The following is a 55,995-nucleotide window of genomic DNA, read 5'->3' as shown; positions in this document are numbered from 1 at the left end:
GCCACCCCGGCACCGGGTACGGCGGCCCCACCGGCAGCGGGCACGGTCCGGCACCGTACGGCGGCGGCATCGGCGCCGGAGCACCCGGCGGGCCCGCCGGGTCGTCCGGCCCGATCGGCGTCCCCGGCGTCATCGGCACCCCGGTGCCCGGCGCGCCCGGTGCGGCCGGCACGCCCGGAGCCTCCGGCGGCGCGGCACCCGGCCAGCACGCCCCGGCCGAGGCCCGCCCGGGCGCCGGCCTCGGCGGTCCCCGGGGCACCGCCGGTGCCCCGCACCCCGTCACCACCCCCGCGCCGCTGCTCGTGCCGCCGCCCCCGTCCGCCCCGCCGGTCGTCGGCCCCGGCCCCGCCCGCCCCGAGCTCCACCCGGACGACCACCGCCGCCGACCCGACGGCTCCCCGGCCGAGGGCGACGCCGGACACGCCTGGGCCGCCGTCCCGGTCGCCACCGCCCACGCGATGGCCCTCCAGCTCGCCCTGCGCGGGACGCACGGCAACGCCCCCGAGGAGCACGTGGTCCGGCTGCGGACCATCGCCGACAGCCGCCCGTACGGCCTGCCCGGCGGGCTCGCCCCGGTCGACCCCGAGCACCAGCGCGAGATCGAACGCCGCGCGCCCCGGGACGGCGACGGCCTGCCGCTGCGCCACCCCGACCCGGCGGCCGGCGGCTGGGCCGAGGTCGTCAACGACGGCGGCTGCCGCGAGCCCGGCCGGGCCAACAACAGCCTGGAGATCGCCCTCTCCGCCGTCGACACCTTCACCGGCCGCCCGACCTGCGCCGCCCCGCGGATCCCGACCGAGGGCGACGCCGGCGAACGCGGCGGCCGCGACCGCGCCGAACGCGAACTCGGCGCACCCTTCCGCGACCTCGGCGACGGCGGGGCGGCCTTCGGCCGGCTGGCCGGCGAGCTGCGGCGGGCCGGCCACGGCTCCCAGGCCGTCCTGCTCACCCTGGACGGCTTCGGCCGCCCGCACGCCTGGAACGCGGTCAACCACCGGGACGCCGTGACCTACCTCGACCACCAGGTCGGCCGCCAGGGCCCCGCCCCGCTGCACGAGGCCGCCCAGGGCCTCTGGGCCATCGCCCTCGACCCCGACGGCCGCCCCCTGGACCTGCGCCGCCCCGAGTTCGCCGCGAGCCCCGCCTCGTGACGGCCCGTCCGGCCGCCCGGCCGCGGTGCCGGGCGGCCCGCGTGGGATCCTGTCGGGCGGCCGGTGGGGGACCGGGCAGGGGGCGTTCACCCGGGCGCCCGTCGGCCGGCCCGCTCGTCCGTGCCCGCGCCGATGCAAGGAGCTCCACCCCGTGACCACCCGTGCGCAGGCGATCGAGGCCGCCCACCGCTGGATCAACGGCGACCTGCCGCGGGCTTCGGCCGACGGCTCCACCGGCAGCCGGCGGGTGCACTCGCACGAGTTCGAGCTGGGCTGGGTGGTCTGGGCGGAGCCGCCGCCGGTCCGGGTGGACCCGCTGACCGGGGAGCGGCGCGCACCCGAGGAGATCGGGGCGTCGTGCGCGGTGGTCGACCGGGAGACCGGGCGGTTCACCGTCTGGCCGTCGGTGCCGGTCGACGAGGTGGTCGCGCTCTACCGCGACTTCCTCGGCGCGGGCGCCCACGACCCGACCAGGCCGCCTGCCACCGGCCGCGGCACCCGGGCCGAGCTGGCCTACCGCGACGACCGCGGCGAGCCCCGCTCGCTGGCGCTGCGCTCCGCCCCCGGCCTGCCGCACCCGGCGCTGCGCGCCTGGTGGTGGCTGCGCGAGCAGGGCGTCCGGGCGGAGGACGTGCTGTCCGTCCACACCGACCTGCGGCTCAGCGCACTGCCCGGCGGCTACTGGGCGTACGCGCTGGCGGCCGAACTGCCCGACGTCCGGGTGGGCTTCGACCTGCCGTACGGGCCGCGCTTCGACCACCGCGCGGCGGCCGTCCGGGCGCTGCCGGCCGAGCCGGACGGCCCGGCCCGCAACCGGGTGCCGTTCCCGCGCGCCGTGCCGCCGCTGCCGGCCGAGCCGGACCGGGAGCTGGCGGCCCGGCTGGTGGAGCGGTTCGGCGCGGGCGGCGTCCAGCGCTTCGACCCGGCGGACGTCACCCGGGCCGACCTGCCGGAGCGGACCGCCGGCGTGCTGCTCGCCGTCGGTGTGCCGGTGGCCGTCGAGGGCTTCTTCGCGCTGCACCACCCCCGGCCCGACGCGATCGCGGACGGCACCCGGCCGGGCGCGGTGCTGCCGCCGCTGGCCGCGTACCTGGCCGAGGTCGGCCGCGGCACCCGGGTGGCCGAGCGGGAACGCCTCGCGCTGGCCCCGCAGCTGCTGCTCGGCACCGACGGCTGGTCGCTGATCACCGTGGACACCGCCTGCGGCGCCGTCCGGGCGGTCGACCCCGACTACGCCACCGCCCGGCACTGCAACGCCGGGGCGGCCGCGTTCGTCCGCTCCCTGGCGCTGTTCGCCGAGCGGCTGCCCGGCCTGCGCGGGGCCGACCCGCTGGCCGCCGGAGCCGCCGTCGACGCCCTGCAGCACGGCCTGGCGGCGATCGACCCGACCGTCTTCGACGACCCGGAGAACTGGTGGGCCGTCATCGTCGAGCAACTCTGGGACGGCCTGCTGTGAGCGGCGCCGCAGGCGGCGTCCGGGTGACCTGCGGTGCGCCGCGACCGGGACGCGCCGGAGGGCGGGCGCACGCTGGGGGGAACCGACCGCGCGCTGTCGGGTTGTCAGATCATTTCGACGGTTCTTCGCCAACCGTCGGTCATCCCCGAGCGCCCGCCCGCCGCGGCGCCCTCACCAGAGCTGGAGCCCCGCCGCCGTGACCGCCCCGCCCCGCGCCGCCGCCCGCACGGCCGTCCTCGCCGCCTTCGCGGTGCTGGCCGCCGGCTGCGCCGCCGACCCCGGGCTGCGCGCCCGCCCGGCCGCCGACCATCCGGTGTGCGCCGGGCCGGTGGTGATCGGCCACCGGGGCTCGCCGCTCGACGCGCCCGAGAACACCATGGCCTCCTTCGAGCAGGCCCTCGCCCAGGGCGCCGACTGGCTGGAGACCGACGTCCAGACCAGCAAGGACGGCGTCCCGGTGCTGATGCACGACGCCACGGTCGACCGCACCACCGACGGCAAGGGCGCGATCGCCGACCTGACGGCCGCCCAGCTCGCCCAGCTGCGGGTCACCGTCGGCCCCGGCCCGGCCGAGCCGGTGCCGACCCTGGAGGAGCTGCTGAACCGGCTCTCCGGCACCAGCGTCACCCTGCTGATGGAGATCAAGTGGCAGCGGGCCGAGGACGTCGAGCGGATCGCCCGGATCGCCGCCGGCAGCCGCGCCCGGGTGTTCCTCTACTCGTTCTCGGCCGACCACCTGCGCCGGGCCCACGCCGTCGCGCCCGCCCTGCCGGTGGTGCTGATCCAGGGCACCTCCTTCGCCGAGGACCCGGGCGACCTCCCGCTGCACGGCATCGCCCTGGACGCCACGCTGGCCACCGCCTCCCGGATCGCGGCCGAGCGCGAGGCCGGCCACGAGGTCTACGTCTGGACGCTGGACGACGAGGAGTCCTGGCAGCTGATGACCGAACGCGAGGCCGACGGCCTGATCACCGACGCCCCCGGCCGGGCCCGCCGGTGGGCCGACGCCAACTGCCGCACCGGGCACCCGGGCGTCCCGCGCGGCGCCCGCGCGCACTGAGCACCGCGGCACCGCCCCGGACCGGGACCAGCACGAACACCACCGGGACGGGGCTGACGCCCGGGCGGATCGCGTAGCGTGGAGAGTTATGCGACTCGGTGTGCTCGACGTAGGTTCCAACACGGTCCACTTCCTCGTGGTAGACGCCCACCCGGGGGCCGCCCCGCTGCCCGCCTACTCCCACAAGGCCGAGCTGCGGCTGGCCGAACTCCTGGACGACGAGGGCGCGATAAGCGAGCCCGGCGTGGACAAGCTGATCGGGATGATCGCCTCCTCGCTGCGGGTCGCCGAGGACAAGGGCGTGGTCGACATCCTGCCCTTCGCCACCTCCGCCGTCCGGGAGGCCGCCAACGGCGAGGAGGTGCTCCGCCGGGTCGCCGCGGAGACCGGTGTCGCGCTGCGGGTGCTCTCGGGGCAGGACGAGGCCCGGCTCACCTTCCTGGCCGTCCGCCGCTGGTTCGGCTGGTCCTCCGGCCGGCTGCTCAACCTCGACATCGGCGGCGGCTCGCTGGAGATCGCCTGCGGCCTCGACGAGCAGCCCGACGTCGCCTGCTCGCTGCCGCTCGGCGCCGGCCGGCTCACCGCCGGGTGGCTGCCCGGCGACGTCGCCGACCCGGAGGAGCTGCGCGGGCTGAGACGCCACATCCGCGCCGAGATGGCCACCGTCGTCGGCGAGATCTCCCGGCTCGGCGCCCCGGACCACGCCGTCGCCACCTCCAAGACCTTCAAGCAGCTCGCCCGGATGACCGGCGCCGCCCCCGCCGACGCCGGCCCGTACACCGACCGCCGGCTCACCCGCAGCGGCCTCTCCGCCTGGCTGCCCCGGCTCTCCACCATGACCGTCGCCGAACGGGCGCAGATCCCCGGCGTCTCCGAGGGCCGCGCCAAGCAGCTGCTGGCGGGCGCGCTGGTCGCCGACGCCGCGATGGACCTCTTCGGCCTGGACGAGCTGGACGTCTGCCCCTGGGCCCTGCGCGAGGGCGTCATCCTGCGCCGCCTGGACTCCATGGACAGCCCCACCGACCGCAACGGTCCCGACCTCAGGGGCTGAGGGCCGCTCCCCGTTCCGGGCGCGGTCCGCTTACGCTGTCTCCCGTGGCGCAACCAGCGGGCGAGGACGGGACGCAGGAGGGCCGCGCACCCGGTGACGGGCAGCCGCGGCAGGACGGCCCGCGCCGCACGCGCCCGGCCGGGGAGGCCGCGGACACCGGGACGGCGGGTCGCTCCCGCGCGCTCGGCAAGGCCGTGCAGGGCGTCCGGGCGGCCAAGGCGGCGACTGCCGCGAAGACCGCCGCGGCGGCCCGGAAGGCCACCGGAGGGGGCGCGAAGAAGGCCGACCGGCAGGCGGGCCGGGAGTCCGCGCCGCAGGCCGGGCCGGAGGCCCCGACGGCCGCGCCGCAGACCGGCCGCGGGGCGACGGAGAAGCCGAAGCCCGGGCCGGACGCCCCGAAGAAGCGGGTGCGGAAGGCCGCCGCCAAGGCCCCCGCCACCCAGCCTTCCCCGCCAGCCCAGCCTTCCCCCGCCCCCCAGCCTTCCACGGCAGCCCAGCCTTCCCCCGCCGGCCGGCAGCCCCGGGTGACCCGCACCGCGCGGGCCGCCGGCGCCGCCAAGGCCGCCGTCCAGTCGGTGAAGTCCGTCAAGGCCGCCCGCCAGGCCGCCGGCCGCCCCGCCCCGCTGCTGCGCACCACCGACCGCCTGGTGCTGCCCCCGCACCCGGCCCTGCACATCCCCGACACCAAGGTCGCCCTCTCCACCGCCTCGGTCTACCCGGCCAACACCGCGATCGCCTTCGAGCTGGCCGCGAAGCTCGGCTACGACGGCGTGGAGGTGATGGTCTGGAACGACCCGGTCAGCCAGGACGTCGAGGCGCTGCGCCGGCTCTCCGACGCCCACGGCATGCCGATCCTGGCCGTGCACGCGCCCTGCCTGCTGATCACCCAGCGGGTCTGGACCACCGACCCCTGGACCAAGCTGGTCCGGGCCCGGGCCGCGGCCGAGAAGCTCGGCGCGAGCGCCGTCGTCGTCCACCCGCCGTTCCGCTGGCAGCGGCAGTACGCCCGCGACTTCGTCGAGGGCATCGACCGGATGGCGGGCGAGACCGACGTCCGCTTCGCCGTCGAGAACATGTACCCGTGGCGCTACCGCGACCGCGAGATGCTCGCGTACGCCCCCGGCTGGGACGTCACCGAGGAGGAGTACCGGCACTTCACCATCGACCTCTCGCACGCCGCCACCTCCCGGATCGACGCGCTCGCCATGGTCGAGCGGATGGGCGACCGGCTCGCCCACATCCACCTGGCCGACGGCAGCGGCTCCGGCAAGGACGAGCACCTGATCCCCGGCCGCGGCAAGCAGCCCTGCGCCGAGCTGCTGGAACACCTCGCCCGGACCGGATTCGACGGCCACGTGGTGCTGGAGGTCAACACCCGGCGCTCCGCCTCGCCCGCCGAACGCGAGGCCGACCTGGCCGAGGCGCTCGCCTTCACCCGCTTGCACCTGGCGACCCCCGCGCGCGTACGCTGAGCACGAACTACCGTACGGAGGGGGAGACATGACGGGCGTGTCGGACTACCGGAGCATCGCGACGTCGTTCGGCGGGGTCGCCGCCGAGTACGAGCAGGGCCGCCCCGGCTACCCGGACGAGCTGTTCGACGCGCTGGAGCGCCTGGCCGGCCGGTCCCTCAAGGGCGCCCGCGTCCTCGACGTCGGCGCCGGCACCGGCATCGCCACCCGGCGGCTCGCCGCCCGCGGCGCCGAGGTGGTCGCCGTCGAGCCCAGCCCGGGCATGGCCGCCCAGTTCCTGACCAGCAGCCCCGGCATCGCGCTGGTCAAGGGCACCGGCGACGAGCTGCCCTTCCACGACCGCAGCGCCGACTTCATCACCTACGCCCAGGCCTTCCACTGGACCCGCCCCGAGCTGGCCGTCCCGGAGGCGATCCGGGTGCTGCGGCCCGGCGGCGCCCTCGCCACCTGGTGGAACGTGAAGGACGAGACCGTCCCCTGGGTGCGCGCCCTCGGCGAGCGGATGGCCGCCGCGCTGCCCGGCCGCTACCACGGCTACGGCCGGATCGACGCGCACACCGGCCACTTCGCCCCGGCCGGCCTGGAGGTCTCCGGTGCCACGCTGCGCTGGGAGCGGCAGATCACCGTCGACCAGCTGCTCAAGGACCTCACCTCGCGCTCCTACCTGGCCTCCCTCGACCCCGGGGCGCGCGCCGGCGTCCTCGCCGACGAGCGCGCCGCGCTGCTCGCCGAGTTCCCCGACGGCCGGCTGACCGAGCCCTACGTGCTGAGCCTCACCGTGGCGCGCACCCCGGGCGGCGCGGCCTGACCGCATCGCGGACGCGGTGTCCGCCGGGCGGACGGCGGGCGTAGGCTCGAAAGACACAGCGGCCGCCGTCGCCTCCCTGGCCGGCGGCGCCGCCAGCCGCCTCCGAAGGAGTGGAGCCCAGTGCCCGAGCTGAAGTCCCGTACGGTCACCCACGGTCGCAACATGGCAGGCGCCCGGGCGCTTCTCCGGGCGGCCGGCGTAGCCCGCGAGGACTTCGGCAAGCCGATCATCGCGGTCGCCAACTCCTTCACCGAGTTCGTCCCCGGCCACACCCACCTGCAGCCGGTCGGCCGGATCGTCTCCGAGGCGATCAAGCAGGCGGGCGGCATCCCGCGCGAGTTCAACACCATCGCGGTCGACGACGGCATCGCGATGGGCCACGGCGGCATGCTCTACTCGCTGCCCTCGCGCGACCTGATCGCCGACTCGGTGGAGTACATGGTCAACGCGCACTGCGCCGACGCCCTGATCTGCATCTCCAACTGCGACAAGATCACCCCGGGCATGCTGATGGCGGCGCTGCGGCTCAACATCCCGACCGTCTTCGTCTCCGGCGGCCCGATGGAGGCCGGCAAGGCGACCCTGGTCGACGGCACCGTGCGCAAGCTCGACCTGGTCGACGCGATCTCCCAGGCGGTGAACGAGAACGTCTCCGACGAGGACATCGCGATCATCGAGGAGAACGCCTGCCCGACCTGCGGCTCCTGCTCCGGCATGTTCACCGCCAACTCGATGAACTGCCTCACCGAGGCGATCGGCCTCTCGCTCCCCGGCAACGGCTCGGTGCTCGCCACCCACACCGCGCGCAAGGCCCTGTACGAGCGGGCCGGGCGGACCGTGGTCGAGATCGCCGAGCGCCACTACGGCCGGGACGACTACGCCGTCCTGCCCCGCTCGATCGCCACCCGCGCCGCCTTCGAGAACGCGATGGCCCTCGACATCGCCATGGGCGGTTCCACCAACACGATCCTGCACCTGCTCGCCGCCGCCCAGGAGGCGGAGCTGGACTTCGACATGCGGGCCATCGACGCCATCTCCCGCAAGGTGCCCTGTCTCTCCAAGGTCGCGCCCAACGGCTCGTACTACATGGAGGACGTGCACCGGGCCGGCGGCATCCCCGCCATCCTCGGCGAGCTCTACCGCGCCGGGCTGCTCAACGAGGACGTGCACACCGTCCACTCCGACTCGCTGGCCGAGTGGCTGAAGACCTGGGACGTCCGCGGCGGCTCGCCGTCCGCCGAGGCCGTCGAGCTCTGGCACGCCGCCCCCGGCTGCGTCCGGTCCGCCGAGGCGTTCTCGCAGTCCGAGCGCTGGGAGTCGCTGGACACCGACGCCGCCAAGGGCTGCATCCGCAGCGTCGAGCACGCCTACTCCGTCGAGGGCGGCCTCGCCGTGCTGTACGGCAACCTCGCCGAGGACGGCTGCATCGTGAAGACCGCCGGCGTGGACGAGTCGATCTGGACCTTCAGCGGCCCGGCCGTCGTCGTCGAGTCCCAGGAGGACGCCGTCGACGCGATCCTCACCAAGCGGGTCAAGGAGGGCGACGTCGTCGTCATCCGCTACGAGGGCCCCAAGGGCGGCCCCGGCATGCAGGAGATGCTCTACCCGACCTCCTTCCTCAAGGGCCGCGGCCTCGGCAAGGCCTGCGCGCTGGTCACCGACGGCCGCTTCTCCGGCGGCACCTCGGGCCTCTCGATCGGCCACGCGTCCCCGGAGGCCGCGTCCGGCGGCACCATCGCCCTGGTCGAGGACGGCGACGTCATCGCCATCGACATCCCCGGCCGGAAGATCTCCCTGGAGGTCTCCTTCGAGGAGCTGCACGAGCGCCGGCTGAAGCTGGAGGCCGAGGGCGGCTACCGGCCGAAGAACCGCGACCGCCAGGTCAGCCAGGCCCTGCGCGCCTACGCCGCGATGGCCACCTCCGCCGACAAGGGCGCCGTCCGCGACGTCAGCAAGCTCGGCTGACGCCGCCGCGCACCCCGAGGAGCCGTCCCGCCCGCTGGGACGGCTCCTCCGCCGTCGCGGGGCGTCGGGTGATAATCGGCCGTGTGACCGAGCACCCCGCCCCCGCCCCCAAGCCCGCCGGCGCCCCCGAGCCGGAGCCGATCCGCTGGTTCGGCACCAGCTGGGTCGGCCGCGGCAGCGACTACTGGACGCGCCGGGTCCTCGTGCCGATCGGCGCCCTGCTCGCGACCGCGGCCGGGGCCTTCGTCCTGCGCCTCGCCGTCGACGGCGTCCGGCTCTCCGACAACGGGGGCTTCGTCAACGGCCTGCTGCTCGCCGCCGTCGCGGTCTGCTCCTGCCTGGCCGGGCTGCGCAACTGGAAGCTGCTCGGCGAGGGCAGGGACCAGCTGACCGGCTGGATGGCGGAGGACAAGTCGCTCGGCGCGGTCTGGCTCATCGGCGGGGTCGGCGCGCTGTTCGCCTACTTCCTGCGCAGCCTCACCGAGGCTCCCGGCGAGGCCGTGAAGCGCGCCGGGTACGAGCGCGCCGCAGCGGCCCACGAGCGCCGCCAGGCCGGCCGCAGCGGCCGGCCCGACACCAGGGCGCCGGGCCGGGCCAAGCGCGGGCGCTGATCCCGGTCAGTTGCGGGTGACCGTGCCGCAACTGCCGTCACCGTTGTCGGGCAGGTCCTTGGTGCGGTCGTACGGGTCCGAGGCCGGTCCGGTCGGGTCCTGGCCCACCGGGGCGAACTGGTCGAACTGCGGGTGCAGGTAGCCGTCGTAGGTGTCGCAGGCGCTGTTGCCGAAGTCCGAGTTGCTGTCGGCGATGACCAGCTTCGCGGGGTCGACCCGGAACCGCTTCGGGTCGTAGAAGCGGAAGGCCACGACCCGCCGGACGATGGTCCGGGTGGTCCACGTGTCGCCGGGCGCGTCGGCCGCCGGCACCACCAGGCCGACGGGCTTCGCCGTCCCGCTGCCCGCCGGGGCCGGCCGGCTCGCGGACGGCTTCGGCGAGGCGGCCCGCTTGCCCGCTTCGGGGCCGGGGCGCAGCGCGTAGACGTACGTGACGTCCGTCTTCACCAGGACGCCCTTGTCCCCGTCGCTCTCGTAGCTGATCCGGCCCTGCACCTTGACGGTGTCGGACACCGGGATCGCCTCCCGCGGGTCGAACCGGGTGAACCACGAGGTGGCGTCACCCTGCGCGGAGGGAGCGGTCAGGGTCTTCGCGACGACCTCCCGGCCCTTCTCGTCCATCAGGGCCAGCGCGGCGTCCGGGCTGCCACCCGCGACCAGGCGCGGGTCCAGGTTGGCGGCCGCCAGGTAGTCGCCGACCAGCTTGAGCTGCGCCGCGACCTGCTCGGCGCTGAACACCCCGGTGGCCTGCGGGTCCTTGGGCACGTCGATCCCGGCCGCGCCGGCCGGCCAGCCCTCCGCCGGGGAGCCCGCCCAGGGGTGGTCGACGGTCGGCTGCTTCTCGGCGGCCTTCGGCGGCGCGGCGGTCGGCCGGGCCGTCTCCGCGCCGACGGTCGGCACCGGGTTCGCCGAGGCCGGGTGGTCGGCGGCGTAGCCGTAGTGCGTCGAGTACCAGAACTTCAGGCTGTCGACGTTGAAGGCCGCGAGCAGCACCGCGACGACCAGCACGAGGTACAGCGGCGCGCGCCACTCCACCCGGCGGCGGCGCGGGCGCGGGTTGCCCCACGGATCCACCACGGCGAGCTTCGGCTTGCGGCCGAACCGCCGCTTCGCCTTCGCCGGGCGGTCGTTCACCGAGCGGCGGCCGCCCGGGTCGACCGGCGGGGTGTGCTTCCATCGGGCGGCGAGCATCCGGGTGCGGCCCGCCTGCTCCTTGACGGTGGCACCCTTGACGAACTCCTCGTCCAGGACGAGGTCGGCGAACGGGTCCTTCGAGCCCGCTCCGGACGGGTCCGCCCCGTCCGGGTCCCGGCCCTCGGACGGGCGCGGTTCTGGATCTTCGGCTATCGGCATCGCGCCAGTATGCCGACGGAGTGTGACGATCCATCGATCGGGGGCACACCATGGGGTGAACGCGCGTGCGGTGTGTGGTGATCACCCCCGTTTGTCCGTTCCCCGGGGGGTCTCACCCCTTCCCGCGGGCCCGCTTCACCGAGCCGACCACGCCCACGACGGCGACCAGCACGGCGGCCGGCAGCAGCGAGAGGAAGAACGCGCCGATCAGGCTCGCGTCGCCGAGGAGCGCCTGCGCCAGCGTGTTCAGCACCAGCAGGCCGCCGGCCGCCGGCAGTGCCGTCTGCCACGGGTGCTCGTCGGCCCACTTGCGCAGCCGCCGGTCGGTGGTGTCGCGGCGCAGCTGCCCGCCCACCGTGCCGACCAGGAAGAAGAAGAACAGCGCCCAGCCGGCCGGGCCGGCCAGCATGCTCAGCGACCAGTTCCCGGAGATCGCGTCGATCCCCAGGGCCGTCGCCCCCACCACCGCACCGACACCCGCGGCGGTCCGCCACGGTCCCACCGTCGCGGCGGCGACGGCGACTTGCCGGTTCTCACGTCGGGACATCTCTCCGTGTGCCATGGTTCCACGGTGCGCCCGGGAACAGCCGGGGGCCATAGGGGAGAACCCCGAGTTTCACCCTAGGGTTCGCCCACGGCCTTCCGTTCCCCGGGGTCGCCCGCGGCCTTCCGCCCTGTGGACGCTCCCGCGGCCGGGCCGCTCGCGGTGCGAGGATGGCGGCAGGTACGGACGCGAGGAGCGGGCATGGGCAGCGCAGCGGCGCACGGGCAGAAGATCGCCTTCCTGGGCACGGGCAAGATCGGGGAGGCCCTGCTCTCCGGCCTGCTGCGGGCCGGGAAGGACCCGGCGGACGTCCTGGTGACCGCCCGCCGCCCGGAGCGGGCCACCGAGCTGGCCGACAAGTACGGGGTCGGCGTGGTGAGCAACACCGAGGCGGCCAAGCTCGCGGACACCCTGATCCTCGCGGTGAAGCCGCAGGACATGGGCACCTTGCTGGACGAACTGGCGCCGCACGTCGGCGCGGACCGGCTGGTGATCTCGGCGGCCGCCGGCATCCCCACCGCCTGGTTCGAGGCCCGGCTGGCGGCCGGCACCCCGGTGGTCCGGGTGATGCCCAACACGCCCGTCCTGGTGGACGAGGGGATGAGCGTCATCTCCGGCGGCTCGCACGCCACCGAGGCGCACCTCGAGCGGGCCGAGGAGATCTTCCGCTCGGTCGGCAAGGCGCTGCGGCTGCCCGAGTCGCAGCAGGACGCGGCCACCGCGCTCTCCGGCTCCGGCCCGGCGTACTTCTACTTCCTGGTGGAGGCGATGACCGACGCGGGCATCCTGCTCGGTCTGCCCCGGCACGTGGCGCACGACCTGATCGTGCAGTCGGCGATCGGCGCCTCGGTGATGCTGCGGGACTCCGGAGAGCACCCGGTGAAGCTGCGCGAGGCGGTCACCTCGCCGGCCGGCACCACCATCGCGGCCATCCGGGAACTGGAGAACCACGGGGTGCGGGCCGCGCTGCTCGGTGCCCTGGAGGCGGCCCGCGACCGCTCGCGCGAGCTGGCCTCCGGCGGGAAGTGACCACCCCCCGACAAGCTCTAGGCTCGAACGCATGCCCTACGACCTGGTGATCTTCGACAACGACGGCGTCCTGGTGGACAGCGAACCGCTCTCCAACCGGGTGCTGGCCGAGTACCTGACCGAACTCGGCTACCCGACGACGGTCGAGGACTCCTACCGCGACTTCATGGGCTGCGCCGCCCACCGGATCCACGACGTGATCGCCGAGCGGTACGACGGCGCGCGGCTGCCGGAGGGCTTCGACGAGCTGTTCCACGGCCGGGTGTTCGCCGCCTTCGGGGCCGAACTCGCCGCCGTCAAGGGCGCGGAGACGCTGCTGGAGGAGCTCCGGCAGCGCTCCGTGCCCTACTGCCTGGCCTCCTCGGCGCACCACGCGTGGATCCGCACCGCGCTGGAGGTCACCGGTCTGCTCGGGTACCACGCCGAGGAGCGGATCTTCAGCGCCCAGGACGTCGGCATCGGCAAGCCCGCGCCCGACCTCTTCCTGCACGCCGCCCGCACCCTGGGCGTGGACCCGGCCCGCTGCCTGGTGCTGGAGGACAGCGTCAACGGCGTGCTCGCCGCCCGGGCGGCCGGCATGGACGTCTACGGGTACACCGCGCTCACCGACCCGGCGAAGCTGACCGCGGCCGGCGCCACCGGTCTGATCGCCGACCTCGCCGAGGTGCCCGCCCTGCTCGGCTGACCGCCCGGAACAACAGCGGCGCGACCCCTCCCCAAACGCCGCCCGGACCCCTACGCTCTCGCCAACATCGTCGTACCGGCCAGTAGCGAGGTGTCCGCGAGGTGTCTGTGACTGACGGGATCACGCCGACGGACGGGATCACGCCCCGGCTGCGGGCGGGCCGGGCCGCGCTGGCCGCGAGCTTCCTGCTGCAGGGCGTCACCTTCGCGCTGCTGGTCACCTGCATCCCCGAGCTCCAGGACCGGTACGGGCTGAGCGACGCGCTGCTGCCGGTCTTCCTGGCGGCCGTGCCGGTGCTGGCCGGGGTGGGATCGGTCGCCTCCGAGCAGCTGGTGAAGCGGACCGGCGCGCGGGCCGTGCTGCGAGTGGTCCAGCCCGCCGTCTGCCTCAGCCTGGCCGCCGCCGGGCTCGGCCGTACGCTCTGGCAACTCGCGCTCGCGCTGGGCGCGTTCGGGCTGCTGGTCGGTGCGCTGGACGCCAGTATGAACATGCTCGGGGTGGGCCTGCAGCACCGCTACGGCCGCTCGATCATGATCGGCTTCCATGCCGCGTTCAGCCTCGGCGGCATCCTCGGCGCGGCCGTCGCCGGCCTCGGCTCGCACTACGACCTCGGCCTGCCCGTCCTGTTCGGGACGGCGGCCGCCGTGATCGCCCCGCTCGCCGTCCTGGCGGGTAGCGTCCCCGCCGCCGGGCCCGCCGAACTCGGCGACGCCGTACGGGAGGCCGCCGAGGCCGCCGCCCGCGCGGTCCCGTGGCGGCCGCTGCTGCCGCTCTGCCTGGCGATGGCCTTCGCCTACATCGCGGACGCCTCGGTCTCCAACTACAGCGTCAAGTACCTCACCGACGGCCTGGGCAGCCCCGATGACGTCGCCAAGCTCTCGTACCTCGGCTACATGGTGGCGATGCTGCTCGGCCGGGCGGTCGGCGACCGCGCGGTCCAGCGCTGGGGCGCCGTCCCGGTGGTCCGCGGCGGCTCCGCGCTGGCCGCGCTGGGCTTCGCGGTGGCGGCCGCGGCGCCCGGTGCCCCGGCCGGGATCGCCGGGTTCACCGTGCTCGGCTTCGGGATCTGCGCGATCATCCCGCAGGTCTTCGCGGCCGGCGGGCGGCTCCTCCCGGCCGACTCGGACGCCGCGGTGGCCCGGCTCAACCTGTTCAACTACGTGGGGTTCCTGATCGGTTCGCCGCTGGTCGGGGCACTCGCGGACGCGAGCTCGTACCGCTGGGCGCTGCTCGCCCCGATGCTGCTGGTGCTGGCCGTGCTGCCGCTCGCCGCCCGCTTCGCCCCCGCCCCGGTGGCCGTCCCGGCCGGGGGGAAGGGCTCAGCGGAGCTCGTCCAGTGACTCCCGCAGCAGCACCCTGGCCCGGGTGAACCAGTCCGTCAGGACGGCGATCTCGTCCGGCGTGTAGTCGGCGAACAGTCCGCCGATCCGCTCGTAGAACGGGCCGTAGACCTGGAGGACGCGCTCCTGCGCGCCGGCCTCCATCACCACCCGCACCCGGCGGCGGTCGGCCGGATCGGCCTCCCGGCGGGCGTACCCGGCCTTCTCCAGCCGGTTGAGCACGCCCGTCACGGCGCCGGTGGTCAGCTGCGCGCGCTCGGCGAGGTCGCCGGCGGCCAGGGGCTCCGACGCCAGGGCGGCCTCGATGACGAAGCCGAGGCACGTCAGGTCGGTGACGTTGAGCCCGAGCCGGGCGGCGATGTCCTGCTGGCCGAACTGGGCGAGCGCGATCATCCGGTCCATCGCGTACAGCGCCTGCTCGGGCGTCGCCTGGGGGCGCGGCTTGCCCTTCACCCGGGATCTCCTTAGCATCTAAGTTACTTATCTCGTGAGATAAGTTGTTTCTTTCCCCGGGCCGGGAGCGGCCCCGCCCGGGAACCCGTCCATCACACCAAACGAGGAGACATGGGCGCACACGGCGATCACGACATGGGGCACACCGTCGCCGGCTGGACCGGGTCGGTCGTGGCCACCCTCGGCTCCGCGGTGGCGGGGGTGGCGTTCGCGGCCGGCTCGGCCGCCGGGCTCTGGCTCGGCGCGGGCCTGGTCCTCCTCGGCGGGCTGGCCAGCTGGGTCCTCCACCTGGCGGGCTGGGGCAAGCCCACCGGCCCGCGCCCGTACGGCCACCGGCACTGGCGCCGGCCCGACCCGGCGGGCCGCCGTGGGCACCCCGACTGCCTCGGCTGCCGGCTGGCCGGGCGCCGGCCCGAGCGCGCCCCCGCTCCCGCCTGCGGCCCCGCCCCCGCCCCCGCTGTCGTCGCCCCCGCCCCCGCCGCGGCGCCGGCGACCGGTCGGGTGCGCCAGCGGGCCGGGGCCTGAGCCCACCCGCGGCACGGGGGTCACCCGTACCCCGCGGACCCACCCGCCGCACGGGACTCGCCCCGGCCCGGGGGCGGCCCGGGCGCCCCCACCCGCTACGGTGGAGGCCATGCCCGAAGCCGAGCGTGACACCCCCTGCGGCCTGCACCTCTTCTGGGACGAGGCGGTCACCGCCTACGACTTCGGTCCCGGCCACCCGATGGACCCGACCCGGCTGGCACTCACCATGCGGCTGGTGGAGGCGCTCGGGCTGCACGCCGGACCGGGCGTGACCGTCCGCTCCGCCCCGCCGGCCGGCGACTCCACGCTGCGGCTGGTGCACACCCGCGAGTACGTCGAGGCGGTCAAGCACGCCGCCGAGCACCCCGACGAGCAGGACCAGCGGCACGGGCTCGGCACCGACGACAACTGGTCCTTCCCCGCCGTGCACTCCGCCTCCGCCCTGATCGCCGGGCAGTCGGTGGCCGCCGCCGAGGCGGTCTGGCGCGGCGAGACCCCGCACGCCGTCAACTTCGCCGGCGGCCTGCACCACGCCATGCCCGGCAAGGCCTCCGGCTTCTGCATCTACAACGACCCGGCCCTCGCCATCGCCCGGCTGCTCGAACTCGGCGCCGAGCGGGTCGCCTACGTCGACGTGGACGTCCACCACGGCGACGGCGTCCAGCAGGCGTTCTGGGACGACCCCCGGGTGCTCACCGTCTCGCTGCACGAGCACCCCGCCACGCTGTTCCCGCAGACCGGCTGGCCCACCGAGACCGGCGGCCCCGGCGCCCCGGGCACCGCCGCCAACCTGCCGCTGCCGGCCGGCACCGGCGACTCCGGCTGGCTGCGCGCCTTCCACGCCCTGGTGCCCGAGCTGCTGGCCGCCTTCCGCCCGCAGGTCCTGGTCACCCAGCACGGCGCGGACACCCACCTGGAGGACCCGCTCGCCCACCTCGCCGTCACCGTGGACGCCCAGCGGCTGATCGCCGAGGAACTGCACGCCCTCGCCCACGAGCACGCGGACGGCCGCTGGATCGCCCTCGGCGGGGGCGGCTACGCCGTCGTGGACGTCGTCCCGCGGAGCTGGACCCACCTGGTGGCCACCGCCGCCGGCCGGCCCGTCGACCCGGCCACCGAGACCCCGGAGGCCTGGCGCGCCGAGGTCTACCGGCGCACCCGCCGCCCGGCCCCGCTGCGGATGACCGACGGCGCCCGGCCGTCCTGGCGGGACTTCGACGCGGGTTACGATCCCGCCGACCGGCTCGACCAGGCGATCCTGGCCGCCCGCCGCGCCGTCCTGCCGCACCACGGCCTGCTGCCCTGAGCCGGGGCGGTGCGCACGCCCGCTACCGCAGACCGCCGAGCGACTACGTACTGCAACAGGCTTATCTCTCACCGTACGAGGACTGCGCTTCTCCCTCTTCCCACTGGTACCACCCATAACTACTCTGGGGATACACGTGTGCCGGTGGAGTCACCGGAGGGGAAGCCGGTGCCTTGCACACGGGTAAGGGTCGGGTGATGGTCATGAGTTCCGGCGAACGCCCCCTGCAGGAAGTCGTCTTCCTGACCGTGGCCGAGGTGGCCGCGGTCATGCGGGTGTCGAAGATGACGGTGTACCGGCTGGTGCACAGCGGAGAGTTGCCGGCCATCCGGGTCGGGCGGTCCTTCCGGGTGCCCCAGCAGGCGGTGCACGAGTACCTCAAGGAGTCCTACGTGCGGCTCGAGAGCGCGTAGGACCTGACCGGGTCGGGGTCCACAGCCGGTGGGCCCCGCACTCGTTTGCCACAGATTTCCCGCGAGTTTCCCGGTCCCGGGAGGCACGATTACGGCCCTGGCCGTACGGACGGTAGGCTAAGGCCCTCCGTCAGTCGTATGGACTCCGTCTCTCACGGGCGAGAGTCTCAGTGAGCGAGGGTTGTTCCGTGGGCTCTGTCATCAAGAAGCGTCGCAAGCGTATGGCCAAGAAGAAGCACCGCAAGCTTCTGAAGCGGACTCGCGTTCAGCGTCGCAACAAGAAGTAAGCGCCCCCGGCCGCGCTCCGCGCGCCCGGCGCTTCCACCGCCCGCCCAGGCCCCCGCGGCCCGGGCGGGCGGTGTCGTCTCACGGCACGGTACGGCGGCGCGGTACGGTGCACGCAGGCCGCCGAGCCGAGGAAATGGGGTGCAGCACTGTGGGGACGGTCGTGCTCGTCACCGGCGTGGCCCGCCGGCTCGGGGCCCGCTTCGCCGCCGAGCTCCGTCGCGGGCCCGGGGTCGACCTGGTGGTCGGCGTGGACGTGCAGCCGCCCCGGCAGCCCGTCGAGGAGCCGGACGGGCCCGCCGCGCCGTACCGGTTCCACCAGCTCGACCTGCGCCGCCCGGCGGTCGCCCGGGTGATCGCCGAGCACGGCGTCGACACCGTCGTCCACCTGGCCGTCAGCGCCACCGGACTGGGCTCCACCAACCGCTCGGCGGTCAAGGAGTCCAACGTCATCGGCACCATGCAGCTGCTCGGCGCCTGCCAGAAGGCGCCCGGGGTGCGCCGGCTGGTGGTGAAGTCGACCACCGGCGTGTACGGCTCGGCGCCGCGCGACCCGGCGGTGTTCACCGAGCGGACCCAGCCGAAGAACCTCCCCGGCGGCGGCTTCGCCAAGGACGTGGTGGAGGTCGAGGGCTACGTCCGCGGCTTCGCCCGGCGCCGTCCGGACGTCGCGGTGACGGTGTTCCGGTTCGCCAACATCGTCGGCCCCGGCGCCGACACCCCGCTCAGCGAGTACTTCGCGCTGCCGGTGCTGCCCACCGTCCTCGGCTACGACCCGCGGCTGCAGTTCGTCCACGAGGACGACGTGCTCGCGGTGCTCTCCCGGGCCTGCGAGGAGCCGGAGCCGGGCACCGTGAACACCGGCACCTTCAACGTCGCGGGGGAGGGCGTGCTGCTGCTCTCCCAGTGCGCCCGCCGGCTGGGCCGGCCGATGCTGCCGCTGCTGCTGCCCGCGATCAGCTGGATGGCCGGGCTGGCCCGGCAGACCCGGCTGGTCGACTTCTCGCCCGAGCAGCTCCGGCTGCTGACCCACGGCCGGGTGGTGGACACCGCCCGGCTGCGCGAGACCTTCGGCTACCGCCCGCGGTACACCACCCCGGAGGCGTTCGCCGACTTCGCCGCCGCGCAGTCGCCCGGTCTGCTGCCGCCGGAGCGGCTCGCCGCCGTCACCGACGGGCTGGCCGGGCTGCTCGGCCGCGACGCCGGCCCGTCCGCCCCCGCCACGCCGGCCTCCCGTCCGAACCGACCCAGGAGCTGAACCCGCGATGAGTGCCGCAGCCGAGAACGTGCCGGGCGAGGCGAAGGTCATCCCGATCGAGTCCGCGCCCAGCTGGAGCGAGCCCCACCGCCCGGCCGGGCTGGCCGACCAGCTGGCCGACGCCGTCGGAGGGGCGCTGGCCGGACGGCTCGGCCCGGCGGCCACCAGGCTGTTCGGCAAGGGCTGGGAGGGCCGCGCCACCGAGGGCCTGGCCTTCCTGCGCCGCCGCCTCACCGGCGACTACGAGGTGGACGAGTTCGGCTTCGACCGCGAGCTGACCGACCAGGTGCTGCTCTCGCTGCTGCGCCCGCTGGCCGAGAAGTACTTCCGGGTCGAGGTGCGCGGGATCGAGAACATCCCGGCCGAGGGCGGTGCGCTGATCGTCGCCAACCACTCCGGGACGATCCCGCTGGACGCCCTGATGACCCAGGTCGCGATCCACGACCACCACCCGAGCCGGCGGCACCTGCGGATGCTCGCCGCCGACCTGGTGTTCGTGCTGCCCGGCATCAACGAGCTGGCCCGCAAGGCCGGCCACACGCTGGCCTGCAACGAGGACGCCCAGGCGCTGCTGGAGCGCGGCGAACTGGTCGGGGTCTGGCCGGAGGGCTTCAAGGGCATCGGCAAGCCGTTCTCCGAGCGCTACAAGCTGCAGCGCTTCGGGCGCGGCGGCTTCGTCTCCTCGGCGCTGCGGGCGCGGGTGCCGATCGTCCCCTGCTCGATCGTCGGGGCGGAGGAGACCTATCCGATGATCGGCAACTTCAAGACGCTGGCCCGGCTGCTGGGCCTGCCGTACGTGCCGATCACGCCGACCTTCCCGTGGCTCGGGCCGCTCGGCGCGGTGCCGCTGCCGACCAAGTGGACCATCCAGTTCGGCGAGCCGATCGCCACCGACCGGTACCCGGTGGAGGCGGCGGACGACCCGATGCTGGTCTTCGACCTGGCCGACCAGGTGCGGGAGACCGTCCAGCACACCCTCTACAAGCTGCTGGTGCAGCGGCGTTCGGTGTTCTTCTGACGGCAGGCCGAGGGGCCCGGCGCTGTCGCCGGGCCCCTCGGCCGGGTGCTCCCGTCGTCAGCCGCCGAGGATCCGCAGCCCGGGCAGCAGCCCGGGGATCAGCGGCGGCACGTCGACGCCCTGCTGCTGGCCGCCGTCGGTGGCGGCGCTGGGCGACGCGGACGGCTGCGGCGGCGCCTGGTCGGGCGCCGGGTCGGGGCTCGGCGAGGGCTTGGTGCCGGTGAGCCCGTTGGTGAGGTTGTCGACCAGACCGTTGACCGCGGCCGGGGCGTTGCTGGGCACGCCGCTCGGGAGACCGGCCCCGCCGCTGCCGCCGGGCGTGCTCGCCCCGGCGGACGGGGGCCGCTCGGCGGTGCCGGGCTTGCCGGCGCCCGCACTGCCCGCGCCGCCGCCCTGGGCCGGCCCGGCGCCCGGTGCGGCGTTGCCGCCGCCGGCCGGGGTGTCGGCCGGGGAGCCGCCGTTCGCCGCGGAGCCCGCGCCGCCGCCCGTCCCGGTGCCGGCCGTACCGCCGCCCTTGGCGGGCGGCTGGGCCAGGCGCAGGGGCGCGACGTCCTCGCTTATGTCGTCGAAGAGCTGGTCGACCAGGTGCGCCTGCGGGATCAGCTGGACCGGCAGCTTGCTCTGCAGCTCGCTCCACCGGTCGTCCTCGTCCTGGGCGAAGCCGGCCAGGGTGCGCATCGGGTCGAGCGAGCCGTTGCTGCGGTAGACCGAGCGCAGCAGGTCGCGGCCCCTGAGGGCGTCGGCGTGCATGTCGTCCAGCGCCTTGCGGACCCGCTCGACGGTGCCCGGGCTGAGCGACCCGGCCGAATCCGCCCGGCCGACCAGGCTCTGGGCCTCGTCGAGCCGGGTGGCGGCGTTGCCGAGCAGGAGTTCGCCGCGCTCGCTGTCGGAGTCCGCGAGGTTGAGCCGGAGCCCTTCGAGGCCGCGCTTCATGCCGTAGAGCGTGTCCCCCGGCAGGGCGTTGGAGCTGGCGGCGGCCGCGCCGGCGAAGCTGCCGACGGCGAGGCCGGCGACCAGCCCGCCGATCGCGAACCGGCGGCTCCAGCGGCCGCGCGGGGCCGCCCGGAGCGCCCGGTGCCTGCGCTGGCGGGGCACCACGGCGCCCGGGCCGCCGGCGAACGCCTGCTCGAACGCGGCCATCAGCTGGGCGCGTTGGACGGTTCGGACCTGTGGGTCCAGCTCCGGCCCGGGCAGCGCGCCGAGTGCACCGGCCATGCCGACCAGCTCGGCCATGGCGGCCGAACCGGCTCCGGTGGAAGCGGTGTTGGCCGATTCGGCGGCTGCGGCGCCGCGTTGCTCTGCCTGGTGGGCCTCCAGCGCCTCGGCGAAGGCCTTCGCCCGCCGGTGCTCCAGCACGTTTGCCGTCACGGGCCACACCTCCCTTCGTCGTTGTCGACACCCCGGCCTGCCGGACGGTTGCCTCGGCGGGCCAAAGCCACTCCATCGGGTGAGAGGTCGCAATTCGACTTGACCGTACGCCTGGTGGGGGCTTGCACGCTGGCCAACGAGCGGTGCGGGCGGTCGGTTACGCACGGCTGATCATCGGACCGACCGTTCACCCGGACGTGTCGGGCCGGCACCGACGGTGACGGCCCTCCGGTTATCTCCCCCCGTGGTGCGGTGCTCACCGCGCGTCGGGCGGCAGCAGCCGGGCCAGCGTCCGGACCGCGCGGTACTGGAGGGTCTTGATGGCGCCCTCGTTCTTGCCCATGATCCGGGCCGTCTCGGCCACCGAGAGCCCCTGCAGGAAGCGGAGCGTGACGCACTCCTGCTGCTGCGGGTTGAGCCGGCGCACCGCCTCCAGCAGGGCGGCGTTGGAGAGCGACTCCAGCACCGACTCCTCGGGGCTGCGCTCGCACTCGTTGGAGTCGAGCATCTCGCCGGTGGTGACCTCCAGCCGGAACCGGCTGGACTTGAAGTGGTCGGCCACCAGGTTGCGGGCGATCGTCACCAGCCAGGCGCCGAAGTCCCGGCCCTGCCAGGTGAAGGTGCCGATCCGGCGCAGCGCGCGCAGGAACGTCTCGCTGGTGAGGTCCTCGGCGGTGGCCCGGCTGCCGACCCGGTAGTAGATGTAGCGGTAGACGGTGTCCGCGTAGTGGTCGTAGAGGCGGCCGAAGGCCTCGCTCTCGCCGGCCTGGGCCCGCTCGACCAGTTCCATGATCGGGTTGTGCTCGGTCTCGTAGCCGGGGCTCGGGGTCGTCCGGGTCCGGCTGCGGCCGGTGCCGGCGGTCCCGGAGCGGCCGCGCGAGCCGGTGCCGGCGGAGGAGCCGGCGGCGGTGGTGCGCAGTGCCAGGCCGACGGGCTGGGGCTGGCCGTAGCCGAACGGGGCGCCGGCGGGGACGAGTTGGGGCGAGGCGGCGAGCTGGCTGCGGAGCAGGCTGCGCAACAGCTCCAGTCCGGTGGAGATCTGTCGGGCGGAGGCCGGGCGGCCGCGGAGGCTGGTGCGGGAGCGCAGGGGCGCGGTCGACGGGCGGGAGGGTGCAGGCGCGTCGTTCCGGACGGGTGGGTACACGGGACTCCCAGAGGCAGAACTGTGGACGGATCACCTCCGCCTGCGCGGAGAGCACGCCCACGCCGCCCGGTCGGGAGGGGCACGTGGGTGACGTGCATCCAGGAGAGGATAACGCTTTGTGCAATGACAGCTACACCGTGTGGTCGAAGTGGTCGTTTGGGATCCACATGGCGCGCATATTCGGCTGACACTGACCGAACGTGTCATCGTTCATCCGGCTCAACGTGATCGAACGGGTGCGCTGGGTGACCAATTCGGCCGTCCGGCGGGCGGTTTCCCGGAGCTTGGCCTCGGTAATCCCCGACTTTCCCGGTCTGGCGAACGATCAGAACCGGTCAGCGGGTGGCAGGTTCGTTCAGAGGGTCCGGAGGGCCCGGTGGAGCCGGGGAGTTCGCCCGTACGAGGGGCGTGGTCGGTATGCGTATTGACTGCCGCTCACCCGTACAGGGGAGGGTTCCGCCATCACACGACCTAGGCGCGCTGCCGGCGGTGCAGGGCGACCGCGGCCGCCGCCGCGCCCGCGACGACGCCCAGCGCGGCCGCCGCCGGCAGGCCCACCCGGGCCGCCTTGCGCCCGGTCCGGAAGTCCCGCACCCGCCAGCCCTGGGCCCGGGCGTGCCGGCGCAGCGCGCCGTCCGGGTTCACCACGTACGGGTGGCCGACCAGCGAGAGCATCGGGATGTCGTTCGCCGAGTCGCTGTACGCGGCGCAGCGGTCCAGGTCGAGCCGCTCGTGCCGGGCCAGCGCGCGGACGGCGGCCGCCTTGGCGGGCCCGTGCAGCAGGTCGCCGACCAGCCGGCCGGTGTAGCGGCCGTCCCGGGCCTCGGCGACGGTCCCGAGGGCGCCGGTCATGCCGAGCCGGTGGGCGATCACCCGGGCCACCTCCAGCGGGGCCGCGGTGACCAGCCAGACGCGCTGGCCCGCGTCCAGGTGCATCTGGACCAGGGCCCGGGTGCCGGGCCAGATCTTGTCGGCGACGACCTGCTCGAAGACCTCCTCGCAGATGGCCTCCAGGTCGGCGGTGCGCTTGCCGGCCACCAGGCCGAGCGCCGTGTGCTGGGCGTCGGCCATGTGGTCCGGGTCCTCGGCGCCGTGCAGCCGGAACCAGGCCTGTTGCCAGGCGAACCGGGCGATGTCACGGCGGGTGAGGAAGCCGCGGCGGTAGAGGCCGACCCCGAGGTAGAAGATCGCGGCTCCGCGCAGGATGGTGTTGTCGCAGTCGAAGAAGGCGGCGGCGCGCGGGTCGTCCCTTTCGGGGGTGTGGTTGCCGGCGGGCGCCTTCGGGGCCTTCGCGGGCTTCCCGGTCGCCGGGGCCGGTCCCGCCGGGGCGGGCTCCTCCGCGGCCGGTTCCGCCGGTTCCGCCAGTTCCACCAGGGCGGTCGGCTCGACCCGCAGGGCGGCCTCCGCCGCCGCGGCTGCGGCTTCGCCGGCCAGGGCGGTCCGCTCGGTGGTGGAACGCCTAGCCTGGGTGAGCCTTCGGAGCACGGCCATGCCACCGAGCATAGCCAGCCGGCCCGGGAGGAGCCGTGACGGCGGCGTGCCCGCGCGGTGAACGGCGGACGGCCTCCGGCCGGGGGCCGAGCGGGCGGGGCGCGGCACAATGGCCGGGTGAGCCCACTGCTGCGACGTGACAAGAACCCGAGCCCGAAGCCGGCCGACCGGACCGTGACCCTGGTCGCCAAGCCGGGCTGCCACCTGTGCGACGACGCCCGGGAGGTGATCGTCAGGGTGACCGGCGAGCTGGGCGCCGGCTTCGAGGAGCTGGACATCATGCGGGACGAGGAGCTGTACCGGAAGTACGGGGAGCAGATCCCGGTCACCCTGATCGACGGTCGCCAGCACGACTTCTGGCGGGTCGACGAGCGCCGCCTCCGCGCCGCCCTGGGGGCCTGAGCGGGGAGCGGGTGACGCGGCCCACAGCGCCTCCCGGCGCCCCCGCCGACCGGCGGGGGCGGTTCGCCGAATCGTTGTGAAGAAAACCGGAATCGGCCTGGGGCGGTCCCTTGTGGTCGGCTTACGATCGAACTCGTTTGCGCCCGTGGGGGGCTGAGCACGCGAGGAGTGCCGCCATGCTTCCCGGCCCGACCCCAGGGTTGCCCGTCGCCCCCGCCGGGGCCGGGGGCTTCGCCGTCGTGGACGTGGAGGCGACCGGCCGCAGCCCGTGGCGGCACCGGGTGGTCGAGGTGGCCGTGGTGCTGCTGGACGGGGAGCTGCGTCCGGAGGCCGAGTTCTGCACCCTGCTGGACCCGCTGGGCCCGGTCGGCCCGACCCACGTGCACCGGATCGCCCAGGCGGACGTCGAGGGCGCCCCCCGGTTCCGCGAGATCGCGCCGCGGCTGCTGGAGCTGCTGGCCGGCCGGGTGCTGGTCGGCCATCACGTGACCTGTGACCACGCCTTCCTGGATCGCGAGTTCGCCCGGATCGGCGTCCCGCTGCCGCCGGTCCCGCTGCTCTGCACGATGCGGCTGGCCCGCGCCCACCTGCCGCAGGCCCGCGGCTTCGGCCTGGCGGCCTGCGCGGAGGCGGCCGGGCTCGGCTGGTACCCGGCGCACACCGCGCTGGGGGACGCCCGGGCCACCGCCGAGCTGCTGCGGCACTGCCTGGCGGCGCCGTCCTGCCCGCCGGACGACTGGGCGGTGCCGCTGCGCGAGGCGGCCCGGGTGCCGTGGCCGCGGCTGGGCCGGGCGCGCTCCCGGCCGTCGGGCGAGCCGGTCCCGCTGCTGCGCCGCGAGCCGCTCGCGTCGCCGGAGGACGCCCTGCCCGGGCTGCTGCGGGAGATCCTGCCGGAGCCCCTGCCGGATTCCCTGCCGGAGCCCCTGTCGGGGCCGCTCCCGCGACCCCTGGTCCCGCCCCAGTGCGGCCCGGGCACGGCCGGGGTCCGGCCCCCGGCGACGGCCCGGAAGGAAACCGGTGCTATGGGGTCAACGGCGTGATGCGCATCACTGTGCGGGGACAAATCGGACACCATCTTTGTGCACACGTTCACAAACGCATAGCCTGGCTGCCAAAGCCCAGCTTCACCCACAGGAGCACCGTGGCAATCGGCCGATCACCACAGAGCAGTTCGCAGACGCCCGACCAGGGCGCCGCGCGCCGACCCTCGCGTGCCCGGGGCATCCCGGAGGCGACCGTCGCCCGCCTTCCCCTCTACCTGCGGGCCCTCACCGCGCTCTCCGAGCGCTCGGTGCCGACCGTCTCGTCCGAGGAGCTGGCGGCCGCCGCCGGCGTGAACTCCGCGAAGCTGCGCAAGGACTTCTCCTACCTCGGCTCGTACGGCACCCGCGGGGTGGGCTACGACGTCGAGTACCTCGTCTACCAGATCTCCCGCGAGCTGGGCCTGACCCAGGACTGGCCGGTCGTCATCGTCGGCATCGGGAACCTCGGCCACGCGCTCGCCAACTACGGCGGCTTCGCCTCCCGCGGGTTCCGGGTGGCCGCGCTGCTGGACGCCGACCCCGCCGTGGTCGGCAGCACCGCGGCCGGCCTCCCGGTGCGCCACATGGACGAACTGGAGTCCATCGTGGAGAGCCAGCACGTCTCGATCGGCGTGATCACCACCCCGCCCGGTGCCGCCCAGCAGGTCTGCGACCGGCTGGTCGAGGCCGGCGTCACCAGCATCCTCAACTTCGCCCCGACCGTGCTGACCGTCCCGGACGGCGTGGACGTGCGCAAGGTGGACCTCTCCATCGAGCTGCAGATCCTGGCCTTCCACGAGCAGCGCAAGGCCGGCGACGAGCCCGACCGCACCGAGTCGGTGCTCGACCGCGCGCCCGGACCGGTCCGCGCGGCCGCGGCCAAGCTGCGCCGGGCCGCCGGCGGCAGCGGCAAGTCCCGCCCGGCCGCCGAGCCGGTCGCCGCCAAGGACGCCGAGGCGGCGGGCAAGGCCAAGCCCGGCAAGGGCGGCGAGGGTGAGCTCTCCGCGGTGATGCCGGCGTGAGTTACCAGAACCGTGGCACCAGGGGGCGGTCGTGAGTCTTCTTGTCGTTGGGCTGAGCCACCGCACCGCCCCGGTCGGCGTGCTCGAGCGCGCCGCCCTGACCGGTGACGTCCCGACCCGGCTGCTGCACGACGCGGCGGCCACCGCGACCGTCGCCGAGGCGGCGCTGCTGAACACCTGCAACCGGATCGAGCTGTACGCGGACGTGGACAAGTTCCACGCCGGCGTCGCCGAGCTGTCGCTGATGCTGGCCCACCACAGCGGGGTGGACCTGGAGGAGCTGACCTCGCACCTCTACGTCCACTACGAGGACCGCGCCGTCCACCACCTCTTCTCGGTCGCCTGCGGCCTGGACTCGATGGTGGTCGGCGAGGGCCAGATCCTCGGCCAGCTGCGCGACGCCCTGGCCACGGCCCAGGAGGAGCACACCGCCGGGCGCGGCCTGAACGAGCTGTTCCAGCAGGCCCTGCGGGTCGGCAAGCGGGCGCACAGCGAGACCGGCATCGACAAGGCCGGCCAGTCGCTGGTCACCTTCGGCCTGGAGCAGGTCGCGGCCGGCGCGGGCGAGATCGCGGGCAAGCGGGCCCTGGTGGTCGGCGCCGGTTCGATGAGCTCGCTGGCTGCCGCCACCCTGGTCCGCTCCGGCGTCACCGACCTGCTGATCGCCAACCGGACGCCCGAGCGCGCCGAGCGGCTGGTCGAGATCCTCGGCGCCGGCGTGGCCCGGACGGTCGAGCTGGCCAAGGTGCCCGAGGCACTGGCCGACGTCGACCTGGTGATCTCCTGCACCGGCGCGGCCGGCGTGGTGATCAAGGCCCAGGACGTCGCCGCCGCGGTGGCGACCCGCAACGGCGACGAGCCGCTGGCCCTGCTGGACCTCGCCATGCCGCGCGACGTCGACCACGCCGTGCACGAGCTGCCCGGCGCGCTCCTGGTCGACCTGGAGAGCCTCTCGCACGCCCACGCCGCCACCCCCGGCGCCGGGGACGTGGACGCGGTCTCCGGCATCGTCGCCGACGAGGTCGCCGCGTTCGGCGCCGCCCAGCGGGCCGCCCGGATCGCCCCGACCGTGGTGGCACTGCGGGCGATGGCCTCCGAGGTGGTCGCCGCCGAGCTGGGCCGCCTGGACGCCCGGCTGCCCGGCCTGGACGAGCGCTCCCGCGCCGAGATCACCCAGACCGTCCGCCGGGTGGTCGACAAGCTGCTGCACGCGCCGACCGTGCGGGTGAAGCAGCTGGCCGCCGAGCCCGGCGGCGCGTCCTACGCGGACGCGCTGCGCGAGCTGTTCGACCTCGACCCGGCGGCCGTGCACGCCGTCTCGGGCACCCCGATCGGCACCCAGCAGCCTTCGGGCGGGGGCGCCAGATGAACCGTCAGCCATCCCACGAGTACCACCGGGACGATCACCTCATGAATGGTCAACCGCTCACCGACCAGGCCCCGGCCGCCACCGCACCCCTGCGGCTCGGCACCCGGCGCAGCGCGCTCGCCATGGCCCAGTCGGGCATGGTCGCCCGCGAGGTGACCCGGCTCACCGGGCGCCCCGTCGAGCTGGTGGAGATCACCACCTACGGCGACACCTCCCGGGAGGCGCTGGCACAGATCGGCGGCACCGGCGTGTTCGTCTCCGCGCTGCGGGACGCGCTGCTGGAGGGCCGGATCGACTTCGCCGTGCACTCGCTGAAGGACCTGCCCACCGCCGAGCCCGCAGGCCTGGTGCTGGCCGCGGTGCCCGAGCGCGAGGACGTCCGCGACGCCCTGGTGGCGCAGGAGGGCCTGGCCCTCGGCGAGCTGGTCGAGAAGCTGGCCGGCGCGGGCCGCACCGCCCGGGTCGGCACCGGCTCGCCCCGCCGGATGGCCCAGCTGAACGCCTGGGCCCGGGCCCGCGGCGCCCAGCTGGAGACGGTCGCGATCCGCGGCAACGTGGACACCCGGATCGGCTTCGTCGCCTCCGGCGAGCTGGACGCGGTGGTGCTGGCCACCGCCGGTCTGAACCGGCTGGGCCGCAGCGCCGAGATCACCGAGCACCTCGACCCGGAGCTGATGACCCCGGCCCCCGGCCAGGGTGCGCTCGCCATCGAGTGCACCACCGCCGACCGCGGGCTGATCACCGCGCTGTCCGCCCTCGACCACCTCCCCACGCGGGTCGCGGTGGCCGCCGAGCGCGCCCTGCTGGCCACCCTGGAGGCCGGCTGCTCCGCGCCGGTCGCCGCGCTGGCCACCTGGGGTCACGAGTACGAACTGCGGCTGGAGGGCGTGGTCGGCACCGTCGACGGCGCCACCCTGCTGAAGATGTCCGCCAACGGTCCGATCGTCCTCGACGAGACCGCCGAGCAGCAGGCGACGGCCCTCGGCCACGCCCTCGCCGCCCGGCTGCTCGACGCGGGCGCGGCCGCCCTGATGGGGGAGCGAGCCCGATGAGCCCCACCGCTGCCACCGACACCCCGTTCCCGGCCGACAGCCCGTTCGCGGGCGGGCCGGCCCCCGCCGGGCGGTGCACCTTCCTGGGCGCGGGCCCCGGGGACCCGGGCCTGCTGACCCTGCGCGCGGTCGAGGTGCTGGCCTCGGCCGACATCCTGGTCGCCGACCCGCTGACCGCCGCCGCCGTGCGCAGCCACTGTCCGGCCGGCGTGCAGGTGCACACCCCCGCCGTCGAGGGCGCCGAGTTCGACCTGGCCAAGCTGGTCGCCGAGGCGGTCCGGGCCGGCAAGCACGTGGTCCGCACGGTCGACGGCGACCCGGGCCTGGACGGCTGCGCCGCCGAGGAGATGCTCAGCTGCGCCGGTGACGGGATCGCCTTCGAGGTGATCCCGGGCGTCGCCCAGTCGGTCGGCGTGCCGGCGTACGCGGGCGTGCCGCTGCGCGGGACGGCCGGCACCGACGTGCGGTTCGTGGACGGCGCCGCGCTGCTGGCCGGCAGCCCGGTGGACCTGGGCGCGCCGGAGACCACCCTGGTGGTCCGCACCACCCTGGGCCAGCTGCCGGCCACCGCCAACGCGCTGGTCGCCAACGGCCGCAAGCCGGAGTCCGCGCTCAGCGCGACGCTCTCCGGCACCACCACCCGGCAGCGCACCTTCACCGCCACGCTGGCCACCATCGCGGCCGACCTGAAGGCGGCCCGGGTGCTGCCCTCGCCGGTCTCCGCCCCGGTGGACCCGGCGACCTCGGTGATAGCCGTGGTGGGCGAGCAGGTCGCCCACCGCGCCTCGCACTCCTGGTTCGAGACCAAGCCGCTGTTCGGCTGGAACGTGCTGGTGCCGCGCACCAAGGAGCAGGCCCACGGCCTGTCCGAGCAGCTGCGCTCGTACGGCGCGGTGCCGCAGGAGGTGCCGACCATCGCGGTCGAGCCGCCGCGCACCCCGCAGCAGATGGAGCGGGCGATCAAGGGCCTGGTCACCGGCCGCTACGAGTGGATCGCCTTCACCTCGGTGAACGCGGTGCGCGCCGTCCGCGAGAAGTTCGAGGAGTACGGCCTGGACGCCCGGGCGTTCGCCGGCATCAAGGTCGCGGCGGTCGGCGAGACCACCGCGCAGGCGCTGGTGGACTTCGGCGTGAAGCCGGACCTGGTGCCCTCGGGCGAGCAGTCCGCGGCCGGCCTGCTGGAGGACTGGCCGCCGTACGACCCGGTCTTCGACCCGATCGACCGGGTGCTGCTGCCGCGCGCCGACATCGCCACCGAGACCCTGGTGGCCGGCCTGGTCGAGCTGGGCTGGGAGGTCGACGACGTGACCGCCTACCGGACGGTGCGCGCCTCGCCGCCGCCGGCCGAGACCCGCGAGGCGATCAAGGGCGGCGGCTTCGACGCGGTGCTCTTCACCTCGTCCTCGACCGTGCGGAACCTGGTCGGCATCGCCGGCAAGCCGCACAACGTGACGGTCATCGCCTGCATCGGCCCGGCCACCGCGAAGACCGCCGAGGAGCACGGCCTGCGGGTCGACGTGATGGCTCCGGCCCCGTCGGCGGCGGCACTGGCCCAGGCCCTGGCAGACTTCGGGGCCAAGCGCCGCGACACCGCGACGGCGGCGGGCGAGCCGGTCTACCGGCCCAGCGAGCGCCGCCCCGGCTCGCGCCGCAAGGCCCGCTGAGTCCCTGCGCGAGAAGCACCCAGGCCGGGGGCGGTCCACCCGCCGCCCCCGGCGCTGCACAACCGTTCGGAGAGAGAAGCCGTGTCCGCTGAATTCCCGTACGTTCGCCCCCGCCGGCTCCGGCAGAGCCCGGCGATGCGCCGCCTGGTCGCCGAGACCCGGCTGCACCCGGCCGAGCTGATCCTCCCGCTGTTCGTCCGCGAGGGCGTCAGCGAGCCGGTCCCGGTGACGTCGATGCCGGGCGTGGTCCAGCACACCCGTGACACCCTGCGCAAGGCCGCGGTCGAGGCCGCCGAGGCGGGCCTGGGCGGGGTCATGCTGTTCGGCGTGCCCGCGGTGCAGGACGCCGTCGGCAGCGAGGGCACCAACCCGGACGGCATCCTGCAGCAGGCGATCCGCGACGTGGTCTCCGAGGTCGGCGACTCCCTGGTGGTCATGTCCGACCTCTGCCTGGACGAGTACACCGACCACGGCCACTGCGGCGTGCTGGCCGCCGACGGCAGCGTGGACAACGACGCGACGCTGGAGCGCTACGCCGAGATGGCCCGGGTGCAGGCCGACGCCGGCGTCCACCTGGTCGGCCCGTCCGGGATGATGGACGGCCAGATCGGTGTCGTCCGCCGGGCGCTGGACGAGGCCGGGCACCAGGACGTGGGCATCCTCGCCTACACCGCCAAGTACGCCTCGGCGTTCTACGGCCCGTTCCGGGAGGCGGTCGGCTCCTCGCTCAAGGGCGACCGCAAGTCCTACCAGCAGGACCCGGCGAACGCCCGGGAGGCGCTGCGCGAGCTGGAGCAGGACCTCGCCGAGGGCGCCGACCTGGTGATGGTGAAGCCGGCCATGGCCTACCTGGACATCCTGCGGCAGGTGGCCGACGCCTCGCCGGTGCCGGTCTCGGCCTACCAGGTCTCCGGCGAGTACGCGATGGTCGAGGCCGCCGCGGCGAACGGCTGGATCGACCGGGAGCGGATGATCCTGGAGACGCTGACCTCGATCCGCCGGGCCGGCGCCCAGCAGATCCTCACCTACTGGGCGCTCGAAGCCGCCGCGATGGTCCGGTAGCGCGCCACCGTACGCCGGAAGGCCGGGTACCTCCCGCGGGAGGTACCCGGCCTTCACGCTGTCACCGGCTCGCCGTTACCAGCCGCCGATGTGGGCGAAGCCCTCCTCGCCGCCGGCCAGGTCGGTGGAGGTGGCGGCCCCCCAGCCGTGGGCACCGGTGAGGATGTGCGAGGTGTGGGCGACGCCCCACCACTCACCGGCCGCGAACACCGGGTGCGCCGAGGCGACGAACTCGCCGCCGCCGGCCAGGCCGACGTGGGCGAACGCCGGGGTGGCGACGCCGGCCAGCGCCAGCGCGCCGAAGGCGGTCAGTGCGGCCTTGCCCAGCTTGCTCTTCATGGATCTGCCCTCTCGTTCGGAGCGCTCGTTCGGAGCGCTCTGCCACTGATCACGTGAACACACGCTGCCGTCCGCCGAGGCGCCCCACGCGCCGCGCCGACGGCCTGTCACCCGGCCGGACCGCACCCGAACGGGGGGCCCGGCCGGACACTCGATCGCCGCAAAGCCCGGAGGGCCCGGGGAGAAGTCCCCGGGCCCTCCGTCCGCGCCATGCCCCTGGATCAGCCGATCAGGTGCGAGACACCCGCGTCGCCCGAGGACTGGGTGTTCTGGCCGACGTTGCAGATCTGCTTCGGGGTGCTGTTGAGGACCGGAACCTCGACCGGAACCGCGACACCGATGACGGCGACCGCGATGTTGTGCACCTCGGGGAGGCAGACGTTCGCGTTGTCCAGGGTGTGGAAGTTCGGGCTGCCGTTGCCGTGGGTGCCGGTCTGGTTGGTGCCGCCGTTGCCCTGGGCGGAGACGGCCGAGCCGTCCGAGTCGGCGATGGCGGAAGCCGAGCCGGCGGACATCGCGATGGCGGCGGCGGCCAGGCCGGCGGCGGCGAGGGTCTTCTTGATCATTTCTGGGTTTCCTCTCGGGGGTGAATCGGGGAGCGATTCGAAGGGTGGTTCAGGGGGGTGGTGCAGCTGGGGGAGCGGGTCAGCCGATCAGGTGCGAGACGCCGGAGTCGCCCTTGCTCTGGGTGCCCTGGCCCTGGGTGCAGTACTGCTTGCCACCGCTGTTGGCGATCGGGACCTCGACCGGGACGGCCACGCCGAGCACGCCGACCGCGATGTTGTGGATCTCGGGGAGGCAGACGTTCGCGTTGTCCAGGAAGTGGAAGTTCGGGCTGTTGTCGCCGACGGTGCCGGTGAAGTTGGTCCCGCCGTTGCCCTGGAGGGACGCGGCGGAGCCGTCCGAGTCCGCGATGGCCGAGGCCGGCGCCGCGGCGGCGGCCAGCGCGGCGACGGCCAGGCCGGCGGCGGCGAAGGACTTCTGGATCATGGGGAGATCCCTCTCTGAAATGCTTTTGGTTTCCGTGCGTACAACGCGTACAACGCTCAGACCCGGTCTGCGGTCACTGACATTGAGATCAAAGAATGACGGCACGGAAGGTTACGGGGATTTTTGAAAAGAGTCCGGGAGGCGCGGCCGGAAGGGGTTTGCGGTCGGATTATTAGGCCGAACCGGTTAACCGCCGCAATCCGGGCTCCGGGTGACTCGTTGAGACAGAGTGCTTTCCGGCTGCGCCCGCGCAGCCGTCCCCCCAGATCCCCAGTACGGACAGCAGAACGGTGAAAAGCATGAAGTTCTCCAAGCGGGCCGGTGCGATGCTGCTGGCGGTCGGTGCGGGCATGCTCGCCTCCCCGGGGGCGGCGTCCGCCGCCGCCGTCAACCCCGACCAGGTCGGGGCTCTGGAGGACAGGCTGGCCACCCAGCAGGTCCCGGTCGACGTGCCGCTCGCCCCGCTGGACAGCCGGATCTCCGGCGGCATCCCGACCTCCCTGGTGATGCCGCCCGTGCCCGGCCGGACCACCGGCACCGAGCTGGTCCCGGACCGGCTCGTCCCGGCGCTCGGCACCGGCAAGGTGGGGCCGACGGCCAAGGCCGAGCTGCCGCTGCCGCTGGTCGACCAGGGCGCCGACCTCGGCGAGCTGCTGCTGGAGGCCCCGGCCGCGCCGCTGCACGCCGACACGCCCGGGATCGGCCTCGGCAAGCCGCTCGCGCTCGCCCAGGACGGCACCGGCCAGCTGGCCGACGGGGCGCTCAAGGTCGACGAGCTCGACCCGCGGCTGATCACCGGCGCGGTCCAGGCCGTCCCGGGCGCCAAGGCGACCCTCGGCAACGAGGACGAGCGGATCTCGGTCACCGACTCGCTGGAGAACCTGGCCACGACCACCACCGCGACCACCACCGGCGTGGTGCAGCAGACCGGGGTGGCCGGGCTCGCCAACCTCTGAGCCGTCCGCCCCCGGGCACGCGGCTCGGCCGTTCCGCCGCCCGAGAGCCCGGTACCCCTTCCGCGAGGACGGGGTACCGGGCTCTCGGGCGTCCGGTGCCCGGGGCTCAGCCGGGCAGGGCGCCGAGCAGCTGCCCGACCACCGGCAGGTCCCGCGGCCCGCCGCCGGCGCTCAGCGGACCGGTCAGCGTCCCGGTGGAGACCGGCGCCAGCCCGGAGTTGTCCGGCTGGACGGTGGCGCCGTTGTTCAGCACGTCGGCCGAGGAGTTGGCCCACGGGTCCAGGCGCAGGTCCTTGACCGGCGCGATGCCGTAGCCGATGCCGGCGGTCGTGCCGCCGAGCGCCTTGGCGACGTCGGTCTTGGCCAGCGAGGCGCCGCCCTCGGCCGGCGCCGCGTGCGCCGGGGCGGTGCCGGCGCCGAGCAGCATCGCGGCGCCCAGGGCGGCGGCGAGGCCGGCCCCGCTCTTCTTCGAAACCATGCGGAGTCACCCTTCGGGGGTCGGGGCCCCGGGCGGCTGGACTGCGCCCGGGTACGCCGAACTGCCCCCCGGCCGGCTGGTCGGGGGGCAGGACGGCCGGAACGCGTGCCGATCGGGGATCAGCAGTCGTCGTCGTGGTCGTGGTGCGGGTGCGAGTCCACGTTGGCGCAGCTGTTGCCGAACGCCGGGTTCAGGGCGCCGATCACGTCGACGGAGTTGCCGCACAGGTTGACCGGGATGTGCACCGGGATCTGGAGCTGGTTGCCGGAGATGACACCGGGGGAGCCGGCGGCGACGCCCTCGGCGCCGGAGCTGGCGGCGGCGGAGCCCGCGGCGCCCAGCACCAGGCCGGCAGCGGCGGCGGACAGGACGGCGGCCTTCTTCACGTTCTGCATGGGGGTTGATCTCCTCGATCACACACGGGTTGAGCGGGCCGCACCCCGACGGCAGCGGGGTGCGGCACGGACTCGGTGAGGTGGCTGTCGCCGGTGCGGCGACCGCCGGTTCAGCCGATGTTGGCGCAGTGGTTGCCGAACGCCGGGTTCAGGATGCTGACGATGCCGATGGAGTTGCCGCAGACGTTGACCGGGATGTGCACCGGGATCTGGATCTGGTTGCCGGAGAGCACACCGGGGGAGCCGGCGGCGACGCCCTCGGCGCCGGAGCTGGCGAACGCGCCGCCGGCCGCGCCGACCACCAGGCCGGCGGCGGCGAGGGACAGGGCGGCGGCCTTCTTGAGGTTACGCATGTGGTTCTTCCTCCGTTTTCTGCCCGACCGTAAATGGGGAAATAGTCGGGAGCCGGGCGAAAGGAAATCATCGCCCGCTGGCTTCTGGGAATGCCGTGATTGTCACTCTGGCGGCCCAAGTGGCGCGTGTCGCCCGTGGCTTGGACGATGGGCGGCGGCCGCGTCACCGCACGTCGCGAACAATTCCCGCACGGCCGGGAACAATTCGCGCAGACGCGCGACCAGGAGTAATTCCGGACGGGCTCGGACCGGCGGCGGATCTCCCGGAGTCGGGGGGCCGTCCGGCGGTCGTGGGCCGGGCGGCCGGTCGGAGCGCGGTCAGGCGTTCGCGCAGTGGTTGCCGAACGCCGGGTTGAGCAGGCCGACCAGGTTGGCCGAGTTGCCGCACACGTTCACCGGGATGTGCACCGGGACCTGGATCTGGTTGCCCGAGGCCACGCCGGGCGAACCGGCCGCAACGCCCTCGGCGGAGGCGCCGTTGGCGTGGTGGGCGGCGGCGACGCCGGCGCCGGCGGCCAGCATGGCGGCGGTGGCCGCGGTGCCGAGGACGCCGTGGGCGAGCTTGCGCATGTGCGGTACTCGATTCGTTCTAGAGGGCCTGTGTGGAGCGTGTTCCGCCAGGGAGAACGAGGGAGCGCCCGGGGGGAAACGGTCGGGCCCGGCGATCACCCGAATGCCTGGTGCCGGGCGCGTTGAGCCACTTGGGTGACAAAGCACCCGCCGTCGCAACCGGGTCGAGCAGGTCTCGTTCTAGATGTCGCACTCCCCGTGCATATCTGTCGATCAGTCAGGAGGCTCCTATGAGCATCAAGAAGACGGCCGCCGTCGGTGCCGCCGTGGTAGGCATCGTGGCGGCCGGTGCCGGCACCGCGATGGCCAGCTCGGGCGCGGAGGGCGTCGCCGCGGGTTCCCCCGGCGTCATCTCCGGCAACCAGATCCAGGTTCCGGTGCACGTGCCGATCAACCTCTGCGGCAACACCGTCAACGTGATCGGTCTGCTCAACCCGGCGTTCGGCAACCACTGCGTCAACGCGGGCTGATCCGCGCCCGGTTCGGCCGGCGCGAGCCGCCGTTCCGCGCTTCCCTCCTGGGGCGCGGGGCGGCGGCTCTCCGCTTTCCGGACGCGCCGCGCGCCGTTCGTCCGGACCGGCCGCGCGGCGACTCCCGGTGCCGTCGCACACCTTGTTGCGTTACCGGCCGGTACCTAGAATGTGAGACCTGCTCACCTTCCTTCGCTCCGAGTCGTCCGGCACCCCCTCGGCCGGGCGGGATCCCCCACCCCGCAAGGAGTTGCGTGTGATCAGGTCAAGATTGTCAGGTGCGCGCCAGTCATTTCCGGGTGCGCGGCGCTCGCCGTACGGCGCACTGCTCGCGGCGGGCGCCCTCGTCGCCACCCTCGGTCTGGCCGGGGCCCCCGCCGCCCTCGCCGACGCCGCCCCCGCCGCCGGCACCGCCAAACCGGCCGCGATCGTCGCCCTCGGCGACAGCGCGATCTCCGGGGAGGGCGCCGGCACCGACACCGGCGACGGCTACTTCCCCGAGACCGACAGCCCCACCGACTACTGCCACCGCCACCCCAAGTCGGAGATCTTCGTCACCGGCATCCCCGGCGTCACCCCGGTCGACCTCGCCTGCTCCGGCGCCCAGACCGGCGACCTGGTCAGCGACCCCGAGCTGGCCAGGATCACCGGGCCGGGCAGCGGTGACTTCGGCGAACCCAAGCAGGACGTCCAACTCGCCGAGGTGGCGGGCAAGTACGACGTCAAACTGGTCGTCGTCACGATCGGCGCCAACGACGACTTCGACTTCAGCGGCATCATGATGCACTGCCTCGCGCAGTACTTCCCCGTCCCCAAGGACCAGGGCTGCCGCGACACCATCGGCAGCCAGGAGATCGCCCAGCGGGCCGAGCGGGTCCGCCCCAAGGTGGTCGCCGCGCTGCAGAACGTCCGGCGGACCATGCGCGGGGCCGGCTATGCCGACTCCTCGTACCAGCTGGTCTACCAGTCGTACTTCAACCCGATCACGCCCGACATCCGGCGCAACGACTACCTCGGCAAGATCGCCGACGGCTGCCCGGCCTTCCCCGAGGACCTCGCCTGGGGGCACAACTGGGTGGTGCCGCTCTTCAGCGACACCCTGCGCGCCGCGGCCGAACAGGTGCCCGGCGTCCGGTACCTGGACCAGCGGCGGGTCGCCTTCGGCCACGAGGTCTGCGCCGAGTGGACCAGCTCCCCGTACGAGTACACCAACGGGGACGTCATCAACCTCTCCGAGTGGGTCCGCAACGGCTGCGACGCGCAGATCGGCATTCCCGGGCTGTGCATGAACATGGTCCGCCAGTCGTACCACCTGCGGGTGGCCGGTTACCGCGGCGAGGGCGTCTGCCTCGGCCAGTTCTACGCCCGGCCCGACCAGCAGCAGGCCTACTGCACGCTCGACCAGCAGAACGTCACGTCCATCCAGCCGCTCGCCCCCGGCCGGCCGTTCGCCGACGCGCCCGAGGACGGCGCCTGGTACCAGCTCACCAGCGCCGCCGACGGGAAGGTGCTCGACCTCACCGGCGGGGGCACCTACGGCGACTCCGTCAACGGCCGGCCCGCCATCACCTACGCCGCCACCGGCGGGCTCAACCAGTCCTTCGTCCTGGAGGCCGAGCAGGGCGGCGGCTACGAGCTCGACTTCAGCGGCAACCGGAACATGTGCCTGGACGCCAACGCGGGCTCCACCGCCCCCGGCACCCGGATCCAGCAGTGGGGCTGCAACGGCGGCGGCAACCAGCACTGGGTCTTCAAGCCCGCCGGCAACGGCCTCTACAAGCTGGCCGACTCCCAGGACCAGACCAAGGTGGTCACCGCGAGCGGCGACCTCGACGCCAAGGGCAACCGGCTCGTCGAACTCGCCGCCGACACCGGCGCCGCAGGCCAGCTCTGGCGGCTCACCGAACTCGGCATCGTCTACCTCCACGGCTGATCCGCCCCGCCCGCCCCGTCGCCCCCGCCCGGTCAACCGGGCGGGGGCGACGGCACTCCTGCGGGTGCTCCGGCGGGGCCGGCCGGGAGGGTGCGGAGCGCGGGGCCGGTGGGCCGGGCGGCAGCTGGGGCGCGCTGGTTCGTGCGCGTACCCCGTCCGGCGGGGAGGAAGTCTAATGCATCGTCAGATGCCTTGAGGGGTGGTTGCCTTGGCGTGACGGCCGCCGTGCGCGGCGGTGGATAATCCATCGGGTGATCGCCACTCTGGAGGACGCCGGCCGGCTGCTCCGCCCTGCCGCGTACCTCGGGATCGTCGCCCGGCCGCTGTACCTGCTGCCGCTGCTCCGCACCGGCGTGCTGTCCGCGCTGCTGTCCGCCGAGGCGGCGGACGCCGGCTGGGCCGCGCGCTTCGGGGTGGAGCTGCACTCGCTGGAGCAGCACACCCTGATCCGTGAGGGCGGTGCCGCCGGCGCGAGCCTGGACGAGCTGACCGCCCGGCTGCCCGGGCTGACCGGCACCCGCTGGCGCGGCCGCGAGCTGCGGCTGGCCGGCTACGGCAGCCACCGCGAGCACTGGACCGCCGCCGTGGAGGCCACCGGCGCCCGGCTGCTGGCGCCGCCGCTGCGGGCCGACGCCGAGGTGTTCGGCGACAAGACCGCGATGCGCGAATGGTTCGGCCACCTCGGCGTGCCGGTCCCGGCCAGCACCGTGGTGGCCGGGACGCTCGACCACGCCGCGCTGCGGCACCGGTTCGGCTCGGTGTACGTCGCCCAGACCCCGCGCGGCTCGGCGGGCAACGGCACCCACCTGGTCCGCTCCGCCGAGGACGCGGCCGCCCTGCCCGCCCGCGACCGCTGGCTGGTCAGCGAGTACGTCGGCGACACCGCGCTCAACGTGCACGGCTTCGTCGGGCTGGACGGTCTGCCGCAGGTGCTCCGGCCCTCCCTGCAGCTGATCGGGATCGAGGCGGCGGGCGCCGGGTTCGGCCAGTACGCCGGCTGCGACTTCGAGGCGCCCGGGCGGCTGGCGCCGCGCGCGGTGGCCCGCTGCCTGGAGGCGACCGAGCGGATCGGCTGGGGCCTGGCCGGCCTCGGCTACCGGGGCGTCTTCGGGGCGGACTTCGTGCTCCGGGACGACCGGGCCCTCGCCCTGGAGATCAACTGCCGGATGCAGGGTTCCAGCTGGCTGCTCGGCGAGCTCGAGCTGGAGCGGGCGGACGGGCGGCTGCCCACCGCGCTCCGGCACGTGCTGGAGCGGCACGGCGTCCCCACCCTCGGCAAGCCCGACCCGGACCCGGCGTACGGCGTGCAGCTGACCGTCCGGCACACCGGCGCCCCGGCGGAGGCCGTTCGGGTGCCGGCGGCCGGGGCGTACGCGCTGCGCGAGGGCGCGCTGGTCCGCCGGGGCGACGCGGCCGGCCTGCTGGAGTGCGGCCCCGACGAGACCGTGCTGGTCAACCTGCCCCCGGCCGGTGCGGTGCTGCGGCCCGGTGCCGTCCTCGCCCGGTTGGTGACCCGCCGTTCCCTCACCGCCCCGGACGGCCGCACCCTCACCGCCGGCGGCCGGACCCTGGTCGACGCCCTGCACCGGCTGTACTCCTTCGGGGGTCCGGCACGGAAGGTTGACGCGGGCACCCGAACCCCCGTGTCGTAGGCTCGCCCGGCGGCGGCGCGTTTCGTGGCCGCGCCGATCACGAGCGGGGGCGGGGAGTCCAGAGCTGATGAGCACGGCATCGAGCACATCGAGTACGGAGCCGGCGAGCGCGGAGCCGCCCGGCGCCGACGAGCGGTCCGGGGGCGCGGAGCTCCAGAGCCGGTTCGCCGCCGCGGTGGACCGCTTCGCGCCCGCGCTCGGCGCGTACGCGGTGGTCAAGGCGACCGGCCTGACCGTCTTCATGCTGCTGCTCTCGCACACCGGGGACTTCCTGAAGAAGGAGGTCGGCCGCGGCGGCGGCGCCCGGCCCTGGGACGTGCTCGGCACCTGGGACGGCATCTGGTACCAGCGGATCGCCGAGAACGGCTACGACCCGCAGCTGATCCCGCTGCACGGCTACCCGCTGGCCACCTACTACGAGAACTCGGCCGCGTTCTTCCCGCTCTACCCGTGGCTGATGCGGCTGGTCGGCTCGGTCACCGGCCTCGGCCCGTACGGCTCCGGGATCGCCGTCTCGGTGATCGCCTCGTTCGTCGCGGCGGCCGGGATCTTCGCGATCGCCGAGCGGCTCGGCGGCTTCCGGGCCGGGGTGATCGCCGCCGTGATCTGGGGGCTCTTCCCGGGTTCGGGCGTGGAGTGGGCGGTCTACTCGGACTCGCTGTTCGTCGCGATCTCCGCCTGGGCCTGCTACTGCGTGATGACGCACCGCTGGCTGACCGCCGGGGTGCTCGCCCTCGCGGCCGGCCTGAACCGGCCCACCGCCGCGGCGCTGATCGCGGCCGTCTCGATCGCCGCGCTGGTGGCGCTCGTCCGGCGGACCGACGGCACCGCCCGTCCGCTGACCGCGATGCTGATCACCCCGTGGGGCCTGCTCTGGTACGTCGCCTGGGTCGGCTACCGGATGGACGACTGGGGCGGCTACTTCAAGCTGCAGCGCGGCGCCTGGAACCGCTACTTCGACTGGGGCGCCTCCACCTCCCGCACCTTCCTGGACGTGATCACCGGGCACTGGGACTTCTGGCAGTCCAACCCGGCGCCCGACCTGATCGCGGTGGCCCTGCTGATCGCGCTGCCCGGGCTGCTGGTGCTGCTGTTCCGCGCCCGGCCGCCCCTGGTGCTGGTGGTCTTCACCCTGCTGACCGTCTTCACCGCGCTGAGCAGCAACCAGATCTTCGGCAACATCTCGCGCTACCTGCTGCCCGCGTTCCCGCTGTTCATCGGCCTGGCGCTCGCGCTGCGCCGGCTGCGGCTGCCGACCCTGGCCGGCCTGTTCGCCATGCCGGCGGTGGCGGCCGGCTGGTACGCCGGGTACGCGCTGTTCGAGATGGGCATCCCGTAGACCCGTCCCGTAGACCCGTCCCGCAGGCCCGTCCTGCCTTTCTCCTGCGGCCCGTACCGCAGCCGTCCCGCGCCCGTGCGCCGGACCACGACGCCCCCGGGGCGCGGAAGGTGGTTCGTCACGGGATCATCCGGCGCGGGACGGCATTGCTAACCTCGGACGCATGACGACGAGCCCGCCCGTGCGCCAGATCCGCGACATCTCCGGTCTGCTGGACCACGCCAGTCACGTGCTGGCGACCCGGATGGCGGCCGCCTTCACCGAGCTCGGGATCACCCCGCGCGCCTACTGCGTGCTCTTCCACGCGCTGGAGGCCGAGCGCACCCAGATCCAGCTGGCCGAACTGGCGGACCTGGACAAGACCACCATGGTCGTCACCGTCGACGAGCTGGAGAAGGCCGGGCTCGCCGAGCGCCGCCCGTCCGCCACCGACCGCCGGGCCCGGATCATCTCGGTGACCGAGGCGGGGGAGCGGGCCGTCGTGCAGGGCACCGCGATCGCCGACAGGGTCCACCGCGAGGTGCTGGACTCGCTGCCTGACGGGGAGCGGACGGCCTTCGTCTCGGCCCTGTCCCGGCTGGTGGACGGGCCGCTGGCGGAGCCCGTGGAGAGCGACCGGACGGTCCGGCGGGCCCGTCGCTCCCGGAGCTGAGGACCGAACGGGACCTTCCCGAGAAAGATAGTCCCGAACAAAACCATCTGTTAGTGTCTTACCCGGTACTCGACCCACCGGGAGACCCGCCATGACCACGCACGCCCCGACCACGCCCTCGCCGACCACGCCCGCCCGGGCCCAGCGCGCCTCGACCGGGCCCGCCCCCTCGGCGCCCGCCCCGGGTCGGCCCGCCCCCGCCCGATCCCGCTCCCGCGCGCTCGCCCTCGCCGTGCTCTGCGCCGGGACGCTGATGATCATCCTGGACGGCTCCATCGTCACCGTGGCCCTGCCGGCCATCCAGGACGACCTCGGCTTCACCCCCGCCGGCCTGACCTGGACGGTCAACGCCTACCTGATCGCCTTCGGCGGCCTGCTCCTGCTGGCCGGCCGGCTCGGCGACCTGGTCGGCCGCAAGAAGGTCTTCGTCGCCGGGCTGGCGCTCTTCACCGCCGCCTCGCTGCTCTGCGCGGTCGCCACCGGCCAGGGCGTGCTGATCGCCGCCCGCTTCCTCCAGGGCGTCGGCGGCGCGATGGTCTCCGCGGTCAGCCTCGGCATGATCGTCACGCTCTTCCCCGAGCCGCGCGAACGCGGCCGGGCGATCGGCGCCTTCAGCTTCACCGGCGCGACCGGCGCCTCGATCGGCCAGGTGCTCGGCGGCGTCCTCACCGAGGCCCTGAACTGGCACTGGATCTTCCTGATCAACCTGCCGCTCGGCCTCGCCGCCGCCCTGCTCGCCGTCCGGGCACTCGACGCCGACCGCGGCCCGGGGCTGCGGGCCGGTGCCGACGCCCTGGGCGCCGTCCTGATCACCGCCGCCCTGATGCTCGGCATCTCCACCATCGTCGGCACCGGCGAGCACGGCTGGGCCTCCGCCCGCACGCTCGGCCTCGGCGCGCTGTCCGTCCTGCTGCTGGCCGCGTTCCTGGTCCGGCAGGCCCGTGCCGCCCATCCGCTGCTGCCGCTGCGGATGTTCCGCTCCCGCAACGTCTCCGGCGCCAACGCGGTGCAGGTGCTGACCATCTCCGGGATGTTCGGCTTCCAGGTCCTGGTCGCCCTCTACCTGCAGAACGTGCTCGGCTACGGCGCCGCCGCCACCGGCCTGGCCCTGCTCCCGGCCGCGGTCGCCATCGGCGTGGTCTCCCTGCTGCTCTCCGCCCGGCTGAACGCCCGGTTCGGCGAGCGCAACGTCCTGCTGGCCGGGCTGGCGCTGCTGGTCGCCGCCCTCGGGCTGCTGACCCGGCTGCCGGCCGGGGCCGACTACGTGCCGCACCTGCTGCCGACCATGCTGCTGATCGGCGGCGGCGGGCTGGTGCTCTCCGGCCTCACCGCCCTGGGCATGTCCGGCGCGGGCGCGGCCGACGCGGGCACCGCCTCGGGCCTCTTCAACACCACCCAGCAGGTCGGCGCCGCCCTCGGGGTCGCCGTCCTCACCACCCTGGCCGACTCCCGCGGCTCCGCCCTGGCGGCCGCCGGTCACCCGGCCGCGGACGCCCTCGCCGGCGGTTTCCGCCTCGCCTTCGCGGTCGCGGCCGGCCTGCTCGCGGTGTCCTTCGTGCTCGCCGCCGTGGTCCTGAAGCCCGCCCCGGCGGCAGCGGACCGCCCGGCGGCGCCGGTGGCCTGACGGACCGGGGAGGGCCGGAGACGCAGCGGAGCGGGCGGCCCGCCGGAGGGGGACTCCGGTGGGCCGCCCGCTCGGTCGGGCGGCGTGGGGGCCGCCCGCCGGCCCCGGGCGGCGTGGGGGTCCGCCCGGGGCGCGGTCGGGCCGAGCCGCGGGCCGGCCCGCCCCCCGTACGGGCCGGTCCGAGGGCTCGTTCCTGACCGCCCCTCAGTGGTGGTCGAAGCTCCACCCGGTGTCCGGTGTTCCGGACTGCCGGGCGGACGTGGAGGGAGTGCGGTCGGAGGGGTCGGTGACGGCGGCGGACACGGTGGTGGCTGTCATGCGGCTCACGCTAAGGGCGGGACACTTCGGCGGCCGCCGAACTGTCCCTGACACCCCTTCCGTCCGGCGGGTCCTGCGGCATGATGGGGACATGCCGCACGATCAGGACGTACCGCTCGCCCGCCTCGCCGCCCTGCTCGCCGATCCCACCCGTGCCACGGTGTGCACGGCCCTGCTCGACGGCCGCGCCTGGAGCGCCAGCGAGCTGGCCCGCCACGCCGGGGTCTCGCCGTCCACCGCCAGTGAGCACCTGTCACGCCTGATCGACGCGACCCTGCTGGTCGAGGAGCGTCAGGGCCGCCACCGGTACGTCCGCTTGGCCGGGTCGGAGGTGGCCGGTCTGATCGAGGACCTCACGGTCTTCGCGCGGTCCGCCTGGCCGAGCCCGGCGGAGCCGCCGCGCAGCCTGCGCGAGTCGACCCGGCGGAGCGCCGAGGCCCGGGCTCGCACCTGCTACGACCACCTGGCCGGCCAGCTCGGCGTGGCGGTGCGCGACGCCAGCGTCGCCCTCGGGCTGGTGGCGGACGAACCGGGCCTCGCGGTGACCGAGCAGGGCTGGGAGTGGCTGGCCGGGCTGGGCGTCGAGCGGCCCACCAGGGCCCGGTCGCGTCCGGCGCTCCGCAGCTGCGTGGACTGGACGGAGCGCCGCCGGCACCTCGGCGGGGTGTACGGGGCCACCGTCCACCGGACGGCGTTCGAGCGGCAGTGGGTGGAGCGGATCGGCTCCGGCCGGGCGCTGCGGCTCACCCCCGCCGGGGCCGACGGGTTCCACGAGCTGCTGGGGCTGGACCTGGCCGCCGCCGGCTGACGCGCCGCGGCGACGGCCCCGGCCCCGGCCCGCGGCGACGGCCCCGGGGCCGGACCGGCCTCAGGGCCAGACCAGGCAGTACAGCTGGTGGCCGGCCTCGTGCAGGCGGTTGGCGAAGTCCTGCCACTCGTGCAGCATGCTGTAGATCACGAAGGCGTCGCGCGGCCCGCGGCGGTCCGGGACGGTGGACCAGATGAAGGCGGCGGCGCCGAGCTCGGTCTCGTCGGCCTTGCGCAGCGGTTCCACGACGTTCTGCGGGAGCTGCACCACGGCGTAGTCGGGGTGCAGCACGACCAGCTCCAGCGGCGGGACCTGGTGCAGCGGGACGCCCTGGATGCCGGTGAGGACCATGGCGCTCATGGTCTCCGGCTTGATCTTGGTGGAGAGGTGCCCGTTGGGGGAGCCGCTGGTCTCCATCAGGTCGCCGAGCCGTCCCAGCGAGCCCAGCTCGCCCGCGTCCAGGCCCAGCCCGCCGGGGCCGAGTGCGGTCGGGACTCTGGCGGCGGTGGCACGGTCGGGTGCGCCGAAGTACTTGTAGGTCACCCCCACGCGTCCCTCACCCCGCCTCTCACCGCCGCGACCGCCACGACCCGTACCCGCTCCCGTACCCCCGCGTGCGGCCTCGGCGGGCCGGCGGGAGCCACCCGCGGCCTCGTCGTAGCCGTCCTGCGCCTCGGACACTCGGACCATCCTCACCGGAATTCGCCGGAATCGACAGACCCCCGCACGCCCGGCGTCCGTCCGGACGTGCTCCTTACCCGTCATGCGCCGCCGTACCCAGCTGAGGCACGCGGCAGTCCTCTTCACACCCCTGCACACCCGGAACCTCGCACACCCCGGGTGGAAAGCCTGAGTACACAGTCTGACTGGTCCGTCACCGGGAGCAGTCAGGGGGCCCGTTGTACGGATAACCGTACAGACTTCCTCGCCCGGATCATCGTTCCAGATGATGAGGTCCGACATGCAGAGGTGAAGGACACGATTTGAGACCATGTCTCCCGTGAGCTACCCCTACGAAGCACCCCAGTCCCAGTCGCTCTTCGACCGCGCCTCGATCGTGACGCCCGGCGGCGTCAACTCCCCGGTGCGCGCCTTCCGCGCGGTGGGCGGCACGCCGCGCTTCATGGTGTCCGGCACCGGCCCCTACCTCACCGACGCCGACGGCCGTGAGTACGTCGACCTGGTGTGCTCGTGGGGTCCGATGATCCTCGGCCACGCGCACCCCGCCGTGATCGACGCCGTCCAGCAGGCGGTCTCCCGCGGCACCTCCTTCGGTACGCCCGGCCAGGGCGAGGTCGAGCTGGCGGAGGAGATCGTCGCCCGGGTCGCCCCGGTCGAGCAGGTCCGCCTGGTCTCCTCCGGCACCGAGGCGACCATGTCCGCGATCCGGCTGGCCCGCGGCTTCACCGGTCGGGCGAAGGTCGTGAAGTTCGCCGGCTGCTACCACGGACATGTGGACGCGCTGCTGGCCGCCGCCGGTTCCGGCGTCGCGACCTTCGGTCTGCCGGACACTCCGGGCGTCACCGGCGCCCAGGCCGGCGACACCATCGTGCTGCCGTACAACGACCTGGCGGCCGTCGAGCGGGCCTTCGAGGCGCACCCGGGCGAGATCGCCTGCGTGATCACCGAGGCCTCGCCCGGGAACATGGGCGTCGTCCCGCCGCTGCCCGGCTTCAACGGCGGCCTGGCCCGGCTCTGCCGGGAGAACGGCGCGCTGTTCATCTCCGACGAGGTGATGACCGGGTTCCGCGTCTCCAGGGCCGGCTGGTACGGCCTGGAGGCGGCGAACGAGGGCTGGGCGCCGGACCTGCTCACCTTCGGCAAGGTGATGGGCGGCGGCTTCCCGGCCGCGGCCTTCGGCGGCCGCGCCGACGTGATGGGCCACCTGGCCCCGGCCGGCCCGGTCTACCAGGCGGGCACCCTCTCCGGGAACCCGATCGCCACCGCGGCCGGCCTGGCCCAGCTGCGCGGCTGCACCGACGAGGTGTACGAGCGGCTGGACCGGGTGGCCGCGGACATCGCCGGCCTCGTCTCGGACGCCCTGCTCAAGGAGGGCGTCGCGCACCGGCTGCAGACGGCCGGGAACATGTTCTCGGTGTTCTTCACCGAGGAGGCGGTCACCACCTACGACGAGGCGAAGACCCAGGAGGCGTTCCGGTTCAACGCCTTCTTCCACTCGATGCTCAGCCAGGGCGTCTACCTCCCGCCGTCCGCCTTCGAGTCCTGGTTCGTCTCGGCGTCCCACGACCAGCGGGCCGTCGACCGGATCGCCGCCGCCCTCCCGGCCGCCGCCCGCGCGGCCGCCGAGGCCACGGCCTAGACCCTACGAAGCCCCAGGAGTACTGAGAAGTGAGCGCCAAGGACATCACCGTCGTCCACCTGATGCGGCACGGTGAGGTGCACAACCCGGAGGGCATCCTGTACGGCCGGCTGCCCGGCTACCGGCTCTCCGAGCTTGGCCGGCAGATGGCCGACCGGGTGGCCGAGGACCTCGCCGACCGGGACATCACCCACGTGGTGGCGTCCCCGCTGGAGCGGGCGCAGGAGACGGCCGAGCCGATCGCCAAGTCGCACGGCCTGGACCTCGCGGTGGACGAGCGGCTGATCGAGGCCGACAACATCTTCCAGGGCAAGACCTTCGGGGTCGGCGACGGTTCGCTGAAGAACCCGGGCTACTGGAAGTACCTGACCAACCCGTTCAAGCCCTCCTGGGGCGAGCCGTACCTGGAGCAGGCGGTGCGGATGATGGGCGCGCTCGCCGCGGCCCGGGACGCCGCCCGCGGGCACGAGGCGGTCTGCGTCAGCCACCAGCTGCCGATCTGGATCGTCCGCTCCTTCGTGGAGCGCCGCCGGCTCTGGCACGACCCGCGCAACCGGCAGTGCTCGCTGGCCTCGCTGACGAGCTTCACCTACGAGGGCGACAAGATCGTCTCGGTGGGCTACCGCGAGCCGGCCCGCGACCTGCTCCCCGCGCACCTGGTCGGCAAGGGCGGTAAGAGCAAGCCGGTGGGCAAGAGCTTCGGCGCCTGACGCGGGGCGCGTAAGCCACGCGTAAGTATGAGCCGGATCACTCGGGAACGACCCGGGTGATCCGGCTCAGTCGCAGGTCAGAGGGGGTGCGACACGGAATGCAGGACCCCCCCGAACCTGCCCGGAACTCCATGCGAAACTTTTCACATGTCTGGCACGACGCGCCCCCGTCCCCGTCTCGCCGCAGCGGCCGCCGCCACCGCCGCCGCTGCCGCACTCGCTCTCACCGGCTGCTCCTCGTCCGGCTCGTCCGGCAGCGGTGACGGCCAGATCGGCTTCGTCAACGCCAAGGGCAACGTCTCCACGGCGGACGCCGGGCACCGCCAGGACGCGCCGGACATCTCCGGCGAGACCCTGGACGGCACCCCGGTCAAGCTGTCGGACTACAAGGGCAAGGTCGTCGTCCTCAACGTCTGGGGCTCCTGGTGCGGTCCGTGCCGCGGCGAGGCGGACGACCTCCAGCGGGTCTGGGAGAAGTACAAGGACCAGGGCGTCCAGTTCCTCGGCATCAACACCCGGGACCCGGAGAAGGCCAACGCCGTCCGCTTCGAGCAGGAGAAGGGCGTCACCTTCCCCAGCCTCTACGACCCGGCCGGCACCCAGCTGCTGAAGTTCCCCAAGGGCAGCCTCAACCCGCAGACGGTGCCCACCACCCTGGTGGTCGACCGGGACGGCAAGCTCGCCGCCCGCGCCGTCGGCGGCCAGGTGGACGACGCCCTGGAGGCGATGCTCCAGCCGGTGGTCGCGGAGCAGAAGCAGTGAGTGCCGCGGTCCAGCTGGCCGACACCACCGGGACCATTCAGAGCGGGGCGCTGCTGATCGCCGCGCCGATCGCGCTGGTGGCCGGGCTGGTCTCGTTCTTCTCGCCGTGCGTGCTGCCGCTCGTGCCCGGCTACCTCTCCTACGTCACCGGCTTCTCCGCCGCCGACCTCGCCGACGCGCGCGGCGGGCGGCGCGGCCGGATGCTGCTCGGGGCGCTGCTGTTCATCCTCGGCTTCACCGCCGTCTTCGTCTCCGGCGGCGCGCTGTTCGGCTACTTCGGCTCGACGCTGCAGGAGCACAAGCGCGTCATCTCGATCGTGCTCGGCGCGCTGACCATCGTCATGGGCCTCGCCTTCATGGGCCTGGTGCCCGGGCTGAGCATGCGCGAGCTGCGCTCGCACCGCCGCCCGGCGGTCGGCCTGCTCGGCGCGCCGATGCTCGGCGTGGTCTTCGGCGTCGGCTGGACGCCGTGCCTCGGCCCGACGCTGGCCGCCGTCCAGAACCTGGCGCTGAACGAGGCCGACGCGGGCCGCGCCGCCCTGCTGATGACCGCCTACTGCCTGGGCCTGGGCGTACCGTTCGTCGTGGCCGCGCTGGCCTTCCGCCGGGCGCTGGGCGCGTTCGGCTGGGTCAAGCGGCACTACCCGCTCGTCATGCGGATCGGTGGCGGCATGCTCGTCGCGGTCGGTCTGCTGCTCGTCACCGGGATCTGGGACTCGATGGTGAACGAGCTGCAGTCCTGGACCGCCGACTTCCAGATCGGAATCTGACCGTGAGCAAGACCACGACCGATACCGGGCTGCCCCCGGCGGCGGCCGAGGACGCGGCCGAGCGGCTGACCACCGCGCCGGTCGAGTCGGACGGCCCCGCGGGCATGGGGGTGCTCGGCTGGCTGCGCTGGGTGTGGCGCCAGCTGACCTCGATGCGGGTCGCGCTGATCCTGCTCTTCCTGCTGTCGCTGGCCGCCATCCCGGGGTCGCTGATCCCGCAGAACGGCCAGAACCAGTTCAAGGTCGAGACGTGGAAGGCGCAGCACACCACGGTCGCGCCGATCTACGAGAAGCTGCAGCTGTTCGACGTCTACAGCTCGGTCTGGTTCTCGGCGATCTACATCCTGCTGTTCGTCTCGCTGGCCGGCTGCATCGTCCCGCGCACCTGGCAGTTCGTCGGCGTGCTGCGGGCCCAGCCCCCGGCCGCGCCGCGCAACCTGACCCGGATGCCGGTCTACGCGGCCTGGCGCACCGACGCGGACGCCGCGACGGTGAACGCCGCCGCGCACCGGCTGCTGCGCGCGCGGCGGTTCCGGGCGCACCGGGCCGACGGCTCGGTGTCCGCCGAGAAGGGCTACCTGCGCGAGGTCGGCAACCTGGTCTTCCACCTGTCGCTGTTCGCGCTGCTCGGCGGCTTCGCCTGGGCGAGCCTGGCCAGCGGTACCGGCGGCAAGCTGATGGTGGCCGGCGAGGGCTACTCCAACACCATCACGCAGCTGGACGACTTCACCGGCTCGCGGTTCTACGGCTCCGACGACCTCGACCCCTTCTACCTGAAGCTGGACAGCTTCAAGTCCCGCTTCCAGAGCAAGGGCGACCAGATCGGCGCCGCCCGCGAGTTCACCGCGAACGTCGAGTACTACGCGGGCAGCGACGCGTCCAAGCTGGCCAAGGGCACGATCGAGGTCAACCACCCGCTGGAGATCGGCGGCAGCAAGGTCTACCTGATCGGCCACGGCTACGCCCCGGTGATCACGGTGAAGAACGCGGCCGGGCAGGTCGTCTACACCGGTGCGACGCCCTTCCTGCCGCAGGACGGCAACCTGACCTCCACCGGTGTCGTCAAGGTCTCCGACTACGGCGAGAAGGACGGCAAGAAGACCCAGCTGGGCTTCTCCGGCTTCTTCCTGCCGACCGCCCCGCTCAGCTTCGACCGCACCGGCCCGATCTCGCTGTTCCCCGGCGACGCCGCCCCGGAGCTGGTGCTCAACGTCTTCGCCGGCGACCTCGGCACCGACTCCGGCCTGCCGCAGAACGTCTACCAGCTCAACCAGAAGAACCTGACCCAGCTCCAGCGGGACGGCCAGCCGGCCAAGGCGCGGCTGAAGCCGGGCCAGACCTGGGAGCTCCCGGACGGCTACGGCACGGCCACCTTCGAGGGCTACAAGCAGTGGGCCAGCTTCAACGTCTCGCACCGCCCGGGCAACGAGATCGCCCTGGCCGGCGGGGTGCTGGCGATCCTGGGCCTGATCGGCTCGCTGTTCGTGCAGCGGCGCCGGATCTGGGTGCGCGCGGTGGCGCTGCCCGGCGGCGGCACCCTGGTCGAGCTGGCCGGGCTGGCCCGCAGCGAGTCGGCGAAGATCGCCGAGGAGCTGGCCGAGCTGGCGGTGGACCTCCAGGACGACGCGCCCGCTCTGGACGACGGGCCGGCCGGCGGGGACGGGCCGGCCGAGGACGCCGCCGACGCCGGGGCCTCCGCAGACCCGAAGGACACCGCGGACCCCCGAGACACCGCAGACCCCGAAGACCCCGCAGTCCCTGCCGACCAGAACTCCAAGGAGTAGACGGTGCACCTCGCCTCGGCGGTCGACCCCCAACTGGCCGACCTCTCCAACAAGCTGATCTATTCGGCCATGGCCGTCTACACGATCGCCATGCTCGCCCACATGTTCGAGTGGACCTTCGGCAGCAAGGGCGCCGTAGCCGTCCGCTCCTCCGAACAGGCGGGCAGCCTGGCCGAGACGGTCGCCGCGGCCGGGTCCACGGGCAAGGGCGCGAAGAAGGTCACCGTCACGGTCGCCTCGGCCGGCGGCGGCACCACCACGCTGACCCGCACCGCCCTGGCGGGCGAGGGCGCGACGGTGGTCACCAGCGGCCGCGGCGAGGACGAGACGGACGGCCCGGGCGCGGCCGGCACCAGCGAGAAGGCCGACCTGGCCGGCCGGATCGCGGTCTCGCTCACCGTCCTGGGCGCCCTGCTGCACGCGGGCGGCGTGTTCACCCGCGGCCTCTCGGTCTCCCGCTGGCCGTGGGGCAACATGTACGAGTTCTCCTGCGCCTTCGCGCTGGCCATGACGGTCGCCTACCTCGGGCTGCTGGCCGCGAAGAAGCAGGTCCGCTGGCTGGGCCTGCCGGTCACCCTGGCGGTCGTGCTGACCCTCGGCATCGCCACCCAGGTGCTGTACACCGAGTCCGAGCAGCTCGTCCCGGCGCTGCACTCGTACTGGCTGGCGATCCACGTCTCCACCGCGATCGTCTGCGGCGGCGCCTTCTACGCGGCGTTCATCGCCACGCTGCTGTACCTGGGCAAGGACTCCTTCGACCAGCGGACGGCGGCCGGCCTGACCAGCGGCCCGCTCGGCACCTCGGCGTCGATCTGGCAGCGCCTGCCCGCCGCGTCCACGCTGGACAAGCTGTCCTACCGGATCAACGCGCTGGTCTTCCCGCTCTGGACCTTCACCATCATCGCGGGCGCGATCTGGGCCGAGGCGGCGTGGGGCAAGTACTGGGAGTGGGACCCGAAGGAGACCTGGTCGTTCATCACCTGGGTCGCCTACGCCTGCTACCTGCACGCCCGCGCGACCGCCGGCTGGAAGGGGCGCAAGGCCGCCTACCTGGCGCTGGCCGCGTTCGCCTGCTGGCTGTTCAACTACTACGGCGTGAACATCTTCGTCACCGGAAAGCACTCCTACGCGGGGATCTGACCGGGGGGACGACACCCACCGGCCCGGCGCTCCAGATCGGAAGCCGGGCCGTGGTGTGACAGGGGTAGTGCGTGCCGGCCACCCGCGCCGGTACGGGGAGGAACACGAGGAGGAGATCGCGCAATGGAGTGCGACGAGGTCATGCTGACCGTCCGAATCACCGCGGCCGAGCAGCTGCTGCTCCGCCGGCTCGCCCAGGGGCACCGCAGCGACGTGTCCGAGGTGGTGGCCGACGGCCTGCTGGACATCATCCCCACGATCAGCTCGCCGGCGGACGCCTACCGGCTGCTGGGCGCGCTCACGGCCCCCGCGCCGTGCGCCCTGACGGTCTGGCTGCCGACGCCGCTGGCCGACCTGCTGGTCCCGGGCGCGGCCCGGATCGCCCAGGTCACCCAGGTGCGGATCGGTTCGGCCAGCGCCATGCTGGGTGCCGCGCTGCGGCTCTGGCTGGCCCAGGACCCGAGCCTGTTGGCCGCCAACCTCAGCGTGATGCACGCCGGGCGGCCGTCCGCGCTGGTCGCGGCCTGAGGGGCCTGAGGGGCCTGAGGGGGTCGAGGGGCGGGAGGGGGCGAGGGGAGGGCGGGGGCCGGGCCGGAGCGGCCCGAGCAGCCCGAGGAGGGGCCCGTACGGGCCCCAGGGGGGTCAGCTGGCGAGCGGCAGCCCCGGGGTCCGGCCCGGGCGGTCGTCGGCCCGCGACCGGGCCGGGGCGTCGCCGGTCGGCTCGGTGAGCACCCGGCACTCGGCGACGGTCCGGTCGTCCTGCACCAGCACCACCCGGACCGGCACCCGCCCGCGGCCGCTGCCGTACCCGTGCCCGTCCTCGTACCCGTTCCCGTGCCCGTCACGGGCCGGCGGAACGGTGCCGCCCTCGGGGACGGCCCGGACCAGGCAGGGCCGGTCCCGCTCGATGAGGCTGTTGAACGAGGACACCAGCTCGACCGGTACCACCGGCTCGCGGTGCAGCCGTTGGGCCGCCTGCCGGGCGGCCTCCAGCACCAGCATCCCGGGCACGTGGTCGGCCGCCTGGTCGAACAGCACCGGGTGCCCGGCGTCGGCGCGCAGGAGCCAGCTGCCCGGCACCGGCGACGGCGCGAGGACGGCGTCGGCACCCCGGTCGAGGACGGCCGGCTCGGGCGCCCAGGGGGCGCCGTGGTGCCCCGGCCCGACGGGGGCCGGTCTCGCGTCCCCGCGCAGCCGGGCGTAGGCGACGGGGGAGTACACCCGCAGCTGGCCGGCGGCCCGCCCGACCGGCCGGCCGTCCCGCCGGATCTCGGCCTGCACTCGCAGCGAGGCCAGCCGGCCGTTGCGGATCCGGACGTCGTGGCAGCCGATCTCCAGCATCAGGCAGGCCGGCGCGCCGGTGGCGGCGAGGCCGTCCACCCCGTCCGGGCCGAGCGCGTAGCAGAGCTCGTCGAGCGCGAACTGGTGGCCGCGCGGCACGCCGAAGCCGACGTGGCCGATCAGCAGCCCGGCCTGCCGGACGGTCTCGGCCAGCAGCAGCGGGTCATGGTGCCGGACGCCGGGCAGCCGGTGGGCGCCGTGCGCCCGGGGCCACTGCGCGCCGACCAGGAAGTCGTACGGGCCGGTGGACTGCCAGCCGGTGATCAGGACCTCGGAGACGGCGGCGCGGTGGACCAGGTGCCGGGAGACGGTCCGCTCGTGGAAGTCGTAGCCGGGGCCCGGGTGGCTGTACGAACCGGGGTGCGGGTACGGACCGCGGTCGTCCGGTTCAAAGAACAAAGGCATGACGGGCCCACTCCCGGGTGTCGGTCGACCGGCCGCACCGGGCGGCCAGACCAAAAATACAGACCACCCGGTTTGCTGTCAGCAGTCGGGGTCCCGCTGCCGAACACTTGGCGTGACCACGTTACCGGGCCCGTGCGCCAAGGCAATCCCCGGCTGCACGACGTCCGACGTTGGAGGGGGGTTACTCCCCGCTGGACGGCGGGGGCCGCCGAGGGGCTAGATTAGATACCAACCATGCGGTTTCGGGCGGGCCGTCCGCATGCGAGGCGTCGCCCCGGACGGCGGTGCAGTGACAGCAGCGGGGCGAGCCGGGATCTCCCCGAGACCGAGGCCGGAGGGGCCCAGTGGTCAAGCAGGAACGCGCGGGGAGGACCAGGCGGGCCGTGCTGCTCGCGGCGGCGGACACGTTCGCGGACGCGGGGTTCGAGTCGGCCAGCCTGATCGACATCAGTCGCCGGGCGGGGGTCAGCAAGGGCGCGCTCTACTTCCACTTCGTCTCCAAGCAGGCGCTCGCGGACGGCGTCCGCGCGGCGGCCGCCCGCGAGATCGGCGCGGCCGCGCTGCAGGCCCGGCGCTGCGCCGGTCCGGCCCTGCAGTCCCTGATCGACTTCTCGCACGAGCTGGCCCGGCTGGTCCGCGAGGACGTCGTGGTCCGGGCCGGCGTCCAGCTCGGCCAAGGCGGCCGGGGCGGCGCCGCGGACGCCTGGCGCAGCCTGGGGGCGGTGTTCGGCCGGCTGCTGGAGCGGGCCCACGCGGCCGGCGAGCTGCACCCCGGCACGGACCTCCGGCAGGCCGCCGAGCTGCTGACCACGCTGGCGGCCGGGCTGGTGCTGCTCGCCCCGGACGACGGCGACCGCCTCCGGCCGGAGGCCGTGCACAGCCTGTGGACGGCCGCCCTGCCGGCGCTGGTCCCGGCGGAGCGCTGCGCCGCGTACCGCGTCTGAGCCGTCACCGCGAGCCGGGACCGGGCACAGACCGGTCAGTCGGTATTCGGCCGGCCCCACGGCCTCCGGGTACGCGCCCGCGCCGCGTTCCGGCCCCGGGTCACCCGGCTCCGGGAACGCCGTGGGCCGGCCACCCGGGAGGGGTGACCGGCCCACGGGCGGGTGCTCGCGGAGCCGCGTCAGGCGGCCTGCTGCCAGCTGACCGGCGAGAAGTACGCCGGGCGGCGCTCCAGGCGGTGCCAGTTGGCGATCGGCTCGACCGGCGCGACGGCGGTCGCGGCCTGCTGGGCGGCCGCGGCGCGGGCCATCAGCACGGCGGTCAGGGCCGCGAGCTCCTCGTCGGAGAGCGAGCCGCGGACGATGCGGACGAGAGGTTCGGCGGAAGCGGTCATGGTGTGGTTTTCTCCCCCTGCACGTGTCTGGTGAATGGTCAGCAGAACTTCGGTGCTACATGGGCGGGTTGCCGTGCTTGCGGCTCGGCAGGTCGGCGTGCTTGGTGCGGAGCATGGCCAGCGAGGAGGCGAGCACCTGACGGGTCTCGGCCGGGTCGATGACGTCGTCCACGAGGCCGCGCTCGGCCGCGTAGTACGGGTGCATCAGCTCGCTCTTGTACTCCTTGATCTTCTGCGCGCGCATCGCCTCGGGGTCCTCGGCGCCGTTGATGTCCCGGCGGAAGATCACGTTGGCGGCGCCCTCGGCGCCCATCACGGCGATCTCGTTGGTCGGCCAGGCGAACGAGAGGTCCGCGCCGATCGAACGGGAGTCCATCACGATGTACGCGCCGCCGTAGGCCTTGCGCAGGATCAGCTGGATGCGCGGCACGGTGGCGTTGCAGTAGGCGTAGAGCAGCTTGGCGCCGTGCCGGATGATGCCGTCGTGCTCCTGGTCGACGCCGGGCAGGAAGCCGGGGACGTCGAGCATGGTGACCAGCGGGATGTTGAAGGCGTCGCACATCTGGACGAAGCGCGCGGCCTTCTCGCTCGCGTTGATGTCGAGCACGCCGGCCAGCGACTGCGGCTGGTTGGCGATGATGCCGGTGACGTGGCCGTCGATCCGGGCCAGCACGCACAGCACGTTGGTGGCCCAGCGCTCGTGGACCTCCAGGTACTCGCCGTGGTCGACGATCTCCTCGATGACCTTGCGCATGTCGTACGGCCGGTTGCCGTCGGCGGGCACCAGGTCGAGCAGCGCGTCGTTGCGGCGGTCGACCGGGTCGTCGTTGACGGCGGTCGGCGGCATCTCGCGGTTGTTCTGCGGCAGCAGCGAGAGGAGGTAGCGGACCTCCTCGATGCAGGACTGCTCGTCGTCGTACGCGAAGTGCGAGACGCCGGAGACCCCGGAGTGGACGTCGGCGCCGCCGAGCCCGTTCTGGGTGATCTTCTCTCCGGTCACGGCCTGGACGACGTCGGGGCCGGTGATGAACATCTGGGAGGTCTCGCGGACCATGAAGATGAAGTCGGTCAGGGCCGGGGAGTAGGCGGCGCCGCCGGCGCAGGGGCCGAGCATGACCGAGATCTGCGGGATGACGCCGGAGGCGCGGGTGTTGCGCTGGAAGATGCCGCC

General features: G+C 74.3%; 57 protein-coding genes (1 of these 57 only partly in view). 40 read left to right on the top strand and 17 right to left on the bottom strand.

Annotated features, from left to right (window positions below):
• From ACFVHB_RS18970 to ACFVHB_RS18935, 8 genes are all read left to right on the top strand, one after another.
• Nucleotides 1-1,151, top strand: the 3' end of a protein-coding gene (locus tag ACFVHB_RS18970) for a toxin glutamine deamidase domain-containing protein (protein ID WP_380322995.1). The gene continues 1,801 nt to the left of window position 1, outside the view; 1,151 of the gene's 2,952 nt are visible here — the last part of the coding sequence; the start codon falls outside the window, past its left edge; its stop codon occupies nt 1,149-1,151.
• Nucleotides 1,152-1,302: 151 nt separating this feature from the next.
• Nucleotides 1,303-2,607: an SUKH-4 family immunity protein gene (locus ACFVHB_RS18965; protein WP_380322992.1), complete on the top strand. Its 1,305-nt coding sequence runs from the start codon at nt 1,303-1,305 to the stop codon at nt 2,605-2,607.
• A 196-nt stretch (nt 2,608-2,803) separates the two neighbouring features.
• The gene (locus ACFVHB_RS18960; protein ID WP_380322989.1) at nt 2,804-3,667 is read left to right on the top strand and encodes a glycerophosphodiester phosphodiesterase; all 864 of its coding nucleotides are present in this window, start codon (nt 2,804-2,806) and stop codon (nt 3,665-3,667) included.
• An 88-nt stretch (nt 3,668-3,755) separates the two neighbouring features.
• A complete protein-coding gene (locus tag ACFVHB_RS18955; RefSeq protein ID WP_380322986.1) occupies nt 3,756-4,718 on the top strand; it encodes a Ppx/GppA family phosphatase in 963 nt (320 codons plus the stop codon).
• A 644-nt stretch (nt 4,719-5,362) separates the two neighbouring features.
• Nucleotides 5,363-6,190, top strand: a complete 828-nt coding sequence (locus ACFVHB_RS18950) for a sugar phosphate isomerase/epimerase family protein (RefSeq protein ID WP_380323079.1) — start codon at nt 5,363-5,365, stop codon at nt 6,188-6,190.
• Between the two features lie 28 nt (nt 6,191-6,218).
• Nucleotides 6,219-6,998, top strand: a complete 780-nt coding sequence (locus ACFVHB_RS18945) for a class I SAM-dependent methyltransferase (protein ID WP_380322983.1) — start codon at nt 6,219-6,221, stop codon at nt 6,996-6,998.
• 120 nt (nt 6,999-7,118) lie between these two features.
• Nucleotides 7,119-8,963: a dihydroxy-acid dehydratase gene (ilvD, locus tag ACFVHB_RS18940; RefSeq protein ID WP_380322980.1), complete on the top strand. Its 1,845-nt coding sequence runs from the start codon at nt 7,119-7,121 to the stop codon at nt 8,961-8,963.
• Nucleotides 8,964-9,046: 83 nt separating this feature from the next.
• The gene (locus ACFVHB_RS18935) at nt 9,047-9,574 is read left to right on the top strand and encodes a hypothetical protein (RefSeq protein WP_380322977.1); all 528 of its coding nucleotides are present in this window, start codon (nt 9,047-9,049) and stop codon (nt 9,572-9,574) included.
• A 6-nt stretch (nt 9,575-9,580) separates the two neighbouring features.
• Here the strand turns inward: ACFVHB_RS18935 and ACFVHB_RS18930 are convergent, their stop codons facing one another.
• Entirely contained in the window at nt 9,581-10,927 is a 1,347-nt protein-coding gene (locus tag ACFVHB_RS18930; protein WP_380322974.1) for a hypothetical protein, read from the bottom strand.
• A gap of 112 nt (nt 10,928-11,039) precedes the next feature.
• Nucleotides 11,040-11,474 (bottom strand): hypothetical protein, encoded by a 435-nt coding sequence (locus ACFVHB_RS18925; protein ID WP_380322972.1) that lies wholly within the window; start codon nt 11,472-11,474, stop codon nt 11,040-11,042.
• A 198-nt stretch (nt 11,475-11,672) separates the two neighbouring features.
• On the opposite strand from ACFVHB_RS18925, the gene proC reads away from it, so the two are divergent.
• The 3 genes from proC (at nt 11,673) to ACFVHB_RS18910 (ending at nt 14,525) form a co-directional block, all read left to right on the top strand.
• Nucleotides 11,673-12,500, top strand: coding sequence for a pyrroline-5-carboxylate reductase (gene proC / locus ACFVHB_RS18920; protein ID WP_380322969.1), 828 nt, complete (start codon nt 11,673-11,675; stop codon nt 12,498-12,500).
• A gap of 31 nt (nt 12,501-12,531) precedes the next feature.
• Nucleotides 12,532-13,185: an HAD family hydrolase gene (locus ACFVHB_RS18915; protein ID WP_380322966.1), complete on the top strand. Its 654-nt coding sequence runs from the start codon at nt 12,532-12,534 to the stop codon at nt 13,183-13,185.
• Nucleotides 13,186-13,286: 101 nt separating this feature from the next.
• Nucleotides 13,287-14,525 carry an MFS transporter gene (locus tag ACFVHB_RS18910; protein ID WP_380322963.1) on the top strand — a complete coding sequence of 413 codons (1,239 nt, stop codon included), beginning with the start codon at nt 13,287-13,289 and terminating at the stop codon, nt 14,523-14,525.
• On the opposite strand, the gene ACFVHB_RS18905 is transcribed toward ACFVHB_RS18910, so the two are convergent.
• Entirely contained in the window at nt 14,505-14,978 is a 474-nt protein-coding gene (locus ACFVHB_RS18905; RefSeq protein WP_380322960.1) for a MarR family transcriptional regulator, read from the bottom strand. The genes ACFVHB_RS18910 and ACFVHB_RS18905 overlap by 21 nt on opposite strands.
• A 111-nt stretch (nt 14,979-15,089) precedes the next feature.
• Here ACFVHB_RS18905 and ACFVHB_RS18900 point away from each other — a divergent pair, with 111 nt between their 5' ends.
• From ACFVHB_RS18900 to ACFVHB_RS18875, 6 genes are all read left to right on the top strand, one after another.
• Nucleotides 15,090-15,503: an HGxxPAAW family protein gene (locus ACFVHB_RS18900; protein ID WP_380322957.1), complete on the top strand. Its 414-nt coding sequence runs from the start codon at nt 15,090-15,092 to the stop codon at nt 15,501-15,503.
• Between the two features lie 109 nt (nt 15,504-15,612).
• Complete coding sequence (locus ACFVHB_RS18895) at nt 15,613-16,809, top strand: acetoin utilization protein AcuC (RefSeq protein WP_380322954.1); 1,197 nt, start codon at nt 15,613-15,615, stop codon at nt 16,807-16,809.
• Nucleotides 16,810-17,012: 203 nt separating this feature from the next.
• Nucleotides 17,013-17,222, top strand: coding sequence for a helix-turn-helix domain-containing protein (locus ACFVHB_RS18890; protein ID WP_148644250.1), 210 nt, complete (start codon nt 17,013-17,015; stop codon nt 17,220-17,222).
• A gap of 188 nt (nt 17,223-17,410) precedes the next feature.
• Complete coding sequence (locus ACFVHB_RS18885) at nt 17,411-17,509, top strand: 30S ribosomal protein bS22 (RefSeq protein ID WP_003948845.1); 99 nt, start codon at nt 17,411-17,413, stop codon at nt 17,507-17,509.
• A 149-nt stretch (nt 17,510-17,658) separates the two neighbouring features.
• Nucleotides 17,659-18,765, top strand: a complete 1,107-nt coding sequence (locus ACFVHB_RS18880) for an NAD-dependent epimerase/dehydratase family protein (RefSeq protein WP_380323076.1) — start codon at nt 17,659-17,661, stop codon at nt 18,763-18,765.
• A gap of 7 nt (nt 18,766-18,772) precedes the next feature.
• Nucleotides 18,773-19,783 carry a lysophospholipid acyltransferase family protein gene (locus ACFVHB_RS18875; RefSeq protein ID WP_380322949.1) on the top strand — a complete coding sequence of 337 codons (1,011 nt, stop codon included), beginning with the start codon at nt 18,773-18,775 and terminating at the stop codon, nt 19,781-19,783.
• 57 nt (nt 19,784-19,840) lie between these two features.
• Here ACFVHB_RS18875 and ACFVHB_RS18870 read toward each other — a convergent pair whose 3' ends face one another.
• The 3 genes from ACFVHB_RS18870 to ACFVHB_RS18860 all read right to left on the bottom strand — a co-directional run bounded on the left by ACFVHB_RS18870 (nt 19,841) and on the right by ACFVHB_RS18860 (nt 23,786).
• Nucleotides 19,841-21,151, bottom strand: a complete 1,311-nt coding sequence (locus ACFVHB_RS18870) for a DUF5667 domain-containing protein (RefSeq protein WP_380322946.1) — start codon at nt 21,149-21,151, stop codon at nt 19,841-19,843.
• A 256-nt stretch (nt 21,152-21,407) separates the two neighbouring features.
• Nucleotides 21,408-22,190 (bottom strand): ECF subfamily RNA polymerase sigma factor, BldN family, encoded by a 783-nt coding sequence (locus tag ACFVHB_RS18865; protein WP_380323073.1) that lies wholly within the window; start codon nt 22,188-22,190, stop codon nt 21,408-21,410.
• Nucleotides 22,191-22,766: 576 nt separating this feature from the next.
• Nucleotides 22,767-23,786, bottom strand: a complete 1,020-nt coding sequence (locus ACFVHB_RS18860; RefSeq protein ID WP_380322943.1) for an HAD family hydrolase — start codon at nt 23,784-23,786, stop codon at nt 22,767-22,769.
• Nucleotides 23,787-23,903: 117 nt separating this feature from the next.
• On the opposite strand from ACFVHB_RS18860, the gene ACFVHB_RS18855 reads away from it, so the two are divergent.
• The 7 genes from ACFVHB_RS18855 (at nt 23,904) to hemB (ending at nt 31,379) form a co-directional block, all read left to right on the top strand.
• A complete protein-coding gene (locus ACFVHB_RS18855; RefSeq protein WP_380322940.1) occupies nt 23,904-24,188 on the top strand; it encodes a glutaredoxin family protein in 285 nt (94 codons plus the stop codon).
• Nucleotides 24,189-24,364: 176 nt separating this feature from the next.
• On the top strand, nt 24,365-25,228 hold the full coding sequence (locus ACFVHB_RS18850; RefSeq protein WP_380322937.1) for an exonuclease domain-containing protein: 864 nt from the start codon (nt 24,365-24,367) through the stop codon (nt 25,226-25,228).
• A 101-nt stretch (nt 25,229-25,329) separates the two neighbouring features.
• Complete coding sequence (locus tag ACFVHB_RS18845; protein ID WP_380322934.1) at nt 25,330-26,232, top strand: redox-sensing transcriptional repressor Rex; 903 nt, start codon at nt 25,330-25,332, stop codon at nt 26,230-26,232.
• Between the two features lie 31 nt (nt 26,233-26,263).
• A complete protein-coding gene (locus ACFVHB_RS18840; protein ID WP_380322931.1) occupies nt 26,264-27,601 on the top strand; it encodes a glutamyl-tRNA reductase in 1,338 nt (445 codons plus the stop codon).
• Between the two features lie 41 nt (nt 27,602-27,642).
• On the top strand, nt 27,643-28,653 hold the full coding sequence (gene hemC / locus ACFVHB_RS18835; RefSeq protein WP_380322928.1) for a hydroxymethylbilane synthase: 1,011 nt from the start codon (nt 27,643-27,645) through the stop codon (nt 28,651-28,653).
• Nucleotides 28,650-30,317, top strand: coding sequence for a uroporphyrinogen-III synthase (locus ACFVHB_RS18830; protein WP_380322925.1), 1,668 nt, complete (start codon nt 28,650-28,652; stop codon nt 30,315-30,317). The genes hemC and ACFVHB_RS18830 overlap by 4 nt, the downstream gene beginning before the upstream one ends.
• An 81-nt stretch (nt 30,318-30,398) precedes the next feature.
• Entirely contained in the window at nt 30,399-31,379 is a 981-nt protein-coding gene (gene hemB / locus ACFVHB_RS18825) for a porphobilinogen synthase (RefSeq protein ID WP_380322922.1), read from the top strand.
• A gap of 75 nt (nt 31,380-31,454) precedes the next feature.
• Here hemB and ACFVHB_RS18820 read toward each other — a convergent pair whose 3' ends face one another.
• From ACFVHB_RS18820 to ACFVHB_RS18810, 3 genes are all read right to left on the bottom strand, one after another.
• A complete protein-coding gene (locus ACFVHB_RS18820; protein ID WP_380322919.1) occupies nt 31,455-31,718 on the bottom strand; it encodes a hypothetical protein in 264 nt (87 codons plus the stop codon).
• 221 nt (nt 31,719-31,939) lie between these two features.
• Entirely contained in the window at nt 31,940-32,284 is a 345-nt protein-coding gene (locus ACFVHB_RS18815; RefSeq protein WP_360182585.1) for a rodlet layer protein, read from the bottom strand.
• Between the two features lie 79 nt (nt 32,285-32,363).
• The gene (locus tag ACFVHB_RS18810) at nt 32,364-32,708 is read right to left on the bottom strand and encodes a rodlet layer protein (protein WP_313764319.1); all 345 of its coding nucleotides are present in this window, start codon (nt 32,706-32,708) and stop codon (nt 32,364-32,366) included.
• A 299-nt stretch (nt 32,709-33,007) separates the two neighbouring features.
• Here ACFVHB_RS18810 and ACFVHB_RS18805 point away from each other — a divergent pair, with 299 nt between their 5' ends.
• On the top strand, nt 33,008-33,664 hold the full coding sequence (locus ACFVHB_RS18805) for a hypothetical protein (RefSeq protein WP_380322915.1): 657 nt from the start codon (nt 33,008-33,010) through the stop codon (nt 33,662-33,664).
• 106 nt (nt 33,665-33,770) lie between these two features.
• On the opposite strand, the gene ACFVHB_RS18800 is transcribed toward ACFVHB_RS18805, so the two are convergent.
• The 4 genes from ACFVHB_RS18800 to ACFVHB_RS18785 form a co-directional block, all read right to left on the bottom strand.
• A complete protein-coding gene (locus ACFVHB_RS18800; RefSeq protein ID WP_380322913.1) occupies nt 33,771-34,142 on the bottom strand; it encodes a hypothetical protein in 372 nt (123 codons plus the stop codon).
• 119 nt (nt 34,143-34,261) lie between these two features.
• Entirely contained in the window at nt 34,262-34,537 is a 276-nt protein-coding gene (locus ACFVHB_RS18795; protein ID WP_380322910.1) for a chaplin, read from the bottom strand.
• Nucleotides 34,538-34,647: 110 nt separating this feature from the next.
• Nucleotides 34,648-34,890 (bottom strand): chaplin, encoded by a 243-nt coding sequence (locus ACFVHB_RS18790; protein WP_380322907.1) that lies wholly within the window; start codon nt 34,888-34,890, stop codon nt 34,648-34,650.
• A 318-nt stretch (nt 34,891-35,208) separates the two neighbouring features.
• A complete protein-coding gene (locus ACFVHB_RS18785; RefSeq protein ID WP_380322904.1) occupies nt 35,209-35,460 on the bottom strand; it encodes a chaplin in 252 nt (83 codons plus the stop codon).
• A gap of 230 nt (nt 35,461-35,690) precedes the next feature.
• On the opposite strand from ACFVHB_RS18785, the gene ACFVHB_RS18780 reads away from it, so the two are divergent.
• The 7 genes from ACFVHB_RS18780 to ACFVHB_RS18750 all read left to right on the top strand — a co-directional run bounded on the left by ACFVHB_RS18780 (nt 35,691) and on the right by ACFVHB_RS18750 (nt 44,256).
• Nucleotides 35,691-35,930, top strand: a complete 240-nt coding sequence (locus ACFVHB_RS18780; RefSeq protein WP_380322901.1) for a chaplin — start codon at nt 35,691-35,693, stop codon at nt 35,928-35,930.
• A gap of 256 nt (nt 35,931-36,186) precedes the next feature.
• The gene (locus tag ACFVHB_RS18775; protein ID WP_380322898.1) at nt 36,187-37,863 is read left to right on the top strand and encodes an RICIN domain-containing protein; all 1,677 of its coding nucleotides are present in this window, start codon (nt 36,187-36,189) and stop codon (nt 37,861-37,863) included.
• A gap of 251 nt (nt 37,864-38,114) precedes the next feature.
• Entirely contained in the window at nt 38,115-39,515 is a 1,401-nt protein-coding gene (locus tag ACFVHB_RS18770) for an ATP-grasp domain-containing protein (protein ID WP_380322895.1), read from the top strand.
• A 67-nt stretch (nt 39,516-39,582) separates the two neighbouring features.
• A complete protein-coding gene (locus ACFVHB_RS18765; protein ID WP_380322892.1) occupies nt 39,583-40,854 on the top strand; it encodes a hypothetical protein in 1,272 nt (423 codons plus the stop codon).
• 163 nt (nt 40,855-41,017) lie between these two features.
• The gene (locus ACFVHB_RS18760) at nt 41,018-41,506 is read left to right on the top strand and encodes a MarR family winged helix-turn-helix transcriptional regulator (protein ID WP_380322889.1); all 489 of its coding nucleotides are present in this window, start codon (nt 41,018-41,020) and stop codon (nt 41,504-41,506) included.
• Between the two features lie 91 nt (nt 41,507-41,597).
• Entirely contained in the window at nt 41,598-43,130 is a 1,533-nt protein-coding gene (locus tag ACFVHB_RS18755) for a DHA2 family efflux MFS transporter permease subunit (RefSeq protein WP_380322886.1), read from the top strand.
• Nucleotides 43,131-43,539: 409 nt separating this feature from the next.
• Complete coding sequence (locus ACFVHB_RS18750) at nt 43,540-44,256, top strand: ArsR/SmtB family transcription factor (protein ID WP_380322883.1); 717 nt, start codon at nt 43,540-43,542, stop codon at nt 44,254-44,256.
• A gap of 60 nt (nt 44,257-44,316) precedes the next feature.
• Here ACFVHB_RS18750 and ACFVHB_RS18745 read toward each other — a convergent pair whose 3' ends face one another.
• Complete coding sequence (locus ACFVHB_RS18745; RefSeq protein ID WP_380322880.1) at nt 44,317-44,946, bottom strand: hypothetical protein; 630 nt, start codon at nt 44,944-44,946, stop codon at nt 44,317-44,319.
• A 301-nt stretch (nt 44,947-45,247) separates the two neighbouring features.
• Between ACFVHB_RS18745 and hemL the strand changes: the two genes are divergently transcribed.
• The 7 genes from hemL (at nt 45,248) to ACFVHB_RS18710 (ending at nt 52,270) form a co-directional block, all read left to right on the top strand.
• Nucleotides 45,248-46,576 (top strand): glutamate-1-semialdehyde 2,1-aminomutase, encoded by a 1,329-nt coding sequence (hemL, locus tag ACFVHB_RS18740; protein WP_380322877.1) that lies wholly within the window; start codon nt 45,248-45,250, stop codon nt 46,574-46,576.
• A 62-nt stretch (nt 46,577-46,638) separates the two neighbouring features.
• Nucleotides 46,639-47,286: a histidine phosphatase family protein gene (locus ACFVHB_RS18735; protein WP_380323070.1), complete on the top strand. Its 648-nt coding sequence runs from the start codon at nt 46,639-46,641 to the stop codon at nt 47,284-47,286.
• A gap of 147 nt (nt 47,287-47,433) precedes the next feature.
• Nucleotides 47,434-48,048 carry a TlpA family protein disulfide reductase gene (locus tag ACFVHB_RS18730; protein WP_380322874.1) on the top strand — a complete coding sequence of 205 codons (615 nt, stop codon included), beginning with the start codon at nt 47,434-47,436 and terminating at the stop codon, nt 48,046-48,048.
• Nucleotides 48,045-48,818 carry a cytochrome c biogenesis CcdA family protein gene (locus ACFVHB_RS18725; protein ID WP_380322871.1) on the top strand — a complete coding sequence of 258 codons (774 nt, stop codon included), beginning with the start codon at nt 48,045-48,047 and terminating at the stop codon, nt 48,816-48,818. Before ACFVHB_RS18730 ends, ACFVHB_RS18725 begins: the two co-directional genes overlap by 4 nt.
• A 2-nt stretch (nt 48,819-48,820) precedes the next feature.
• Nucleotides 48,821-50,602: a cytochrome c biogenesis protein ResB gene (locus tag ACFVHB_RS18720; protein ID WP_380322868.1), complete on the top strand. Its 1,782-nt coding sequence runs from the start codon at nt 48,821-48,823 to the stop codon at nt 50,600-50,602.
• A gap of 3 nt (nt 50,603-50,605) precedes the next feature.
• Nucleotides 50,606-51,742, top strand: a complete 1,137-nt coding sequence (gene ccsB, locus ACFVHB_RS18715) for a c-type cytochrome biogenesis protein CcsB (RefSeq protein ID WP_380322866.1) — start codon at nt 50,606-50,608, stop codon at nt 51,740-51,742.
• Nucleotides 51,743-51,865: 123 nt separating this feature from the next.
• Nucleotides 51,866-52,270, top strand: coding sequence for a hypothetical protein (locus ACFVHB_RS18710; RefSeq protein ID WP_380322863.1), 405 nt, complete (start codon nt 51,866-51,868; stop codon nt 52,268-52,270).
• A 114-nt stretch (nt 52,271-52,384) separates the two neighbouring features.
• Here the strand turns inward: ACFVHB_RS18710 and ACFVHB_RS18705 are convergent, their stop codons facing one another.
• Nucleotides 52,385-53,488, bottom strand: coding sequence for a ScbA/BarX family gamma-butyrolactone biosynthesis protein (locus ACFVHB_RS18705; RefSeq protein WP_380322860.1), 1,104 nt, complete (start codon nt 53,486-53,488; stop codon nt 52,385-52,387).
• Nucleotides 53,489-53,832: 344 nt separating this feature from the next.
• On the opposite strand from ACFVHB_RS18705, the gene ACFVHB_RS18700 reads away from it, so the two are divergent.
• Nucleotides 53,833-54,432 carry a ScbR family autoregulator-binding transcription factor gene (locus ACFVHB_RS18700; protein ID WP_380322857.1) on the top strand — a complete coding sequence of 200 codons (600 nt, stop codon included), beginning with the start codon at nt 53,833-53,835 and terminating at the stop codon, nt 54,430-54,432.
• Nucleotides 54,433-54,611: 179 nt separating this feature from the next.
• On the opposite strand, the gene ACFVHB_RS18695 is transcribed toward ACFVHB_RS18700, so the two are convergent.
• The gene (locus ACFVHB_RS18695) at nt 54,612-54,824 is read right to left on the bottom strand and encodes an acyl-CoA carboxylase subunit epsilon (RefSeq protein ID WP_380322854.1); all 213 of its coding nucleotides are present in this window, start codon (nt 54,822-54,824) and stop codon (nt 54,612-54,614) included.
• 55 nt (nt 54,825-54,879) lie between these two features.
• A partial coding sequence (locus ACFVHB_RS18690) for an acyl-CoA carboxylase subunit beta (RefSeq protein WP_380322851.1) occupies nt 54,880-55,995 on the bottom strand: 1,116 nt, incomplete at its 5' end.

The organism is Kitasatospora sp. NPDC127111 (genome assembly GCF_042677465.1).
Lineage (GTDB): Bacteria > Actinomycetota > Actinomycetes > Streptomycetales > Streptomycetaceae > Kitasatospora.
Note: the sequence above shows the minus strand (reverse complement) of the source record. Positions and strands in the feature narration are given on the sequence as shown.

Coding starts and splice junctions, on each gene's coding strand:
- ACFVHB_RS18795 (WP_380322910.1), bottom strand. CDS start 34,537: ATGCAGAACGTGAAGAAGGCCGCCGTCCTGTCCGCCGCCGCTGCCGGC.
- ACFVHB_RS18750 (WP_380322883.1), top strand. CDS start 43,540: ATGCCGCACGATCAGGACGTACCGCTCGCCCGCCTCGCCGCCCTGCTC.
- ACFVHB_RS18925 (WP_380322972.1), bottom strand. CDS start 11,474: ATGTCCCGACGTGAGAACCGGCAAGTCGCCGTCGCCGCCGCGACGGTG.
- ACFVHB_RS18705 (WP_380322860.1), bottom strand. CDS start 53,488: ATGCCTTTGTTCTTTGAACCGGACGACCGCGGTCCGTACCCGCACCCC.
- ACFVHB_RS18755 (WP_380322886.1), top strand. CDS start 41,598: ATGACCACGCACGCCCCGACCACGCCCTCGCCGACCACGCCCGCCCGG.
- ACFVHB_RS18790 (WP_380322907.1), bottom strand. CDS start 34,890: ATGCGTAACCTCAAGAAGGCCGCCGCCCTGTCCCTCGCCGCCGCCGGC.
- ACFVHB_RS18810 (WP_313764319.1), bottom strand. CDS start 32,708: ATGATCCAGAAGTCCTTCGCCGCCGCCGGCCTGGCCGTCGCCGCGCTG.
- hemC (WP_380322928.1), top strand. CDS start 27,643: ATGAATGGTCAACCGCTCACCGACCAGGCCCCGGCCGCCACCGCACCC.
- ACFVHB_RS18955 (WP_380322986.1), top strand. CDS start 3,756: ATGCGACTCGGTGTGCTCGACGTAGGTTCCAACACGGTCCACTTCCTC.
- ACFVHB_RS18760 (WP_380322889.1), top strand. CDS start 41,018: ATGACGACGAGCCCGCCCGTGCGCCAGATCCGCGACATCTCCGGTCTG.
- ACFVHB_RS18745 (WP_380322880.1), bottom strand. CDS start 44,946: ATGGTCCGAGTGTCCGAGGCGCAGGACGGCTACGACGAGGCCGCGGGT.
- ACFVHB_RS18875 (WP_380322949.1), top strand. CDS start 18,773: ATGAGTGCCGCAGCCGAGAACGTGCCGGGCGAGGCGAAGGTCATCCCG.
- ACFVHB_RS18930 (WP_380322974.1), bottom strand. CDS start 10,927: ATGCCGATAGCCGAAGATCCAGAACCGCGCCCGTCCGAGGGCCGGGAC.
- ACFVHB_RS18780 (WP_380322901.1), top strand. CDS start 35,691: ATGAGCATCAAGAAGACGGCCGCCGTCGGTGCCGCCGTGGTAGGCATC.
- hemL (WP_380322877.1), top strand. CDS start 45,248: ATGTCTCCCGTGAGCTACCCCTACGAAGCACCCCAGTCCCAGTCGCTC.
- ACFVHB_RS18945 (WP_380322983.1), top strand. CDS start 6,219: ATGACGGGCGTGTCGGACTACCGGAGCATCGCGACGTCGTTCGGCGGG.
- ACFVHB_RS18900 (WP_380322957.1), top strand. CDS start 15,090: ATGGGCGCACACGGCGATCACGACATGGGGCACACCGTCGCCGGCTGG.
- ACFVHB_RS18915 (WP_380322966.1), top strand. CDS start 12,532: ATGCCCTACGACCTGGTGATCTTCGACAACGACGGCGTCCTGGTGGAC.
- ACFVHB_RS18805 (WP_380322915.1), top strand. CDS start 33,008: ATGAAGTTCTCCAAGCGGGCCGGTGCGATGCTGCTGGCGGTCGGTGCG.
- ACFVHB_RS18890 (WP_148644250.1), top strand. CDS start 17,013: ATGAGTTCCGGCGAACGCCCCCTGCAGGAAGTCGTCTTCCTGACCGTG.
- ACFVHB_RS18800 (WP_380322913.1), bottom strand. CDS start 34,142: ATGGTTTCGAAGAAGAGCGGGGCCGGCCTCGCCGCCGCCCTGGGCGCC.
- ACFVHB_RS18730 (WP_380322874.1), top strand. CDS start 47,434: ATGTCTGGCACGACGCGCCCCCGTCCCCGTCTCGCCGCAGCGGCCGCC.
- ACFVHB_RS18850 (WP_380322937.1), top strand. CDS start 24,365: ATGCTTCCCGGCCCGACCCCAGGGTTGCCCGTCGCCCCCGCCGGGGCC.
- ACFVHB_RS18815 (WP_360182585.1), bottom strand. CDS start 32,284: ATGATCAAGAAGACCCTCGCCGCCGCCGGCCTGGCCGCCGCCGCCATC.
- ACFVHB_RS18860 (WP_380322943.1), bottom strand. CDS start 23,786: ATGGCCGTGCTCCGAAGGCTCACCCAGGCTAGGCGTTCCACCACCGAG.
- ACFVHB_RS18765 (WP_380322892.1), top strand. CDS start 39,583: ATGAGCACGGCATCGAGCACATCGAGTACGGAGCCGGCGAGCGCGGAG.
- ACFVHB_RS18710 (WP_380322863.1), top strand. CDS start 51,866: ATGGAGTGCGACGAGGTCATGCTGACCGTCCGAATCACCGCGGCCGAG.
- ACFVHB_RS18785 (WP_380322904.1), bottom strand. CDS start 35,460: ATGCGCAAGCTCGCCCACGGCGTCCTCGGCACCGCGGCCACCGCCGCC.
- ACFVHB_RS18820 (WP_380322919.1), bottom strand. CDS start 31,718: ATGAAGAGCAAGCTGGGCAAGGCCGCACTGACCGCCTTCGGCGCGCTG.
- proC (WP_380322969.1), top strand. CDS start 11,673: ATGGGCAGCGCAGCGGCGCACGGGCAGAAGATCGCCTTCCTGGGCACG.
- ACFVHB_RS18895 (WP_380322954.1), top strand. CDS start 15,613: ATGCCCGAAGCCGAGCGTGACACCCCCTGCGGCCTGCACCTCTTCTGG.
- ACFVHB_RS18830 (WP_380322925.1), top strand. CDS start 28,650: ATGAGCCCCACCGCTGCCACCGACACCCCGTTCCCGGCCGACAGCCCG.
- ACFVHB_RS18735 (WP_380323070.1), top strand. CDS start 46,639: ATGCGGCACGGTGAGGTGCACAACCCGGAGGGCATCCTGTACGGCCGG.
- ACFVHB_RS18695 (WP_380322854.1), bottom strand. CDS start 54,824: ATGACCGCTTCCGCCGAACCTCTCGTCCGCATCGTCCGCGGCTCGCTC.